This window comes from Bradyrhizobium sp. USDA 4473 (assembly GCF_054063335.1).
This window is the reverse complement of sequence record NZ_JBSSGE010000001.1, coordinates 1,200,553-1,256,415: the sequence shown is the minus strand read 5'-3', so window position 1 is coordinate 1,256,415 and position 55,863 is coordinate 1,200,553. Positions and strand designations below refer to the sequence as shown.

Annotated in this window: 50 protein-coding genes and 2 pseudogenes (2 of these 52 cut by a window edge); 30 read left to right on the top strand and 22 right to left on the bottom strand. The window is 65.6% G+C overall.

Annotated elements, in window-relative coordinates:
* Together ACVW17_RS05885 and ACVW17_RS05880 are read left to right on the top strand one after the other, a co-directional pair.
* Positions 1–275, top strand: the 3' portion of a protein-coding gene (locus tag ACVW17_RS05885) for an OsmC family protein (RefSeq protein WP_456751044.1). It extends 235 nt beyond the left edge of the window; 275 of the gene's 510 nt are visible here — the last part of the coding sequence; its start codon lies beyond the left edge, outside the window; the stop codon is at positions 273–275.
* A 150-nt stretch (positions 276–425) separates the two neighbouring features.
* On the top strand, positions 426–1,232 hold the full coding sequence (locus tag ACVW17_RS05880) for a hypothetical protein (RefSeq protein ID WP_456751043.1): 807 nt from the start codon (positions 426–428) through the stop codon (positions 1,230–1,232).
* Positions 1,233–1,426: 194 nt separating this feature from the next.
* Here ACVW17_RS05880 and mutS read toward each other — a convergent pair whose 3' ends face one another.
* A complete protein-coding gene (mutS, locus tag ACVW17_RS05875) occupies positions 1,427–4,156 on the bottom strand; it encodes a DNA mismatch repair protein MutS (protein ID WP_456751042.1) in 2,730 nt (909 codons plus the stop codon).
* A 292-nt stretch (positions 4,157–4,448) separates the two neighbouring features.
* Here mutS and pcaF point away from each other — a divergent pair, with 292 nt between their 5' ends.
* The 5 genes from pcaF (at position 4,449) to ACVW17_RS05850 (ending at position 9,153) form a co-directional block, all read left to right on the top strand.
* Positions 4,449–5,657 carry a 3-oxoadipyl-CoA thiolase gene (pcaF, locus tag ACVW17_RS05870; RefSeq protein ID WP_456751041.1) on the top strand — a complete coding sequence of 403 codons (1,209 nt, stop codon included), beginning with the start codon at positions 4,449–4,451 and terminating at the stop codon, positions 5,655–5,657.
* Between the two features lie 105 nt (positions 5,658–5,762).
* Positions 5,763–6,464 (top strand): protocatechuate 3,4-dioxygenase subunit beta, encoded by a 702-nt coding sequence (gene pcaH / locus ACVW17_RS05865; protein ID WP_456751040.1) that lies wholly within the window; start codon positions 5,763–5,765, stop codon positions 6,462–6,464.
* Positions 6,465–7,064 carry a protocatechuate 3,4-dioxygenase subunit alpha gene (gene pcaG / locus ACVW17_RS05860; protein WP_456751039.1) on the top strand — a complete coding sequence of 200 codons (600 nt, stop codon included), beginning with the start codon at positions 6,465–6,467 and terminating at the stop codon, positions 7,062–7,064.
* A gap of 51 nt (positions 7,065–7,115) precedes the next feature.
* Positions 7,116–7,967, top strand: coding sequence for a shikimate dehydrogenase (locus tag ACVW17_RS05855; RefSeq protein ID WP_456751038.1), 852 nt, complete (start codon positions 7,116–7,118; stop codon positions 7,965–7,967).
* A 16-nt stretch (positions 7,968–7,983) separates the two neighbouring features.
* Complete coding sequence (locus tag ACVW17_RS05850) at positions 7,984–9,153, top strand: Gfo/Idh/MocA family protein (RefSeq protein ID WP_456796860.1); 1,170 nt, start codon at positions 7,984–7,986, stop codon at positions 9,151–9,153.
* A gap of 190 nt (positions 9,154–9,343) precedes the next feature.
* On the opposite strand, the gene ACVW17_RS05845 is transcribed toward ACVW17_RS05850, so the two are convergent.
* The 4 genes from ACVW17_RS05845 to ACVW17_RS05830 all read right to left on the bottom strand — a co-directional run bounded on the left by ACVW17_RS05845 (position 9,344) and on the right by ACVW17_RS05830 (position 14,157).
* Positions 9,344–10,654 carry an ABC transporter substrate-binding protein gene (locus ACVW17_RS05845; protein ID WP_456751036.1) on the bottom strand — a complete coding sequence of 437 codons (1,311 nt, stop codon included), beginning with the start codon at positions 10,652–10,654 and terminating at the stop codon, positions 9,344–9,346.
* A gap of 291 nt (positions 10,655–10,945) precedes the next feature.
* A complete protein-coding gene (locus ACVW17_RS05840; RefSeq protein ID WP_456751035.1) occupies positions 10,946–12,502 on the bottom strand; it encodes an MDR family MFS transporter in 1,557 nt (518 codons plus the stop codon).
* A gap of 7 nt (positions 12,503–12,509) precedes the next feature.
* Positions 12,510–13,685, bottom strand: coding sequence for an HlyD family secretion protein (locus ACVW17_RS05835; protein ID WP_456751034.1), 1,176 nt, complete (start codon positions 13,683–13,685; stop codon positions 12,510–12,512).
* The gene (locus tag ACVW17_RS05830; protein WP_456751033.1) at positions 13,678–14,157 is read right to left on the bottom strand and encodes a MarR family winged helix-turn-helix transcriptional regulator; all 480 of its coding nucleotides are present in this window, start codon (positions 14,155–14,157) and stop codon (positions 13,678–13,680) included. The genes ACVW17_RS05835 and ACVW17_RS05830 overlap by 8 nt, the downstream gene beginning before the upstream one ends.
* Positions 14,158–14,319: 162 nt before the next feature.
* On the opposite strand from ACVW17_RS05830, the gene ACVW17_RS05825 reads away from it, so the two are divergent.
* Complete coding sequence (locus ACVW17_RS05825; protein ID WP_212021650.1) at positions 14,320–14,805, top strand: Fur family transcriptional regulator; 486 nt, start codon at positions 14,320–14,322, stop codon at positions 14,803–14,805.
* Positions 14,806–15,040: 235 nt separating this feature from the next.
* The gene (locus ACVW17_RS05820) at positions 15,041–15,916 is read left to right on the top strand and encodes a DMT family transporter (RefSeq protein WP_456756351.1); all 876 of its coding nucleotides are present in this window, start codon (positions 15,041–15,043) and stop codon (positions 15,914–15,916) included.
* Positions 15,917–16,082: 166 nt separating this feature from the next.
* Here the strand turns inward: ACVW17_RS05820 and ACVW17_RS05815 are convergent.
* Positions 16,083–16,959, bottom strand: a pseudogene (locus ACVW17_RS05815) (sulfurtransferase).
* A 258-nt stretch (positions 16,960–17,217) separates the two neighbouring features.
* Between ACVW17_RS05815 and ispG the strand changes: the two are divergent.
* The 7 genes from ispG (at position 17,218) to ACVW17_RS05780 (ending at position 26,229) form a co-directional block, all read left to right on the top strand.
* The gene (gene ispG / locus ACVW17_RS05810) at positions 17,218–18,507 is read left to right on the top strand and encodes a flavodoxin-dependent (E)-4-hydroxy-3-methylbut-2-enyl-diphosphate synthase (protein WP_456751031.1); all 1,290 of its coding nucleotides are present in this window, start codon (positions 17,218–17,220) and stop codon (positions 18,505–18,507) included.
* Positions 18,508–18,642: 135 nt separating this feature from the next.
* A complete protein-coding gene (locus tag ACVW17_RS05805) occupies positions 18,643–19,536 on the top strand; it encodes a TauD/TfdA dioxygenase family protein (RefSeq protein WP_456751030.1) in 894 nt (297 codons plus the stop codon).
* 135 nt (positions 19,537–19,671) lie between these two features.
* On the top strand, positions 19,672–22,419 hold the full coding sequence (locus ACVW17_RS05800; protein WP_456796859.1) for a hypothetical protein: 2,748 nt from the start codon (positions 19,672–19,674) through the stop codon (positions 22,417–22,419).
* Positions 22,420–22,477: 58 nt separating this feature from the next.
* Positions 22,478–23,524 (top strand): TAXI family TRAP transporter solute-binding subunit, encoded by a 1,047-nt coding sequence (locus tag ACVW17_RS05795; protein WP_456751028.1) that lies wholly within the window; start codon positions 22,478–22,480, stop codon positions 23,522–23,524.
* A complete protein-coding gene (locus ACVW17_RS05790) occupies positions 23,521–24,153 on the top strand; it encodes a hypothetical protein (RefSeq protein WP_456796858.1) in 633 nt (210 codons plus the stop codon). The genes ACVW17_RS05795 and ACVW17_RS05790 overlap by 4 nt, the downstream gene beginning before the upstream one ends.
* Before the next feature lie 54 nt (positions 24,154–24,207).
* Positions 24,208–24,807 (top strand): DsrE family protein, encoded by a 600-nt coding sequence (locus ACVW17_RS05785; protein WP_456751026.1) that lies wholly within the window; start codon positions 24,208–24,210, stop codon positions 24,805–24,807.
* A gap of 159 nt (positions 24,808–24,966) precedes the next feature.
* Positions 24,967–26,229, top strand: a complete 1,263-nt coding sequence (locus ACVW17_RS05780) for a Rieske 2Fe-2S domain-containing protein (protein WP_456796857.1) — start codon at positions 24,967–24,969, stop codon at positions 26,227–26,229.
* Positions 26,230–26,380: 151 nt separating this feature from the next.
* Here ACVW17_RS05780 and ACVW17_RS05775 read toward each other — a convergent pair whose 3' ends face one another.
* Complete coding sequence (locus ACVW17_RS05775; RefSeq protein ID WP_456751024.1) at positions 26,381–27,988, bottom strand: Na+/H+ antiporter; 1,608 nt, start codon at positions 27,986–27,988, stop codon at positions 26,381–26,383.
* Positions 27,989–28,097: 109 nt separating this feature from the next.
* Positions 28,098–28,472, bottom strand: a complete 375-nt coding sequence (locus tag ACVW17_RS05770) for a nuclear transport factor 2 family protein (protein WP_016847513.1) — start codon at positions 28,470–28,472, stop codon at positions 28,098–28,100.
* Positions 28,473–28,571: 99 nt separating this feature from the next.
* Between ACVW17_RS05770 and ACVW17_RS05765 the strand changes: the two genes are divergently transcribed.
* Together ACVW17_RS05765 and ACVW17_RS05760 are read left to right on the top strand one after the other, a co-directional pair.
* A complete protein-coding gene (locus tag ACVW17_RS05765; protein WP_456751023.1) occupies positions 28,572–29,018 on the top strand; it encodes a GFA family protein in 447 nt (148 codons plus the stop codon).
* A 245-nt stretch (positions 29,019–29,263) separates the two neighbouring features.
* A complete protein-coding gene (locus ACVW17_RS05760) occupies positions 29,264–31,159 on the top strand; it encodes a caspase family protein (protein ID WP_456751022.1) in 1,896 nt (631 codons plus the stop codon).
* A 255-nt stretch (positions 31,160–31,414) separates the two neighbouring features.
* On the opposite strand, the gene ACVW17_RS05755 is transcribed toward ACVW17_RS05760, so the two are convergent.
* Positions 31,415–32,095 (bottom strand): DUF1345 domain-containing protein, encoded by a 681-nt coding sequence (locus tag ACVW17_RS05755; RefSeq protein WP_456751021.1) that lies wholly within the window; start codon positions 32,093–32,095, stop codon positions 31,415–31,417.
* An 11-nt stretch (positions 32,096–32,106) separates the two neighbouring features.
* Positions 32,107–33,027, bottom strand: a complete 921-nt coding sequence (locus ACVW17_RS05750; RefSeq protein ID WP_456751020.1) for a polyprenyl synthetase family protein — start codon at positions 33,025–33,027, stop codon at positions 32,107–32,109.
* Between the two features lie 200 nt (positions 33,028–33,227).
* Here ACVW17_RS05750 and mtgA point away from each other — a divergent pair, with 200 nt between their 5' ends.
* From mtgA to ACVW17_RS05730, 4 genes are all read left to right on the top strand, one after another.
* Positions 33,228–33,899 carry a monofunctional biosynthetic peptidoglycan transglycosylase gene (gene mtgA, locus ACVW17_RS05745; protein ID WP_456751019.1) on the top strand — a complete coding sequence of 224 codons (672 nt, stop codon included), beginning with the start codon at positions 33,228–33,230 and terminating at the stop codon, positions 33,897–33,899.
* Positions 33,900–34,059: 160 nt separating this feature from the next.
* Positions 34,060–34,245, top strand: a complete 186-nt coding sequence (gene rpmF, locus ACVW17_RS05740; RefSeq protein ID WP_021077536.1) for a 50S ribosomal protein L32 — start codon at positions 34,060–34,062, stop codon at positions 34,243–34,245.
* A gap of 194 nt (positions 34,246–34,439) precedes the next feature.
* Entirely contained in the window at positions 34,440–35,072 is a 633-nt protein-coding gene (locus tag ACVW17_RS05735; protein ID WP_456751018.1) for a hypothetical protein, read from the top strand.
* A 21-nt stretch (positions 35,073–35,093) separates the two neighbouring features.
* Positions 35,094–35,564, top strand: coding sequence for a YybH family protein (locus tag ACVW17_RS05730; RefSeq protein WP_456751017.1), 471 nt, complete (start codon positions 35,094–35,096; stop codon positions 35,562–35,564).
* 15 nt (positions 35,565–35,579) lie between these two features.
* Here ACVW17_RS05730 and ACVW17_RS05725 read toward each other — a convergent pair whose 3' ends face one another.
* Positions 35,580–35,876 (bottom strand): hypothetical protein, encoded by a 297-nt coding sequence (locus ACVW17_RS05725; RefSeq protein ID WP_456751016.1) that lies wholly within the window; start codon positions 35,874–35,876, stop codon positions 35,580–35,582.
* 220 nt (positions 35,877–36,096) lie between these two features.
* Here ACVW17_RS05725 and ACVW17_RS05720 point away from each other — a divergent pair, with 220 nt between their 5' ends.
* Positions 36,097–37,788, top strand: coding sequence for a putative bifunctional diguanylate cyclase/phosphodiesterase (locus ACVW17_RS05720; RefSeq protein ID WP_456796856.1), 1,692 nt, complete (start codon positions 36,097–36,099; stop codon positions 37,786–37,788).
* A 162-nt stretch (positions 37,789–37,950) separates the two neighbouring features.
* Here the strand turns inward: ACVW17_RS05720 and phaR are convergent, their stop codons facing one another.
* Complete coding sequence (phaR, locus tag ACVW17_RS05715; RefSeq protein WP_456751014.1) at positions 37,951–38,541, bottom strand: polyhydroxyalkanoate synthesis repressor PhaR; 591 nt, start codon at positions 38,539–38,541, stop codon at positions 37,951–37,953.
* A gap of 314 nt (positions 38,542–38,855) precedes the next feature.
* Here phaR and ACVW17_RS05710 point away from each other — a divergent pair, with 314 nt between their 5' ends.
* From ACVW17_RS05710 to yddG, 3 genes are all read left to right on the top strand, one after another.
* Entirely contained in the window at positions 38,856–40,034 is a 1,179-nt protein-coding gene (locus tag ACVW17_RS05710; RefSeq protein ID WP_456751013.1) for an acetyl-CoA C-acetyltransferase, read from the top strand.
* Positions 40,035–40,302: 268 nt separating this feature from the next.
* Complete coding sequence (phbB, locus tag ACVW17_RS05705; protein ID WP_456751012.1) at positions 40,303–41,028, top strand: acetoacetyl-CoA reductase; 726 nt, start codon at positions 40,303–40,305, stop codon at positions 41,026–41,028.
* 236 nt (positions 41,029–41,264) lie between these two features.
* Positions 41,265–42,131, top strand: a complete 867-nt coding sequence (yddG, locus tag ACVW17_RS05700; RefSeq protein WP_456751011.1) for an aromatic amino acid exporter YddG — start codon at positions 41,265–41,267, stop codon at positions 42,129–42,131.
* Between the two features lie 121 nt (positions 42,132–42,252).
* On the opposite strand, the gene ACVW17_RS05695 is transcribed toward yddG, so the two are convergent.
* A complete protein-coding gene (locus ACVW17_RS05695; protein WP_456751010.1) occupies positions 42,253–42,684 on the bottom strand; it encodes a cupin domain-containing protein in 432 nt (143 codons plus the stop codon).
* Entirely contained in the window at positions 42,684–43,451 is a 768-nt protein-coding gene (gloB, locus tag ACVW17_RS05690) for a hydroxyacylglutathione hydrolase (protein ID WP_456751009.1), read from the bottom strand. The genes ACVW17_RS05695 and gloB overlap by 1 nt, the downstream gene beginning before the upstream one ends.
* 184 nt (positions 43,452–43,635) lie before the next feature.
* Here gloB and ACVW17_RS05685 point away from each other — a divergent pair, with 184 nt between their 5' ends.
* Positions 43,636–44,385, top strand: a complete 750-nt coding sequence (locus ACVW17_RS05685; protein ID WP_456751008.1) for a class I SAM-dependent methyltransferase — start codon at positions 43,636–43,638, stop codon at positions 44,383–44,385.
* Positions 44,386–44,434: 49 nt separating this feature from the next.
* On the opposite strand, the gene ACVW17_RS05680 is transcribed toward ACVW17_RS05685, so the two are convergent.
* Positions 44,435–45,220, bottom strand: coding sequence for a DUF4167 domain-containing protein (locus tag ACVW17_RS05680; protein WP_456751007.1), 786 nt, complete (start codon positions 45,218–45,220; stop codon positions 44,435–44,437).
* 465 nt (positions 45,221–45,685) lie between these two features.
* Positions 45,686–46,576: a peptide chain release factor N(5)-glutamine methyltransferase gene (prmC, locus tag ACVW17_RS05675; RefSeq protein ID WP_456751006.1), complete on the bottom strand. Its 891-nt coding sequence runs from the start codon at positions 46,574–46,576 to the stop codon at positions 45,686–45,688.
* A gap of 105 nt (positions 46,577–46,681) precedes the next feature.
* On the opposite strand from prmC, the gene ACVW17_RS05670 reads away from it, so the two are divergent.
* A complete protein-coding gene (locus ACVW17_RS05670) occupies positions 46,682–47,107 on the top strand; it encodes an HIT family protein (RefSeq protein WP_456751005.1) in 426 nt (141 codons plus the stop codon).
* A gap of 9 nt (positions 47,108–47,116) precedes the next feature.
* Here the strand turns inward: ACVW17_RS05670 and ACVW17_RS05665 are convergent, their stop codons facing one another.
* The 4 genes from ACVW17_RS05665 to ACVW17_RS05650 form a co-directional block, all read right to left on the bottom strand.
* Complete coding sequence (locus ACVW17_RS05665; RefSeq protein ID WP_456751004.1) at positions 47,117–47,815, bottom strand: ABC transporter ATP-binding protein; 699 nt, start codon at positions 47,813–47,815, stop codon at positions 47,117–47,119.
* Complete coding sequence (locus tag ACVW17_RS05660; protein WP_456751003.1) at positions 47,812–49,674, bottom strand: branched-chain amino acid ABC transporter ATP-binding protein/permease; 1,863 nt, start codon at positions 49,672–49,674, stop codon at positions 47,812–47,814. The genes ACVW17_RS05665 and ACVW17_RS05660 overlap by 4 nt, the downstream gene beginning before the upstream one ends.
* Positions 49,675–49,688: 14 nt before the next feature.
* The gene (locus ACVW17_RS05655) at positions 49,689–50,564 is read right to left on the bottom strand and encodes a branched-chain amino acid ABC transporter permease (RefSeq protein ID WP_456751002.1); all 876 of its coding nucleotides are present in this window, start codon (positions 50,562–50,564) and stop codon (positions 49,689–49,691) included.
* Positions 50,565–50,667: 103 nt separating this feature from the next.
* Positions 50,668–52,023: a substrate-binding protein gene (locus tag ACVW17_RS05650; RefSeq protein ID WP_456751001.1), complete on the bottom strand. Its 1,356-nt coding sequence runs from the start codon at positions 52,021–52,023 to the stop codon at positions 50,668–50,670.
* A 244-nt stretch (positions 52,024–52,267) separates the two neighbouring features.
* Here ACVW17_RS05650 and ACVW17_RS05645 point away from each other — a divergent pair, with 244 nt between their 5' ends.
* Positions 52,268–52,756 (top strand): hypothetical protein, encoded by a 489-nt coding sequence (locus ACVW17_RS05645; RefSeq protein WP_456751000.1) that lies wholly within the window; start codon positions 52,268–52,270, stop codon positions 52,754–52,756.
* A 145-nt stretch (positions 52,757–52,901) separates the two neighbouring features.
* Complete coding sequence (locus ACVW17_RS05640; RefSeq protein ID WP_456750999.1) at positions 52,902–53,342, top strand: MarR family winged helix-turn-helix transcriptional regulator; 441 nt, start codon at positions 52,902–52,904, stop codon at positions 53,340–53,342.
* A 3-nt stretch (positions 53,343–53,345) separates the two neighbouring features.
* Here ACVW17_RS05640 and prfA read toward each other — a convergent pair.
* Positions 53,346–54,426: pseudogene (prfA, locus tag ACVW17_RS05635) on the bottom strand (peptide chain release factor 1).
* A gap of 56 nt (positions 54,427–54,482) precedes the next feature.
* Positions 54,483–55,863, bottom strand: partial view of a phosphoenolpyruvate--protein phosphotransferase gene (gene ptsP / locus ACVW17_RS05630; protein ID WP_456750997.1) — the 3' portion only. Its footprint extends 887 nt past the window's final position; 1,381 of the gene's 2,268 nt are visible here — the last part of the coding sequence; the start codon falls outside the window, past its right edge — the gene reads right to left on this strand; its stop codon occupies positions 54,483–54,485.

The window sequence follows — 55,863 nt, the reverse complement described above, 5'->3', positions numbered from 1 at the left end:
CCGGCGTCACGCTGAAATCGGTCGCGACCGCCGTCGAGGTACCGCTGAAGGTCGGCAATGTCTTTGCCGAAGGCGATCTCGATTTCCGCGGCACGCTCGGGGTCGACAAGGAGGCCCCGGTCGGCTTCCGCGAGATCCGCCTGCGCTTCGACGTCGGCACCGACGCGCCGCAGGACAAGCTCGATCTCTTGCTGAAACTCACCGAGCGTTACTGCGTGGTCTATCAGACCATCAAGAACGGCCCGAAGGTATCGGTGTCGATGGTGAGGGTGTAGCGGCTTTCACCGGCGTCGTCTCGGCGAAAGCCGGGACCCACACGCCGTGTCCTATCGTTGAAATTCTGCTGTTCGACGGCTTTCGTTCCCCACTAGCGGTCGTGGTTATGGGTTCCGGGTCGCGCTTCGCTTGCCCGGGACGACGGAAAAATGTCCCCCGAACTCCACTTCATCCTGCTCCTCGTGCTGCGCATGGTGGTTGCGGCCGCGTTCGTGGTCAGCGCGTCCATCATCACGGAGCGGTCGGGGCCGGTGATCGGCGCGCTGATCGCAACCTTGCCGATCTCAGCGGGACCGTCCTACACCTTCCTCGCGCTCGACCATGACGCCGCCTTCATTGCCGAGGGCGCTCTGTCGAGCCTGCCGGTCAACGCAGCGACGATCTTCATGGGCCTCACCTATGCGGTACTGGCGCAGCGCTTCAGCATGTGGATCAGCGCGGGCGCAGCAATCGCGTTGTGGCTCGTGCTCGGCACCATCATCCGCCAGTTCGCCTGGACACTGGCCGGCGGGCTGATCCTCAATGCCATCGCCTTTGCGATCTGCATTCCGCTGCTCAAGCCGTATCGGCATGTCGCGAAAATGCCGCTGATCGCGCGGCGCTGGTACGACATTCCCTTGCGCGCCGCGCTGGTCGCGAGCCTGGTCGGCACCGTGGTCACCGCATCGACCTGGGTCGGTCCGCGCGTCACCGGCGTGATCGCGCTGTTTCCGATCGTGTTCTCCTCGATGATGCTGATCCTGCATCCGCGCATCGGCGGCCCCGCCACCGCCGCCGTGCTCGCCAACAGCGCTTGGGGCCTGCTCGGCTTCGGCCTCGGCATCGCGGTGCTGCACGTCGCGGTCGCGCAATTCGGCTCGCCGATTGGGCTCAGCTGCGCGCTCGCCACCTGCGTCGTGTGGAATCTGGTGCTGTGGCAGCTTGGGCGGAGGAAGCTGCTGGCGCACAAAGCCTGACGTCCGTCATTGCGAGGAGCGTAGCGACGAAGCAATCCATGGTTCCGCGTCCGTGGAGCGATGGATTGCTTCGCTTCGCTCGCAATGACAGTGGAGAGTTTTGTAGCCCGGATGGAGCGCAGCGCAATCCGGGGCGGTCGTGCAAATAGCGACAGCGTTCCCGGATTTCGCTTCGCTGCATCCGGGCTACAGATCTACTGCTTCGGCAGTTTCGCCCGCAGCGCGTAGAGCGCATCCAGCGCCTCGCGCGGCGACATCTCGTCGGGGTGCAGAGCCTTTACTGCTTCCACCAGCAAATCGGCCTCGCTCGGCGGCTTGTCCTCGGCGGCGGCGCGGGAGGGGACGGCGAACAGTGGCAGGTCATCGGCGAGGGCGCGCGCGGTCTGGCCGCGGTCCTGGGCTTCGAGCTTCGCCAGCACCGATTTGGCGCGGGTGATCACCGCGGGCGGCAGGCCGGCAAGCTTGGCGACCTGGATGCCGTAGGAACGGTCGGCGGAGCCCGGCAGCACCTCGTGCAGAAACACGACGTCGCCCTGCCACTCCTTGACCCGCACCGTGGCGTTGAACATCCGCGGCAGCTTCGCCGAGAGCGCGGTCAGTTCATGATAGTGGGTGGCAAACAGCGTGCGGCAGCGGTTGCTCTCGTGCAGATGCTCGATCGCGGCCCAGGCGATCGACAGGCCGTCGAAGGTCGCGGTGCCGCGGCCGATCTCGTCGAGGATGACCAGCGACCGCTCGCTCGCTTGATTCAGGATCACGGCGGTCTCGACCATCTCGACCATGAAGGTCGAGCGTCCCCGCGCCAGGTCGTCGGCGGCGCCGACGCGCGAGAACAGCCGGTCGACGATGCCGAGCCGCGCCCGCGACGCCGGGACGTAAGAGCCGATCTGCGCCAAAAGCGCGATCAGCGCGTTCTGGCGCAGGAAGGTCGATTTACCGGCCATGTTCGGACCGGTGATCAGCCAGAGCTGGCCGGATTTCTGGCCCGGCGCCGGCGACAGGTCGCAGGCATTGGCGATGAACGGCTGGCCGTCGCGCTTCAGCGCCTGCTCGACCACTGGATGCCGTCCGCCCTCGATCGCGAAGCCGAGCGAGCCATCGACATCGGGCCGCACATAATTGTCGTCGATCGCAAGCTTCGCCAGCGAGGTCGCGACGTCGAGCATCGCAAAGGCATGCGCGGCGTTACGCAGATCATCGCTGGCGGCCAGCGCCATCGCGCTCAAGCGTTCGAAGATCTCGAGCTCGAGATTGAGCGCGCGCTCGCCGGCATTGGCGATCTTGGCCTCGGTCTCGCCGAGCTCTGCCGTCGTGAAGCGGACCTGTCCGGCCAGCGTCTGGCGGTGGATGAAGGTTGCGTTCAGCGGCGGCGCGAACAGCTTGTCGCCGTGCTGCGCGGTGACCTCGACGAAGTAGCCGAGCACGTTGTTGTGCCGGATCTTCAGCGTCTTGATGCCCGTGTCCTCGGCATAGCGCGCCTGCATCGCAGCGACGACGAGACGCGAGGCGTCGCGCAGATTGCGGCTCTCGTCGAGCGCGGCCTCATAGCCTTCGCGAACGAAGCCGCCGTCACGCTTGATCAGCGGCAATTGCTCGGACAGCGCGCGGGAGAATTCCCGCGCCAGATCGCGCGACGGGCGCTGCAAGGCCGCCATCACGGCCGATACCTCGGCCGGCGGATCGGAGAGCTGCGCCAGCAGCTCCAGCGCTTGGTCGGCAGCCAGGATGCCGTCGCGCAGGCTCGCGAGGTCACGCGGTCCGCCGCGGCCGACCGAGAGCCGCGCCAGCGCGCGCGACATGTCGGGTGCGGCGCGCAGCACGGTCCTGACGTCCTCGCGCGCGGCGGAATCCGCGACGAATGCGGAGACCGCATCTAGCCGTCGCGCGATCACGGCAACGTCTGTGAGCGGTGCGGCAAGCCGTTGCGCCAACAGCCGCGAGCCGGCCGCAGTGACGGTGCAGTCGATCGCATCGAGCAGCGAGCCGCGGCGCTCGCCGGCGAGCGTGCGCGTCAGTTCGAGATTGGCGCGGGTCGCCGGATCGATCGCCATCGTGGTGCCGGCCGCTTCGCGCGCCGGCGGCGACAGCGGCGGACGCTTCCCCACTTGGGTGCGGTCGATATAGGTGACGGCGGCGGCCGCGGCGGTCGCCTCCAGCCGCGACATCGCCGACAGGCCGTCCATGGTCGCGACCGCGAAATAGTCGCACAGCCGCCGCTCGGCGGTGGCGCTGTCGAACACGTCGCGGGTCAGCGGCGTCACCGACGGCAGCTCGCGCAGGGTCGGCGCCAGCTCATTGTCGCTATACAGCGCGTCGGTGACGATCGCCTCGTTCGGATTGATCCGCGCCAGCGTCGCCGCAAGCTCCGATGTCGCGCACTCCGTCACCATGAATTCGGAGGTCGAGATGTCGATCCAGGCAAGCCCGAGCCGGTCCGCGCCGGCCGAGCCGCGGGCGCGCGCGATCGCGATCAGATAATTGTTGGTGCGGGCGTCGAGCAGCGTGTCTTCGGTCAGGGTGCCCGGCGTCACCAGCCGCACCACGCCGCGGCGGACCACGCTCTTGTTGCCGCGGGCCTTGGCCTCGGCGGGATTTTCGGTCTGCTCGCACACCGCGACGCGATGGCCGGCGCCGATCAGCCGATGCAGGTAATCCTCGGAGCGTTCGACCGGCACACCGCACATCGGGATGTCCATGCCCTGATGCTTGCCGCGCTTGGTCAAGACGATGCCGAGCGTCTTCGAGGCGATCTCGGCATCCTCGAAGAACAGCTCGTAGAAATCGCCCATCCGGTAGAACAGCAGCAGGCCGGGGTGGGCGGCCTTGATCTCGAGATACTGCTCCATCATCGGCGTGACGCGCGACGGCGCCTCGGCGGCAGGAGCGGCCTCGGGCGGAACAGGGATGGGCTGTTGGATGGTCATCAGAGCGTTTTCGAGAGAAGTGGGCACCGGTTCGCGTGAAGAAAACGCGTCCAAACAAGAATCTGGAGCCCTAGGCTCCAGACGGCGGAAACTACAGAATTTCGCTGCGTGGTCCTATCCGTGACAAGGGGGTTTTCCACCCTCTCCACGGCCCGAGATATGACAAGGCATCACGGCAATGCGCTGATGCCACGCGGCGGCGTCAATTGACCTGCCGCGGGCACGCTCCTAAAACTGCCCTCAAGTTCCAGCCGATCCAGCGCCTAAGTCGCGGCATTCAGGGAGAGATTCAATGCGTGATGTGTTCATTTGCGATGCCGTCCGGACCCCGATCGGCCGTTTCGGCGGTTCGCTTGCCAAGGTGCGCGCCGACGATCTCGCCGCCGCCCCGATCAAGGCGCTGATGGCCAAGCACCCGACGATCAATTGGAACGAGGTCGACGAGGTCTATTTCGGTTGCGCCAACCAGGCCGGCGAGGACAACCGCAACGTCGCGCGCATGGCGCTGCTGCTGGCCGGCATGCCGGAGTCGGTTCCCGGCCAGACCCTGAACCGGCTCTGCGCGTCGGGCCTCGATGCGGTTGGCGCCGCAGGCCGCGCCATTCGCGCCGGCGAGATCGACTTCGCGATCGCAGGCGGCGTCGAATCGATGACGCGCGCGCCGTTCGTGATGGGCAAGGCGGCGGAAGCCTTCTCGCGCTCGTCGGAGATCTACGACACCACGATCGGCTGGCGCTTCATCAATCCGCTGATGAAGGCGCAGTATGGCGTCGATGCGATGCCGGAGACCGGCGAGAATGTCGCCGAGGAATTCCAGGTCTCGCGCGCCGATCAGGATGCGATGGCGATCCGCTCGCAGCAGCGCGCGGGTGCTGCGATCGCGTCGGGCTATTTCGCCGAGGAGATCATCCCGATCCAGGTGCCCGGCGGCAAGGCCGGCCCCATCACCGTCGACAAGGACGAGCATCCGCGTCCTGAAACCACGCTCGAAGGACTGGCAAAACTGAAGCCGATCGTGCGCAACCCGGGTACGGTGACCGCGGGCAACGCGTCGGGTGTTAATGACGGCGCCGCCGCGATGATCCTCGCGTCCGAAGCCGCGGTGAAGAAGCACGGCCTGACCCCGCGCGCAAAGATCCTCGGCCTCGCCTCGGCCGCGGTGCCGCCGCGCATCATGGGCATCGGGCCGGTGCCGGCGACCAGGAAGCTGGTCGAGCGTCTCGGCATCAAGGTGTCGGACTTCGACCTGATCGAGCTCAACGAGGCCTTCGCCTCGCAGGGCATCGCCTGCCTGCGCCAGCTCGGCGTCAAGGAAGATGCCGATTTCGTCAATCCGCATGGCGGCGCGATCGCGGTCGGCCATCCGCTCGGCATGAGCGGCGCGCGGCTGGTGCTGACCGCCGTGCACGGCATGGAGAAGCGGGGCGGGAAGCTTGCCTTGGCAACTATGTGCGTCGGAGTCGGCCAGGGCGTTGCGGTCGCGATCGAAAAACTGAATTGATCCAATGGCTTGGATGGGTTGAAAACAGCCCTTCCCCAATTTGGTTATGCATTATAATGATCTGATGTGAGCCCGCCGGGCGCGTGGGCCGCGGAGGAATTCGCCATGACCTTGTTGTACCCGCTGCAATCGCTCGCAGCCCATCCGGCGCGGCTGTCGCCGGATTATCGCTCGACCGTGAAGCGTTCGCCCTCGAGGCCACTGATCCCGATGCGGCACACGCTCTCGGAGCTGACCGGTCCGGTCTATGGCCATGAGACCGTGCGCGCGCACGACAACGATCTCACCATCCAGGCCAGGGGCGAGCCGCTCGGCGAGCGCATCATCGTGCATGGTCATGTGCTCGACGAGGACGGCCGCGGCGTGCCGAACACGCTGGTCGAGCTGTGGCAGGCCAATGCCTGCGGCCGCTACATCCATGTCGTCGACCAGCATCCGGCGCCGCTCGATCCGAACTTCACCGGCGCCGGCCGCACGCAATCCGATGCATCCGGCTATTACAAGTTCATCACCATCAAGCCCGGCGCCTACCCCTGGGGCAATCACCACAATGCGTGGCGGCCCGCGCATATCCACTTCTCTGTGTTCGGCCATTCCTTCATTTCGCGTCTCGTGACCCAAATGTATTTCCCCGGCGATCCCTTGTTCCCGTTCGATCCGATCTTCAACTCGGTGACCGACGCAAAGGCGCGGGCGCGGATGATCTCGTCGTTCGACCTCGACAACACCAAGCCGGAATGGGCGCTGTGCTACCGTTTCGATATCGTGCTGCGCGGGCGCAACGCCACGCCGATGGAGACCAAGTAAGTGTCGAACCCGCGTCCTGATGGAATCACGCCCTCGCAGACCGTCGGCCCCTATTTCAAATACGGTCTGACGCCGAACGGCGAATATGAATGGAACGACGCCTTCACCAACAACCTCCTGACGCCGGACGTCTCAGGCGAACGCATCCGCGTCGAGGGCAAGGTCTATGACGGCGACGGCGCCGTGATCCCGGACTGCATGCTGGAGATCTGGCAGGCAGACAGCCAAGGCCGCTTTTCCGATCCGCAGGATGCGCGGGCATTGCCGAACTCAAGCTTCAAGGGTTTCGGCCGCGTCGGCACCGACAAGAGCGGCGCTTACGCGTTCGAGACCATCAAGCCCGGTGTGGTGCCGGATGCCGACGGCAAGCCGCAGGCCCCGCACATCCTGCTCGCGGTGTTCGCACGCGGCATGCTGCTGCATCTCTACACGCGGATCTATTTCGACGACGAAGCCGGCAACGCCACCGATTCCGTGCTGGCCCTGGTGCCGGCCGACCGCCGCGCGACGCTGATTGCGAAGAAGGCGGGTGCGGGGAACGTCTACACCTTCGACGTCCATCTGCAGGGCGACAACGAGACGGTGTTCTTCGACGTCTAGCTCGGCCGGCGGTCTGCCGCTGCCGTCGTTAGAGCGTCAGTGTGAGGGACAATGCGCGACCGTTTCCTGACCGGTCTGATTGGGTATCCGATCGCGCATTCGGCGGCGCCCGCGATGCACGAGCAGGCCGCCGCCGCGCTCGGTGTCCGCTGTCACTACCAGCTCGTCGAGGTGAAGGGCGCCGGCCGCGAAGAGCTGCGCGCGATGCTCGGGGGCGTCAGGCGGCTCGGCTTTGCCGGCGTCAACGTCACCTTTCCCTACAAGGAGGCGGTGGTCGACCTGCTCGACGATCTCGCACCAGGCGTACGCGCGATCGGCGCCGTCAACACCATCGTCGTCAGTGGCACGGGTCTCGTCGGGTACAACACCGACGCGACGGGCTTTACGCGTGCGGTCGAACCGCTGCTTGCGTCAGTGCCGCCCGGGCCGATCGCACTGATCGGGGCCGGCGGCGTCGGCAAGGCGATCGCGTTTGCGCTCGCCGACCGCGGTATTGCCGAGCTCCGTATCTTCGATGCCGATGCGGCAAAGGCCGCGCAACTTGCGGCCCAATTACAGGATTGCCATGCGGTGCACGCCGCGAGCGTCGAGGCAGCGGTCGATGGCGCGACCGGTCTCGTCAACGCGACGCCGGTCGGCATGCTGCCGAACCGCGACACGCCGGTGCCGGATGCGCTGCTGCATCCGTCGATGTGGGTCGCCGATGCCGTCTACACGCCGCTCTGGACGCCGCTGCTGTTGGCGGCCAAGGCCAAGGGCGCCAACGTCCTGACCGGGCGCGGTCTGGGGGTCTATGCCGCGGCGGACGCGTTCGAATTGTTCACGACAATGATGCCTTCGACAGAAGTCATGGGAAATGCGTTCGACGCCGTGATGGCCGCGCGCTACGCTGCGCCGGCCTGAAGGGCGGAGACACATAATGACAAAAATCAGGATCGGTCTGGCCGGCTGCGGCTTCGTGTCGGAGCTGCATATGGTCGCGTATCGGCGGGTTTATGGCGTCGATGTCGAGGTGAGGGCGGTCGCGGCGCGCGGCGATCATGTCAATGAGTTCGCCCGCAAGCATGAAATCCCGAACGCCTATCGCAGCTTCGCCGAGCTGGTCGCCGACCGCGAGCTCGACGTGATCGACATCTGCACGCCGCCGAACCTGCACGCCGCGATGATCGTCGAGGCCATGCAGGCCGGCAAGCACGTGATCTGCGAAAAGCCGTTCAGCGGCTATTTCGGGCAGCCCGGTGACAAGACGCCGATCGGCAGGCATGTGCCGAAGGCGCTGATGTATCAGCGCGTGATGGAGGAGATGGAGGCAACGCGCGCCGCAATCGAAAAGACCGGCCGGCTGTTCATGTATGCGGAGGACTGGATCTACGCGCCCGCGGTGGCCAAGTCCGCGGAGATCATCCGCGCAACCGGCGACAAGATCCTGTTCATGAAAGGCGAGGAGAGCCATTCCGGCTCGCATGCCGCGCATGCCGCAGAATGGGCGATGACCGGCGGCGGCTCGCTGATCCGGATGGGCTGCCATCCGTTGTCTGCCGTGCTCTATCTCAAGCAGGTCGAGGCCCGCGCACGTGGCGAGACCATCAATGTTGCGAGCGTCACCTGCGATGTCGGCAATGTCACGGCTGGGCTGAAGCCGGAGGAGCGCGCCTATATCAAGGCCAATCCGGTCGATGTCGAGGACTGGGGCACGCTGACCGCGACCTTCTCCGACGGCACCAAGGCCACGGTGTTTTCCGGCGACATGATCATGGGCGGCGTGCGCAATCTGATCGAGACCTATACGAGCGGCGGCTCGCTGTTCGCCAACATCACGCCGAACACGCATCTGACGAGCTACCAGACCTCAGAAGAGAAGCTCGCCAGCGTCTACATCACCGAGAAGGTCGACCGCAAAACCGGCTGGCAATATGTCTGCCTCGAGGAAGAATGGACCCGCGGCTATCTGCAGGAGATCCAGGATTTCATGGAATGCGTTGCGACCGGGCGGCAGCCGCTCGCCGATCTTGCGCTGGCGTATGAGACGACGAAGGTGAACTACGCCGGCTATTGGGCTGCGGATGAGGGGCGGCGGGTGGTGCTGTAGGATGGCGGGCAATAGCGAGATTACTCTCTCGCGCGTGCCACGCTCGCGCCGTCATCCTGAGGAGCGCGGAACGCGCGTCTCGAAGGATGCACGGCCCGGCCGGTGGCCGTCGATCCTTCGAGACGCCCGCGAGTGCGGGCTCCTCAGGATGACGGGGATGGTTGCCAACCAGCCGCGACAAGAATCAACCCTAAGCCCCGTACACCGATCCCTTCGGCAGCGGAAACACCGGGTCTTGCGTGCGGATATTGGTCGGCCACACCACGGTGATGCGCTCGCCGGCGTTCTGCATCACCACGGGGGTCGAGCGCTCGTTCTGGCCCGACATCGGCGTACCCGGCGGATAGAATTTCACGCCATAGCCCTGGATGGTGCCGCCTGGCGGGATGTCGACGTCGAGCGCGGCCTTGCGGATCGCTTCGGGATCGAAGCCGCCATATTTCTCCTTGGCGACCGGCAGCACGTTGTTGAGCAGGACCCAGGTCTGGTTGAAGCCCATCGAGCAGTGCGGCGGCACCTCGGTGGCGCTGGTCTTCTCGCGGTAGCGCGCGACCATCACCTTGGTGAGATCGCCGACCCCCGGCGCCAGCTTGGCCGGATCGAGCAGCTGCGCCGGCACCGGGTCGATGTTGCAGAAATTGTCGATGTCGGCGCCGAAGGTGGTGCGCAGCTTGTCGAGCTGGCTGTAGCCGGCGCCGGCGCCGAACAGCATCTTGAACCTCAGCCCGCTCTCGCGCGCCTGGCGCAGGAACAGCGTGATGTCGGGATTGTAGCCGGCATGCGAGATGATGTCGGCCTTGGCGCGCTTCAGCTTGGTCACCAGCACCGAGAGGTCGGGCGCGGAGGCCGAATAGCCTTCCTTGAGCACGACCTGCAACCCGGCCTCCTTGGCGAAGGTTTCGTCGGCGGCGGCGACGCCGACGCCGTAGGGGCCGTCCTCATGGATCAGCGCGACCTTGACGTCCTTCGGCTCCATGCCGAGCTTGGCCTTGGCGTGCTCGGCGAGGAAGCCGCCAAAGGCCTGGCCGTACTGGTCGGAATGGATCTGGGCGCGGAACACGTATTGCAGGTTCTTGTCCTTGAACACGGCGGTCGAGACCGCGGTCGTGATCCACAGGATGCGCTTCTGCTGCTCGACCTTGGCGGCGAGCGGCACCGCGTGCGAGCTCGCGAACACGCCGTTAAGGATGTCGACCTTCTCCTGGTCGATCAGCCGATTGGCCTCGTTGATCGCGACGTCAGGCTTGCTCTGGGAATCGACGTTGACCGGCACGATCTTGTATTTGCCGCCGACGCCGCCCTTCTCGTTGACGAGATCGATCGCGATCTGGGTACCGATCGAGGAGGCGACCGAGCCGCCGGCGGCGAACGGGCCGGTCAGATCGTAGATCACGCCGATCCGGACCGTCTCGGCTTGCGCCTGCGCGCGTGTCCAATCGAAGCTGAAAGCAGCGGCGGCAGCCGCTGAAGTCTTCAGCAGCGTCCTGCGTGAAGTCGGCATCGCGTCCTCCCCTGAAACCGTCGATTGTGTGACGGGTGTTTCTTGCTTTTCGCGGAGTATTGGGAGGAGAGGTCGGAAAGTCAACGCGATTGGGGCTGCGGTGCCTTGCGCTTTGGTCGAGGTCAGCCACATCAACACTGTCGTCGCCCGGCTTGACCGGGCGACCCAGTATTCCAGAGACAGCAGTGCTTGAGCCGATAAGCCGCGGCGTACTGGATCGCCCGGTCAAGCCGGGCGATGACAGTGATAAAGCGGTTAGGCGCGCGCCATCGGGCACAGAGACGTTGAAACCTACTCCATCACCGCGGCGTGATCCGACGGCGCCGACTGCGTGCGCAGCGTGGCCTTGGTCGAGCCGATCATCAGCGCGAGCGGGATCGAGACCAGGATGAAGATCATCACCAGCTGGTAGTCGTGCGAGAACGCGATGATCTGCGACTGCGCCGCCACCATCCGGTCGGCCATCGCGCGGCCGGCATCGGTGTTGAGGTTGATCATCCCGGACACGTCGGGCATCTGCAGCGCGTGGTTGAACGGATTGATCTGCTCCGACAGCTTGGCGTAGATCCGCCGCGAGCCCTCGGTGAGCTGCGCGATCACGATCGAGATGCCGACCGAGCTCGCGACGTTGCGCAGCAGCGTCAGCATCGAGGTGCCGTCGGTGCGCAGCTGGCCCGGCAGCGTCAGGAACGCGACCGTCGACAGCGGCACGAACACCAGGCCGAAGCCAAAGCCCTGGATCACGCTGACGACGATGATTTCGGTCGCCTGCGTCATGTCGGTCCAGCCGGTCATCTGGAACAGCGATGCTGCGGTCAGTCCCAGCCCGGAGATGATCAGCGTGCGCGCCTCGATATAGCGCATCAGGCGGCCGACCAGCATCATCGCAACGAACGTGCCGAAGCCGCGGCTCGCCAGCAGCAGCCCGGCGGTGATGATCGGATAGCCGACCACGTTCTGCAAGTAAGGCGAGGACAGCGCCATGGTCGAATACAGCACGAGGCCCATCACAGTCATGAACACGCAGCCGCCGAGGAAGTTCTTGTCCTTGAACAGCGCGAACTGGATGAACGGCCGGCTGGTGGTCAGCGAATGGGCGAAGAAATAGTAGAAGCCGATCGCCGAGACGATGAACTCGATCATGATCTCGTTGGATTCCAGCCAGCCAAGCTGCTCGCCGCGGTCGAGCGCGAGCTGCAGCGAGCCGATCGCGATCGCGAGCGCGCCGAAGCCGAACCAGTCGAAGCGCAGATTGAGGTCCTGCTTGGTCTCGTCCATGAACACCGCGAGGCCGACCACGGTGATCGCGCCGAACGGCAAATTGACGAAGAACACCCAGTGCCAGGAATAGGTCTCGGTCAGCCACGCGCCCAATGACGGCCCCATGATCGGGCCCATCATCACGCCCATGCCCCAGATCGACATTGCCTTCGCCCGCTCATGCAATGCGTAGGAGTCGAGCATCACCGCCTGCGACAGCGGCACCAGGGCGGCGCCGAACACGCCCTGCAACAGGCGGAACAGGACCATCTGGTTGATGTCCTGCGCCAGGCCGCACAGCACGGATGCAATGGTGAAGCCGGCCGAGCAGATGATGAAGATGCGCTTGCGGCCATAGCGGTTGGCGATCCAGCCCACCGGCGCGGTCATGATCGCAGCGGCGACGATGTAGGAGGTCAAGACCCAGTTGATCTGGTCCTGCGAGGCCGACAGCGAGCCCTGCATATAGGGCAGCGCGACGTTGGCGATCGTGGTGTCGAGCGCCTGCATGATCGTCGCGGTCATTGCGCAGATCGTCACCATGTTCCGGCGCATGCCGGGCACGGCGGATGGTGACGGTGCATTCATTCGCGTCTTAGTCCTGGTGATCCGGGTGCGCCGAGGCCGAGCCCAGCCCGAGCAGGCCGGCCAGCGAGCGGCGGTGGTTGGTGTCGATCGTGGCGTAGACGCTCATGCCGGCCTTCAGCTTCTTCACGAACGGATCGTTCTCGTCGAAATAGATCCGCACCGGCACGCGCTGCACCACCTTGACGAAATTGCCGGTGGCGTTCTGCGGCGGCAGGATCGCGAACTGCGCGCCAGTGCCGGGCGACAGCGAGCCGATCTTGCCCTTGAACTGATGGTTCGGGAACGCGTCCACATCGAGCTCGACCGGCTGGCCGACTGCGACATAGGTGAAGTCGCTTTCCTTCGGATTGGCGTCGACCCAGGGATGGTCGACGTCGATTACCGAGAACACCGGCGCGCCGGCGGTGACGAAGCGGCCGAGCTGGATCTGGTCGACCTGGGTCGCGACGCCGTCCATCGGCGCGCGCAGCACGGTGTGGTCGAGGTTGCGCTGGGCGTCGTCGAGCTTGGCCTTGGCCTGGGCATAGGGCGGGAATTGCTCGATCGGCAGGTCGACATCGCCGAGCAGCTGCGTCTTGTCCTTCGAAATCTGCTGCTTGATGTATTGCGCCAGGCTCTCGGCGGTCACCTGCGCGTTGGCGGCGTTGTCGAGGTCGAGCTGCGAGCCGAAATTCTGCTTGGCAAGCGTCGACTTGCGCTCGACGTCGCGCTTCTTCAGTTCGACGCTCTGCTGGGCGAAGTCCAGCATCCTGGTGTTGATCTTGATGTTGTCGACCAGCGTGTCATAGGTGGTTTTGGTCTGGTCGAGCGCGGCCTTGGCCTGCGCGACCGCGAGGCGGAACGGCACCGGATCGATCTCGAACAGCTCGTCGCCCTTCTTGACGTGCTGGCCTTCCTTGACGACGATCTTGTCGATCTTGCCGGAGATTTCCGGGGTGATCAGCACCTTCTGCGCGCCGACATAGGCGTCGTCGGTGCCGACATAGCGGCCGCCATTGAGATAGAACACGATGCCGCCGATCGCGGCTACGGTCGGCAGCACGACGAGCAGCAGCATGCGGCGATAGCGCCGCAGGCCGGCCATCAGGCGGCGGCGCGGCGCGCGGCTGGCTTTTCCTGCCGGCGCGGGCTCGCCCGGATTGCTCTTCTGCTCGGGAGCCAGCTTGAGGACGGGTTCAGCCATAGCGCTGTTCCTTTCGGGAGGGCTCGCCGGCTGGGCTTTGGATGGCATCGCGAACGTTTTCCTTGATCGATTCCAGTTGAGTGAGCAGGCGATGCGCGTCGGCCGGGCTGATGCCCTCGAGCGCGGTCGCGGTGATTTCGGAACGGAGGCCGGCGAGCTTGCCGAGCAGCGGGCGGGCGGCCTTCTTCAGATAGAGGCGGTTGACGCGGCGGTCGGTCTCGTCGCTGCGGCGTTCGATCCAGCCATTGTCGCAGAGCTTGTCGATCAGCCGCGTCAATGTGATCGGCTGCATCTCGAGCAGCTCGGCGAGCTCGGTCTGCTTCAATCCCTCCTGGCGTTCCACCTTGGACAGGACGGCCCATTGCGCGCGGGTGATGCCGTAGCGCGCGGCCTCCTTGTCGGCATAGACGCGGATCAGTCGGAACAATTCGCCCAGCGTAAACATGAACTCCGTGTCCACGGAACCGCGCATCGATCCTGCCTCCATAAGCTTGGCATATAATAAGCTTGCTTATGATTTCTGCACGTCGGGTTAACGGAGGGCTGCTCCGCATTGCGGGCATGGCTGCATGGCGGCGGGGTATCTGGTGGGCCGGGCTATGGGAACGGGCGCGAAAATGCTACATATCGGGCAATGAGCCTGGCCAAGCCGACATTTCCTGCCCCCGACCACGATCATGGCCGTTGCGCCGCCGACGCGATGGCGCATGCCGAGCAGGTGTGTGCGCGCCGCGGCCAGAAATTCACCCCGATCCGGCGTCAGGTGCTGCAGGCGCTGCTGTCGAGCCATCGTCCGCTCGGCGCCTATGAGGTGATCGACGAACTGGCCAAGACGATGCCGCGGCCGGCACCGATTACCGTCTATCGCGCGCTCGACTTCCTGATGGAGAATGGCCTCGTTCACCGCATCGAGAGCCGCAACGCCTTCCTCGCCTGCGCCCACGACCATGACGAGGCCTCGATGGTGGCGTTCCTGATCTGCGACCATTGCGGCTCGGTCGGCGAGATCCCCGCCGCCCCCGTCGCGCAAAGCCTGACCGCGGCGGCGCGGGCCTCGGGCTTCATCCCGAAGCTCTCCGTGGTCGAGATCGCCGGCACCTGCGCGCATTGCCAGAAATGATGTTCTTCCCCCGTCATTGCGAGGAGCGAAGCGACGAAGCAATCCATGCTTCGGCAAGTGGCGAAATGGATTGCTTCGCTCCGCTCGCAATGACGATTCCAGCGACGCGCGAATACTGACAACAACACGGCAGCAAGCCGGCCCGCGAGGAAACATGTCGACCCAAGCGATCACAGCCCACGTCACGAGGCCCGTCAGCATCGGCCACGGGCTGCCGCCCGGCGCCATCGCGGTGATGCTGATGCTGTGCGTGAGCTGGGGTTTCAACCAGCTCGCGGTCAAGCTGGCGCTGCCCGACGTGCCGCCGATGCTGCAGGCGATGATCCGGTCCGCCGGCGCGCTGCCGGTGATGCTGATTGTCGGTCATCTGCGCGGTGTGAAGTTCTTCGAACGCGACGGCACGCTGGTCCCCGGCATCATCGCAGGCCTGATGTTCGGCTGCGAGTTCGTGCTGATCTTCACCGGCCTTGTCTTCACCTCGGCCTCGCGCGCTTCGGTGTTCCTCTACACCGCGCCGTTCTTCGTCGCGCTCGGCTCGCACCAGTTCCTCGGCGAGCGCCTCTCCACCGTGCAATGGAGCGGCCTTGCGCTGAGCTTTGCCGGCGTCGCGCTCGCGATCGGCGTGCCGCAGCCCAATGTCGACGCCAAGGTACTGCTCGGCGATCTCATGGTGGTCGGCGGCGGCGCGCTGTGGGCGGCGACCACGCTGGTTGCCAAGGGCACGCGCCTGCGCAACGCCGCGCCGGAAAAGGCGCTCGGCTACCAGGTTGCGATCTCGATCCCGATCCTCGGCTTCGCCGCCTGGATCGCCGGCGAGCGCATCGCGCATGTGCCGAGCGCGCTGTCGCTCTCGCTGCTCGCCTATCAGGCGGTCTGGGTGGTGGGCTGCACTTTCGTGATCTGGTTTGCGATGGTGAAGACCTATTCGGCCAGCAAGCTGTCGGCCTTCACCTTCATCACGCCGCTGTTCGGCGTCGTCGCGGCGTATTTCATCATGCACGACACGCTGACGCCGGTGTTCGGCGTCGCCGCGCTGTTCGTGATCGCCGGGCTCTATCTCGTCAACAAGCCCGACCCGAAGGTGACGCCGGACCCGAACGTGCCGGCGTGACCACCCGTCATTCCGGGGCTCGCGAAGCGAGAGCCCGGAATCCATTGGACCGCATAACGCGCGGACGAATGGATTCCGGGCTCGTGCTTCGCACGCCCCGGAATGACGGATGGAGCGATGTGCGCTTCGCCAGGACGACGAAGGAGGAGGCATGGCGCCCCGTCCACTACCCCCGCTCGATCGGCAATTCCGCATCCTTCGCCCATTCGCCCATCGAGCCGTCATAGAGCGTGAGATTGTCGTAGCCGAGCCGATGCAGCTGGAACAGGTCGATGGTGGCGGAGATGCCGCCGCCGCAATAGGCGACGATGCGCTTGTCTTTCGTGATGCCTTGGGCAGCGAAGGTCGCCTCGGCTTCCTCAAGCGGCACGAACGTCTTGTCCTTCGGATCGATCAGGCTTGCCGCCGGCACGCTGACGCTGCCGGGGATGCGGCCCGGCCTGCCGTAACGGCTCGGCTCCAGCCCCTTGTAGAATTGCGGGCCCGAGCGCGTTGACGATCACGGTGTCGGCTTCGGTGGTGGCGGCGAGCACGTCATGCTTGTCGACGAACATGCCCTGCTTCGGCCGCGCCGCAAACGCGGCCTGCGGATATCCGCCGGCAAGCCCGGTCTCGATGTCGCGGCCCTCGGCGGTCCATTTGTCGATGCCGCCGTCGAGCACGGCGGCGCCCTCGAAGCCGAGCGAGCGCAGCATCCACCAGAATCGCGTCGCCCACATCGCTGTGCCGATCGAATACAGCACCACGCGGCTGCTGGCCGAGATGCCGTGGCGGCCGAACGCGGCCTCGAGCTGAGCTCGCGGCGGCATCATGAAGCGCAGGTCGGTATGGGCGTCGGAGAATTCGGCCTGCAAATCGAGGAAATTCGCGCCCGGAATATGCCCGGCCTCGAAGGTCTGGCGGCCCGAGACGACGACATAGGGAATATTGCTGCCCGCGGGGGCCGGCTCCAGATAGGTGGTGCAGTCGAACAGCCGCAGATCGGGCCGGGTCAGGATCTCGGCAAGTTCCGCCGTGCTGATCAGTTCGCTATGATCGGCCATGTCACGTCCTCCCGGCATGTCTTAACGGGATGCTAAGATGCGCCGGATCACATGAAAAGCTGTCACTTTGCCCTTTGATTCACCCCAATTCGGCCCAATATAGCTGTCCATGCAGGACGCCGCTGCATGGCTTGCGTTTGGCCTCAATCGGCGCGATAAGCTGTTGAATTCACTCCGAAACATGATCGTTCGGCCCGACTTGTGCGCGGCCCATCGCCCCCTTGGTGAATGTCACCAAAACCTGATATTCGAGACGCCATGAACAAGCCCGAGATTTTGCCGCAAGACGACGTCGCCGGCCCCGCGCCGCGGCACCACACCACGCAGGTCATGGTCGGCAATGTCGCCGTCGGCGGCGGTGCGCCGATCGTCGTGCAGTCGATGACCAACACCGACACCGCCGACGTCGATGGCACCATCGCCCAGGTCGCCGCGCTCTCGCGTGCCGGCTCCGAGATGGTGCGCATCACCGTCGACCGCGAGGAAGCCGCTGCCGCCGTGCCGCACATCCGCGACGGCCTGCGCAAGCGCGGCATCACCACGCCCCTGATCGGTGACTTCCACTATATCGGCCACAAGCTGCTCGCCGAATATCCGGCCTGCGCCGAGGCGCTCGACAAGTACCGCATCAATCCCGGCAATGTCGGCTTCAAGAACAAGCGCGACACCCAGTTCGCCGACATCATCGAGATCGCCAACAAGAACAACAAGCCGGTGCGCATCGGCGCCAATTGGGGCTCGCTCGACCAGGAGCTGCTGACCAAGCTGATGGACGAGAACACGGCCTCGCCGAATCCGCGCGATGCCCGCGCGGTGACGCGTGAAGCGATGGTGCAGTCGGCGCTGCTGTCGGCCGCCCGTGCCCAAGAGCTCGGCATGCCCAAGAACAGGATGATCCTGTCGGCGAAGGTCTCCGCCGTGCAGGACCTGATCGCGGTCTATCAGGAGCTGGCGCGGCGCTCGGATTACGCGATCCATCTCGGCCTCACCGAGGCCGGCATGGGCTCGAAGGGCATCGTGGCGTCCTCGGCCGCGCTCGGCATCCTCTTGCAGCAGGGCATCGGCGACACCATCCGCATCTCGCTGACGCCGGAGCCCGGCGGCGACCGCACGCTGGAAGTGCAGGTCGCGCAGGAATTGCTGCAGACCATGGGCTTCCGCACCTTCGTGCCGCTGGTTGCGGCCTGCCCCGGCTGCGGCCGTACCACCTCGACCACGTTCCAGGAGCTGGCGCGCTCGATCCAGGATTTCATCCGCGACGAGATGCCGGCCTGGAAGACCAAATATCCGGGCGTCGAGCAGCTCAACGTCGCGGTGATGGGCTGCATCGTCAACGGCCCCGGCGAATCCAAGCACGCCAATATCGGCATCTCGCTGCCCGGCACCGGCGAAGCACCGGCCGCGCCCGTGTTCGTCGACGGCAAGAAGTTCCGCACCCTGCGTGGCCCCGGCATCGCCGCCGACTTCAAGGCACTGGTGATCGACTACATCGACCAGAAGTACGGCAACGGCGCCAAGCTGCCGGAGACGGTGGGCGCCGCGGAATAAACCTGATGTGGCCGTAGCCCGGATGGAGCGTCAGCGAAATCCGGGACGCCGCTGCCATCCATGGGAGGCACCCGGATTGCGCTTCGCTGCATCCGGGCTACGATGGTCAAAACAAGAACCATCGGGAGAACACCCATGAGCTCGCTGTCCGGCAAGCAAGGTCCGCGCTACCGCCACCTCGCCGACCAATCCGAGCCCTATGAGACCATCGGCGTCGAGAAGCTGACGCCGATCATCGGCGCGGAAATCTCCGGCGTCGATATCGGCAAGCTGATCTCCGACGATGCGCGCTCCAACCGCCAGATGGACGAGATCCATCGCGCGCTCGCCGAAAACCTCGTCATCTTCTTCCGCGACCAGCATATCACCCCGCAACAGCATCTCGCCTTCGGCCGCAAGTTCGGCGAGCTGCATGTGCATCCGGCCGCGCCCAATGAGGGCGACCCGGCGCTGATGAAGATCTATGCCGACAAGGATAGCCCACGCGCCAATGGCGAGGGCTGGCACACCGACGTGTCCTGCGATCTCGAACCGCCGATGGGCTCGATCCTCTACATCAAGCAGTGCCCGCCGCGCGGCGGCGACACGCTGTTCGCCAACATGTACGCCGCCTATGAGGCGCTGTCGGATCGCATGAAGGCCTATCTCGACGGGCTGACCGCACTGCATGACGGCGAGCAGACTTATCGCGGGCTGTATGCCAACTACGGCGTCGCCGACAAGCGGGAATATCCCCGCGCCGAGCATCCGGTGGTGCGCACCCATCCGGTGACGGGGAAGAAATCGCTCTACGTCAATCGCGGCTTCACGCGCTTCATCGTCGGTATTCCCCGCGACGAGAGCGACGCCATGCTGGCCTATCTCTACCAGCATGCCGAGAACCCGCTGTTCCAGTGCCGCTTCCGCTGGACCGAGAACGCGATCGCATTCTGGGACAATCGCTGTGCCCAGCACCGCGCGATGTGGGATTACTGGCCGCACACCCGCTCCGGCACCCGCGTGACGGTGAAGGGTGAACGGCCGGTGTGAGGACAGCGCTCGCCTGACGCCGTCGCGCCCCGCCGTGCCGTTTCAGCGTCGTCCACAACGCTGCGCACTGAACGGGGGTAACCCTTGCGGGTCATAGTATCCGTGAGCCGGTGAGCCCTATGATGCCGCATCAGAATGGGCAATATCACCATGCGGCAGGTGATAGTGGACGCGCGCGGCCATGAGAACATCGTCGTTCGCGACGATGGCAGGAACTCAAGCTGTGAAGTGACCGGCTCGCGCGTCAAATCGGGTCCAGCGCCATTTGCTCCGAGGACGATGCGCCGGGCAGTTCCCGTATGGTTCGCAACAACCCTTGCGGCAATGTGTATCTCGGATCCGCCGGGTTCCGGCAGCGCGCAGGCGCAGTCCAATGGCGTCGCTGCAAGTTCCCCGCAACTTGCGCAGGCAAAAGCAAAGCCCGCCGGTGACGCCGGCAAAGCCAAGGAACCGTCGCAAGCTGCCGATGCGCTCGCCCGCGAACTTGCGGCGGCACAGAAAGAGATTGAATCGCTGCAGGGCTTGCTGACCAAGGAACGCGAAAATTCTACTCGGGTCGAGACTGATCTGCGGAGCGAAGCCGACAAACTGAGAAAGTCGCTGCAGGACATGCCGCAAGGCAGCACGGCGGACTTGCAGAAAGCGCTGGGGCAGGAGCATGAGCGGGCCGTGCAGTTGGAGCAGAACCTCGCGTCGGCTCGGCGTGACGTGGAAGCGCAATCGGCCGCGGCGGCCAAGGCGAGCGACGAATTGGCCAGGCTGAGGCCGGCAACGGAAGAACTGCGCCGATCGATGCAGCGGGAGCGCGAGCGGGGCGATGCCCTGGCGCAAGATCTCTCGACTGCGCGCAACAAGGTCTACACATACGAAGCCCAGGCAACCAAAGCCGGCGCCGAAGCGGCGCGTCTGAAGGCGGCCCCGCAGGGCGGCATGGCGGACGTGCAGAAGTCGCTGGTGCAGGAGCGGGAGCGGGCCGCGGGACTCGAGAAGGACCTTGCGGCAGCTCGTCGTACCGTTGAAGCGCAAACCGCGCTGGCGACCAAGGCCAGCGATGAGGCGGCGCGGCTGAGGGCGACCTCGCAAAACGGCGCGGCTGACTTGCAGAGGTCGATGGAGAAGGAGCGCGAGCGCGCCGCGGGGCTGGAGAAGGACCTTGCGGCAGCTCGTCGTAACGTTGAAACGCAGACCGCGATGGCGGCCAAGGCCAGCGATGAGGCGGCTCGGCTGAAGAAGGCCTCCGAAAGCGGCGCGGCGGATTTGCAGAGGTCGATGGAGAAGGAGCGCGAGCGCGCCGCGGGGCTGGAGAAGGACCTTGCGGCAGCTCGTCGTAACGTTGAAACGCAGACCGCGCTGGCGGCCAAGGCCAGCGATGAGGCGGCTCGGCTGAAGCAGGCCTCCGAAAACGGCGCGGCGGACTTGCAGAGTTCGATGGAGAAGGAGCGTGAGCGCGCCGCGGGACTGGAGAAGGACCTTGCGGCGGCTCGTCGTGACGTGGAAACGCAAACCACGCTCGCTGCCAAGGCCAGCGATGAGGCGGCTCGGCTGAAGAAAGCCTCCGAAAGCGGCGCAACAGACTTGCAGAAGTCGCTGGCGCAGGAGCGTGAGCGGGCCGCGGGGTTGGAGAAGGACCTTGCGGCGGCCCGTCGTGAGGTTGAAACGCAAACCGCGCTGGCGGCCAAGGCCGGTGACGAGGCGACTCGGCTGAAGGGGACCTCGCAAAGCGGCGCGGCGGACTTGCAGAAGTCGCTGGCGGAGGAGCACGAGCGGGCTACGCGGTTGGAGCAGGACCTCGCGGCGGCCCGTCGTGAGGTGGAAACGCAAGCTGCGCTGGCAGCCAAGGCCGGTGACGAAGCGGATCGGCTGAAGAAGGCCTCCGAAAACGGCGCGGCAGACTTGCAGAAGTCGCTGGCGGAGGAGCACGAGCGCGCGGCGCGGTTGGAGCTGGACCTGGCGGCGGCTCGTCGTGACATGGAAGCGCAATCAGCGGCGACAGCCAAGGCGAGCGACGAACTGGCCAAGTTGAGGTTGGCAACGGACGCTGGCGCCGCGGACCAGCGCCAATCGATGCAGAAGGAGCACGAGAGGAGCGACGCTCTGGCGCAGGATCTGGCGACGGCGCGCAGCAAAATCTACGCCTACGAGGCTCAGGCGGCCAAGGCCCGCGACGAAGCCGTGCAGCACCAGCAGGCGGAGCCAAGCGATACCGCCGAGTTACGCCAATCACTCCAGCGCGAGCAGCAGCGGGCCGAACAACTGGCGCGTGATCTTGCAGCAAAGAGCCGCGAACTCGATACCCAGGCCGAGCAGGCGGCCGCAGCGAACGCGCAAGCCGCCACGGCGCAGCAGGCCGCGGAGCAATCCGTGGCCGAGCTGCGCAGTCTGCTGCAGAGCGAACGTGGCAGGGCCGAGCAGTTGGAGCGGGATCTTGCCTCGGCGCGCCGCGACGTCAGTGCGCCCGCCGCGAAAGTGCCGCCCGTCGCATCTCAAGTCGCCACCACCGGCAGCGTCGGCAAGTCCATGCAGGACGAGCCGGCGGGCGCGGCGGTGGGATCGATCGAGGACCGCGCTGCCGCGCCGCGAACGGCGGGCAATGCCGTGGTTCCGCCTGACGACGGTGCCCAGGAGGCGAGACTGATGGCGCGGGCGCGCTTGTTGCTGGAACAGGGCGATATCGGTGCTGCGCGGATCGTGCTGGAACGCGTCGCCGAGACCGGCAGCGCCCAGGCAAGCTTCGCGCTCGCGGAAACCTACGATCCGCAGACCCTGACGAGCTGGGGGACGTATGGCACGCGCGGCGATGCGGCCAAGGCACGCGACCTCTACGCGAAGGCCGAGGCGGGTGGAATCAAGGAAGCAAAGGCGCGCTTCGAAGCGCTGCGTTGATCGAACGATCGCAGCGAGAACGAACGCGCCGATGTCTGTTGTGCAAAGGAGCTGATCGATGAAAGGGTCTGTTGGATTGCGCCCGCTGTTCCTGCTTGCGGCCCTGGTGTCGTTGCTCCCGGCGCTGCAGCTGTCCCCGGCCGATGCACGGCCGCAACGTGGTCAGCCTCACAAGGCGCACCTGATCCGGGCCGAATCGCCGCAGCCGAGGCCGGAAGCCCTGGCCATGAATGCCTGGACCGTGGGCCTCGCCGGCGGCCTGCTCGAGGGCGCGCCGATCCGCCTCGCAGCGGAGATGGCCCGCGTGGTCGACGACGGCGACAATCTGCATGTTCTGCCTGTGGTGACGCGTGGGCCCGTGGAGAACCTGAACGCGCTGCTGTATCTGCGCGGCATCGACGCGGCAATCATCAATTCCGACGCACTCGAGGAATACAAGAGCCAGGTGCCGGACATCCAGCGCCGGATCACCTATGTCCTCAATCTGTTTCCGTCCGAGCTGCATATCTTCGTTCGGCCCGAGATCCAGAGTCTGGCTGACCTCGCCGGCAAGAAGGTGAACTTCAACAGCCAGGGTACCGCTGCGGCCTATTCGGGCCCGCTGATCTTCAGCCGCCTCGGCATCGATATCGAGAAGACGTTCATTCCGCACCAGGTCGCGCTCGAGCAGATGCGCAAAGGCGAGATGGCGGCCGTCGTGTTCATCACCTCGAAGCCGGTCGATGCCTTCGTGAAAGGCAAATTTGAAGCCGGCTTCAAGTTCCTGCCGGTCCCGTATGACAGCAAGTTCGAGGACTATTATCTGCCCGCGGCGCTCGATGCCGCGGATTACCCGAACCTGATCAAGCAGGGTGATCGCGTGGCCACGATATCGGTGCCGACCGTGCTGGTTGCCTTCAATTGGCCGGCCACCAGCAACCGTTTCGAGCGCGTTGCCCGGTTCGTCGATACTCTGTTCTCCCGCATCGACAAGCTGCAGGGGCCGGGCTTCGACCCGAAGTGGAAATCGATCAACCTCGGAGCGACGGTGCCGGGTCTCGCGCGCTTCCCCGCCGCGCAGGCCTGGCTCGATCGCCAGGCGCGCACCACACGGGCATCGCAATGAGCAAACTTGCCGCCCCGCTCGTTGCTGCAATCGCCGTGATCGACGGCATTGCCCTGGCGCAAGGGGTGGAAGATCCCATGGCACAGTTTCGCGCCTGCTCCCAGCTCGGACATGACGCACGCCTGGAGTGTCTCGACAAGCTGTCGCGCGCCCCCCCGCCAGCCCGCCGCGATGCGTCGAAAGCCGACAATTGGATGGTCAGCGAGACGACGTCTCCCGTCGATTATTCACCGATCGCCACCGCGACGACATCAGCGGATGCCGGTTCGGCGGAAGCGTCGATGAAGCTGTCGATCCGGTGCCGGGGCGGCCGGACCGAACTATCATTTGCGGGACCCGCGATCTCGGGCCGGAGCGATGGCTATGCGATTTCGTATCGCATCAATGACGGCAAGCCCGTGCAGGTCGCGGCAGCCGCGCCAGCGTCCGGCTCCGGCGTCGCGGTCGCGGGCGATGTCGCACGCCTGGTGCAATCGCTTCCCGATGGCGCGGTCCTTGTCGTCCACCTCGCATCCGGTGCGGGGGCTGCCCATGACGCAACATTCTCGCTCGCGGGATTGGACGCGATGCGCGCGCGGATGGCCACGGTCTGCAAATGGCCGCTCGCGGTCGCTAGGCCCCGCAATTGACAAGGCTCAGCAATTGAAAATGTATTCGCCGATTTTTGGAGATGGAGATACCCGATGTTCAGTTTTCAATCTGCCGTGAAATTCGTTGCGATGAGCGCCGCCGCTGTGCTGGCTTCCACGTCCTTGGGGGCGGCCCAGCAAGGTGGCAAATACTGGGTGCCGAACGCGCAGACCGCAACATACCAGGCGAGCGACGTTCAGAAATCCGACAAGTCGCGAGCTACGGCCGAAAAACGCAAGCGTGCCGCATTCGCGCGCATGCACGATCCGGCGCCGCCGAAAGGCAAGGAGCATCACCTGGTCTTGCAGGTCAACAGCAATGACCCTGCCGCCATGAATCTCACGCTCAACAACGCGGCGAACGTGAGCGAATATTACAAGGGCCTCGGCGAAAGGGTGAAGATCGAGGTGGTGACGTTCGGCCCGGGCCTGCACATGCTGCGCGAGGACACCTCGCCGGTGAAGGCCCGCATCGAGGAAATGGCCCTCAGTACGCCCGAGGTGTCATTCAAGGCCTGCGGCAACACCCAGGAGAAAATGCAGAAGGCCGAGAACAAGTCGATCCCGATCATCAAGCAGGCGGAAGTGGTGAAGTCCGGCGTCGTGCGGGTGATGGAACTGCAGGAGAAGGGCTGGGCCTACGTGAAGCCGTGAGCTGAAGGGCCAGCTTGCACTGAACACGCCTGAGCGGGTGCGGATCGGAAATCGGCTTCGCCGGCCGGCGCTGCCCGGCCGCGCCGGCAATCGCATTGACGCCGCGCATCCGCTCCGCCAAGCTCCGGGAAAATCAAAAACAGCCCCGGGGAGGCCGCCATGCTCCGCGCCGAAGACAACAAGTTCCTCACCGAGTCGAATGCGGGAACGGGGATGGGCGAGTTGCTGCGCCGGTTCTGGATTCCGGTGCTGCTCTCGGAAGAGCTGCCCGAGCCGGACAGCGACCCGAAGAAGATCGTGGTGATGGGCGAGGAGCTGCTCGCCTTCCGCGACACGCGGGGCGTGGTCGGCCTCATCGACCAATACTGTCCGCATCGCGGCGCCAATCTCTGGCTCGGCCGCAACGAGGAATGCGGCATCCGCTGCGTCTATCACGGCTGGAAGTTCGACACCGACGGCCGCTGCGTCGACATGCCGACCTCCTATCCCGACCTCAACGCCAAGGACCTGATCCGGATCAAGTCCTATCCGGTGCGCGAATGGGGCGACATGATCTGGGCCTATATGGGGCCGGCTGATGCGATGCCCGAATTGCCGGCGCTGGAGATGGCGCTGCTGCCGGCCTCGCATCGCTTCGTCACCAAGAAGTGGCAGGACTGCAACTGGGTACAGGCGGTGGAGGGCTCGATCGACACCGCGCATTTCACCTTCGCGCATCTCTCCTTCGAGAAGGAGGAGAACGAGATCCTCGACATCAAGAAGCATTTCGTCAATCCGCTGACGCGGGTCGCGACCGACCACATGCGCTGGATCGCGGAGGACCCACGCCCGGTCATCAAGATCAATCCGCATGAGGCGGGGTTGACGGTGGCGGGCGGGCGGCTCACGGGCAGCGACAACATCTATTGGCGCATCGCCCAGTTCCTGATGCCGTTCCACAGCTACGCGCCGAGCTCGATGCCGGGCGAGAACATGTTCGGCCAGACCTTCGTGCCGGTCACCGACACCAATTGCTGGATCTACACCTATGCGTGGAATCCGGACCGGCCGCTGACCGAGGCCGAGCGCGACGGCTACGCCAACGGCAACGGCGTGATGGCCGTGGTCGACGAGAACTACGTGCCGTTGCGCAACAAGGCCAACGACTATCTGATCGACCGCAAGCTGCAGCGGACCAGGAGCTATACCGGCATCAAGGGCGTCTCCGAGCAGGACGCCGCGGTGCAGGACAGCCAGGGCCCGATCGCTGACCGCACCCGCGAGCATCTCGGCCCGACCGATCTCGGCATCCTGCACTTCCGCAAGCTGGTGATGGAGGCGGCCCGCGGCTGCAAAACGGCGAGGCGCCGCCGCACGTTCAGCACCAGGACCGCTACACCGTGCGCTCCGGCGCCTGCGTCACCAGCAAGACCAAGGATTTGACCGCGGTCATGATCGAACGGTTCGGCGATCCCGCAGGCTTCGTCGGCGGTCCCGGGCAGAACGCGGCTGCGGAATGATTCCCGCCGTCGTCCCGGCCCCCGTGCGCAATTGCGCACTCGGCCGGGACGACGTGGGGAGGGATTACCGCGCGCTACAACGGAATCCTGCGATACTCGCGGTTCGACAGGCTCGCCTCCTCCAGATCGAGGTCGCGCTCGATGCGGCGCCTGGTTTCGTCGGTGATCTTGCCGTCGCGCAGCAGCATGTGGATGAACTTGCGCTCGGAGGCGATCAGCTCCCGCGTCAGCGCGGTGCCGGTGGCGGAGACGTCGTGCCTGTCGGGGTCGAGCGTATCGGGCAGCTGGTTGATGCGGATCTCGTGCCGCGAGCGCAACAGCTTGACCACCTCGTCGGAGAGTTCGCGGTCGTCGGTGATCGCATCGAGCGATTTCAGCGCGGCGTTCAGCGCCTCGCGCCGCGCCGCGATCTCCTGCTCGTGCTCGGCGATGTGCTCGCTGCGGCCGTCCTTGGCGAGGCCGAGCCAGCGCACGACAGGCGGCAGGGTGAGCCCGAGCCCGACCAGCGTCACGAAGATGACGCCGAAGGCAACGAACAGGATCAGGTCGCGATAGGGGAAAGTATCGCCATTCGGCAGCGTCAGCGGCAGCGCCAGCGCCGCCGCGAGCGAGACCGCGCCGCGCACGCCGGTGAAGGCGACCACGAACACCGCCCGCCATGACGGCAGCGGATCGCGCTCGCGCATCCGCTTGCTGATCCAGCGCGGCAGATAGGTGCCGGGAAACACCCACAGGAAGCGCGCCACGATCACGATTGCCGCGACCAGCACGGTGACGGTCACGATGTCGTGCAGCGGGAACGCCTTCGACTTCTCGACCAGCGAGCGCATCTGGAAGCCGGTCAGGAGGAACAGCAGGCCTTCGATCAGGTAGATGATCAAATCCCAGAAGAAGATGCCTTGCAGGCGGGTCGCGGCCGAGATCAGCAGCGGTCCGTTCCAGCTCATATAGAGCCCGCAGGCGACGGTCGCGATTACGCCGCTGCCGCCGAAATGCTCGGGGATCCAGTAGGCGAGATAGGGCGTGATCAGTGACAGCGTGATCTCGACCTGCGGATCCCTGGCGCGGCGGCGGGCGCGCAGGCTGAGCCAGCCGACCGCGGTGCCGAACGCGATCTCGCCGGCGACGATCACGAAGAAGGTGCCGGTCGCCTTCGGCAGCGAGAACAGCCCGGTGGTGATGGCGGCGAGCGCGAAGCGGTAGAGGATCAGCGCGGTCGCATCGTTGGCGAGCCCTTCGCCCTCGAGCACCACCAGGATGCGGCGGGGCAGGCCGAGCTTGCGCGCGATCGCGAGCGGCGCCACCACGTCCGGCGGCGCGACGATCGCCCCCAGCAGGAAGCCGATGCTCCAGGGCAGCCCGATCAGATAATGGGTCGCGGCCGCCACCATGAAGGCAGTGAAGATCACACAGCCGACCGAGAGCAGGATGATCGGCCGCAGGTTGGCCTTGAACTCGCGCCAGCTCATCGCGACGCTCGCCGAGTAGATCAGCGGCGGCAGCACCACCAGCAGCACGAGCTCGGGCGGCAGTTCCAGCGACGGCATGCCCGGCACGAAGGCGAGCACGATGCCGACCAGCAGCAACAGGATCGCCGGCGCGATATCGGTCCGCCGCGCCACCAGCGCGGTTCCCGCCAGCACGCCAAGCAAAGTGAGAAAAATCTGAAATTTGGCTTCCATAACGGGCTCAATTCGCCCGGAAACCAGCGCCAGTCAATGCGGTCCGGCCGGAGCCGGGCCGCGAGGGTCGTGTCACAAGGCCGTCGCGGGGATGCGGTTGGCCGCCCGGTCAGTCCCTGAGGTCGTAGCGGTAGGACTTCGAGACGATCTGCCAGCCATCGGCGAGCTTCATCGCCACCAGATAATCGGTGAAATAGCGCGGCGGCAGCTGGCAGCGTACCTTGATGAAGGCGGTGTTGTCGTCGGAGCGGTCGATAGTGACGATGAAATCCTCGCGCGGCTTGCCTTCGGCCTTGGCCGAAGTGCGCTTGCGCACCAGCGCGAGCCAATCGGGAACAGTCAGGACCTTCAGCTCGCCCTTCTCCACCCAGCGCAGATCGGCGCTCGGATGAAACGCTTCGGCGAGCTTGTCGGCATTGCTTTCGTAGAGGCCGTCGAAATAGGTTTGCACGACGCTTTCGACGCTGGATCGGTCTTGGCTCATGGGTTGGTCCTCCCGGCAGGAAATGAACGGCCGGAATGTAGCCATGAACCGCCTGATAGCGCCATGGCCGGCGGCAAAATTCCGCGTGAGGAGTACGTTGTGACCGCATCTGCAAATTCGAACGCGAATTCGAGCCATCGCATCCTGACCGGCGAGTGCTTCTGCCGCGACGTGCGCTACGAGGTCGCCGACGCGTTTGCCTATGCGCTGAATTGCCACTGCTCGAATTGCCGGCGCACCACAGGATCGGCGTTCAAGCCGTTCGCAGGCATCGCCCGCGAAAAATTCGCCGTCGTGCGCGGTGCCGACGGTCTTTTGATCTACGGCGATGCGGTCACCCACGATGCGCATTGCGGGCGCTGCGGGTCGCTGCTCTATTCGCAGGTCCGCGACGGCGCCTATGTCCATGTCACGATGGGCACACTGCGCGACGCGCCGACGATCCGGCCGACCGCGCATATCTTCGTCGGCTCAAAGGCGCCGTGGTACGAGATTTCGGACGAGCTGCCGCAATATCAGGGGCATGTGACCCGAAGCGGGGAATAAACCCCTGCGGGGGCAGGTCTGGCAGCGCGAGGGCGAGCAAGTTCCGGTCACCCCGCCGATGGCGGACCCGCTGCCGGTCACTTGCGAACCGGCGGTCGCTTCCGCTGACTAACAATGAGGGCGGCACGGTCCCCGCGGGCGTGGATCGTGAGCCGCCTCACAAAGCGTAGCACTGCTTTCTGGTAGTCGGGGCTTACGTGTTAGGACATGCCGGATATTGGACGTCAGGTCCTGGAAGTGTCGCCATGAACGGGTCTGGGCTGTTGAAATTGAATCGATTGCTGTTTGCCGTCGCGGCCGTTCTGCTGGTCGTCTGCCAGCCGGCCTTCGCCGAGAAGCGCGTCGCGCTGGTGCTCGGCAATTCGGCCTACAGGAACACCGCGCCGCTGGCGAACCCGGTTAATGATGCCTCGGTGATCGCCGCGACGTTGAAGAACGCGGGCTTCGACGTGGTTGATTTCCGCAAGGACCTGCCGGCGGTCGAAACCCGCCGCGCGCTGCGTGAATTCGCCGACCTCGCCCGCGATGCCGATATCGCGCTGGTCTACTACGCCGGCCATGGCATCGAGGTGGACGGCGCCAATTACCTGATCCCGGTCGATGCCAGGCTGGAGCGCGACACCGACGTCTATGACGAGGCGTTTTCGCTCGACCGCATCCTGGTTGCCATCGAGCCGGCGCGGAAGCTGCGGCTGGTGATCCTCGATGCCTGCCGCGACAACCCGTTTGCCAAGACCATGAAACGAACCTTGGCGACCCGGGCGATCGGGCAGGGGCTCGCCAAGGTCGAGCCGACCAGCCCGAATGTGCTGATCGCCTATTCGGCGAAGGCCGGCTCCACCGCGGCCGATGGCGACGGCAAGAACAGCCCGTTCACGCTGGCGCTGTCGAAGTTCCTGCCGACCCCCGGCCTCGATGTCCGCCGCGCCTTCGGCTATGTCCGCGACGAGGTGCTGAAGACCACCAACAACCGCCAGGAGCCGTTCGTCTATGGCTCGCTCGGCGGCGAGGACGTGCCGCTGGTGCCGGCGGCGCCGAAGCCCGCGCCCGCCGCAGCTGCCGCGCCCGCGGCGCCAGTGCCGACGCCGCAATCCGAGGCGCGTCGCGATTACGAGCTGGCGCTGCAGATCGGCAACAAGAGCGCGATGAACGCTTTCCTCGCCCAATATCCGAGCGGCTATTATGCCAATCTCGCGCGGTTGCAGCTCGAGAAGTTCGCTGCCGAGGACGCGCGCGTCGCCGCCACCGAGAAGGCGCGTCAGGCCGAGCAGGAGCGCGCTCGGCTCGCCGCGGAGGGCGCACAGAAGGCGCAGCAGGCGAAGGCCGAGGCCGACGCCAGGGCGGCCGAAGCGGCGCGTCTTGCGGCCGAGAAGGCCAAGCAGGTCGCGCAGGAGCAGGCGGCAGCGGCCGAGCAGAAGCGGCAAGCCGATGCGGCGCTCGCCGATCGAACCGGAGCAGACAAGACGGCCTCTGATCAAGCAGCAGCGCAAGCGGCGGGCGCTCCTCCGCCGGCGCCCGAGAAGACCACGACCGTGGCGGCGCTGGCGACCGGCTCACCCGAGGTCGATGTCGTCAAATCGGTGCAGACCGAATTGCGCAGGGTCGGCTGCCTGACCGGCGCGGTCGACGGCGATTGGAACGCGGCCTCGCAGCGCTCGCTGACGCTGTTCAACCGCTATGCCGGCACCAGGCTCGAGATCAAGACCGCGAACCTCGACACGCTCGACGCCATCAAGCTGAAGCAGGCGCGCGTCTGCCCGCTGGTCTGCGAGCGCGGCTACAAGGCCGACGGCGATCGCTGCACCAGGATCGTCTGCGCCGAGGGCTCGTTCCTCAACGATGACAATGAATGCGAGAGGCGCCGCGAGCGGAAGCCGGTGGCCAAGCGCGACAGCGACGAGCGTCCGTCGCGCCGTGAGCGCGCCCGTGCGTTCCGTCCGGAGCGCGAGCAGGGCGAACCGCAGGTCCCATCAGCGGGAATTCCGCGCCCGCAGAAGCGTGCAAGGGCTGAGGGCGGTGGCAGCGGCCAGATCATGTGCGACGCCTATCTATGCCGACCGGTCCGGCACGGCTGCCACCTCGAGTACCGCGGTGGCGGCGGCCCCGGCCTCGGCGTCGGCAATGTCGAGGTCTGCAACTAGGCCTGATGAGGTTAGTCGGAAGCAGGCGGCGGGCACCATTTCACCTCGCCCCGCGTGCGGGGAGAGGTCGGATTGCATCGTAGATGCAATCCGGGTGAGGAGGACTCTCCACGAGCGCAGCTGTTACCGTTTGCGCGGAGACAGCCCCTCACCCCAACCCTCTAAGAGCAAGCTTCGCTTGTCTCGACCCCGTAAGAACGGGGCGAGGGAGCACAGTGCCGTCGCGGTTGCTCTGCGATCCAATCCGATCACGTGCTAGATCGCGCTCGCCGCGATGTTCACCATCAAAGCCAGCAGCGCGGTGTTGAACACGAACGAGATGATGCCGTGCACGGTCGCGGTGCGGCGGATGATCTTGTCGGTGATGCCGACGTCGGAGACCTGCGCGGTCATCCCGATCACGAACGAGAAATAGACGAAGTCCCAGTAATCGGCGTCGGCATGCGCATCGCCGCTCGGAAACTGCAATCCGCCGGGCGTCTTGCCGCGATAGAACTCATGGGCGTAATGTAGCGCGAAAGCGGTATGCACCGCGGTCCATGACAGCGTGATGGTGACGATCGCCGTCGCCAGGCCCGCCGGGCTGCCCTTGGAGGCGCCGAGTTCGAACACGATGGCGAGCAGGCTCGCCAGCGCGCCGAACGCGGTCAGCAGCAGGATCAGGAAACGGCCATCGTCCTGCAGGATCGCGCTGCGCTTGATGTGGGCGACGCCACAGCGCAGCATCATCACATAGGCGAGCACGAGATAGAGCGCGGCGAAGGCGTCCCAGCCGGCGAGCAGGCGCGTGACGAGGCGCGTCGCACCGGGGATCAACAGCGCAACGGTGATGCCGAGTGCGAGCGAGACGAAGGTGCGCGGCCGGCCCACGACGACGCGGACCGGCATCGGCAGCTTGCGGAAACGAACAAGGCGGTCGTCGAACTCCTTGTTCATTTCACTTCCAGCTAGTTCTTGCGCTCGGCGACGAAGCGCGCCGCGGCACGCAGCACGTCGCCGCGCTCGCCGAACACCGACAATGCGGCATCGGCGCGCGCCAGCAGATCGCGCACGCGCTGCTTGGCGCCATCGATGCCGAGCTGGGTGACGAAGGTGGTCTTGCCCAGCGCGGCGTCCGCGCCGGCCGGCTTGCCGAGCGCGGCGGCGTCGCCCTCGACGTCGAGCAGATCGTCGGCGATCTGGAAGGCCTCGCCGAGCGCTTTGCCGTAATCGTCGAGCGCCTGGTATTCCTTTTGCGAAGCCTGTCCGAGGATCGCGCCGGCGATGCAGCCGAAGCGCAGCAGCGCGCCGGTCTTCATCTGCTGCAGGCGTGCGACGTCGACCGGCTCGCGGTCGCCGAAGCGGCCTTCGCCTGCGAGGTCGAGGATCTGGCCGCCGGCCATGCCGCCGACGCCGGAGGCGCGCGCCAGCGCGCGGGTCAGCAGCAGTCGCACCTGGGCATCTCTGTGGATCGCATCGCGGGTGATGATGTCGAAGGCGATCGTCAGCAGTGCGTCGCCGGCGAGGATTGCGGTGGCATCGTCATAGGCCTTGTGCAGGGTCGGGCGGCCGCGGCGCAGATCGGAATTGTCCATCGCCGGCAGATCGTCGTGGATCAGCGAGTAGCAGTGGATGCATTCGAGCGCAGCGCCGACCAGCAGCGCGGACTCGCGCGGAATGCCGAACACCGCGGCGCTCTCGACCGCGAGGAACGGCCGCAACCGCTTGCCGCCGCCGAGGCTCGAATAGCGCATCGCCTCGATCAGCCGCTTCGGGCGCACGATCTCGTCGTTTTCGGTCACATCCGACAGCAGTTTCGCGAGCAGGGCTTCGGTATCCTCCGCGGTCTGGTCCAGCCGCTTGGAAAACTCTGCAGTACCGGTCGTCATTAAGAATTGCTCCAGATCGATTTTCGGCCGGACAATCGTTGATGGCACCGGCTTCGTCAATTGCTGCCCTCCGACGGATTGCGCCTTAAAAGTGCTGGAAAAACCGTGAATTATCCCGCAGACGTCTGACGGCGCCGGCCGTATCCTGGCGGGCGGGTCGCAAATCCTCTCTGGAGACGCCCTCCCCGGAAACCCCCGTTTTGCGCATCGTCCGAATTTTATTGCTGCTTTTGCTGGCCCTGCTGTTGCTGCCCTATCTGGTGACGCCGTTCTACCGCACCGGTCAGCCAGTTTCGGCCCTGATGGCATGGCGGACCCTGCGCGGGGCCCCGGTGACCCGGCATTGGATCGAGTTCGGCGCCATGTCGCCCTATTTGCCGCGGTCCGTGGTGGCCTCCGAGGACGCCCACTTCTGCAAGCATCACGGGATCGATTGGGGGGCACTGCGCGAGGCGCTCAACGATGCCGAGGACGGCGAGGCGGCGCGCGGCGGCTCCACTATCACTCAGCAGGTGGCCAAGAACCTGTTCCTGTGGCCGGGTCGCAGCGTGATCCGCAAGGGGCTGGAACTGCCGCTGGCGCTCTGGATCGATTTCGTGCTGCCCAAGCAGCGGATCCTGGAAATCTACCTCAATATCGCGGAAATGGGCCCGTCCGGGCAGTTCGGCGTTGAAGCCGGGTCCCAATATGCCTTTGGCCGGTCCGCGGCAGGGCTGTCACCCCGGGAGGCAGCGCTGTTGGCGGCGATCTTGCCGAATCCGGTCAAAAGGAACGCCCGGAGCCCGGGTCCGGGGGTGCGCAGGCTGTCCGGGACCTATATGGCTCGGGCCAACACGGTGACCCACTGCTGGCGCGAAAATCGCGGCCCCTGAGGCCGATTTCGGGCGGATTTTGCGGTCTTCAGCCCTAGCTTTACGCTGGACCTTCCTCTATAAGCGCGGCCTTACCGGCATCGCAGCTGGCGCTTTGAAGCGCTGTGCGCTCGTCCCCATTTCGGACGATGCCTCCGCAACACCCCTAGAGGACACCGTCATGGCCGTTCCCAGAAGAAAAACCTCGCCGTCGCGCCGTGGCATGCGCCGTTCGGCCGATGCGATCAAGACCCCGACCTATGTCGAGGACAAGGACTCCGGCGAGCTGCGCCGTCCCCACCACCTCGACCTGAAGACCGGCATGTACAAGGGCCGCCAGGTCCTGAAGGCCAAGAAAGAGTCCTGATCGGACCTTCGGCTGTCGCGCCGCCGAGTATGATCCGGAAAAGTGTCTAGCGATTTCCGGTCAGATCACGCTCTGGTCAAAACGGCGCTGCGCCCGAATTCGGCCAACGAGTGCGGTCAAGACGGGCGCGTCCGCGGCGAAGCCGATGAGCATCGCCGCATTGCTGGTTCTTCCTGAATAAGGCGCAAGCCCCGATGGTCGGTTTTCCGCTGCTGCTCGTTCCGCTCGCGGTCTACAACATCATCGCTTTCCTGATGCCCGGCGTGTCCTTTACGGACCCGCTGATCAGGCTGACCTTGCTGTCGGGCGAAGTGTGGCAGATCACGCTCGGCGACATGCTGCTCGCGGCCGGCGTGCTGCTGTTGCTGCTCGAGGTCATCAAGGGCGCGCGCCCCGGCGCCAAATATCTCACCGATCATCTGCTGTCGCTGATCGTGTTCGGCGCGGCCGCTGCCGAATTCGTGCTCTGGCCGAAATTCGGCAACTCGACCTATTGCCTGCTCGCGCTGCTGGCGCTGGTCGATTTCATTTCCGGAATTGCGCTGCGCACCCGTCGCCGTGCGGTGATCGCGGCACCCGCGCCGAGCGTCAGCAAGGCGCAGCCCGAGGCGCCGCAGCCCGCGCCGGCCGTGGCACCTGCGCCGCGTGTCGAGCCCGCGCCTGTCGCCACACCGGCGTCTGCTGCGCCGCCGGCGGCCGCGCCCGTTCCTCCGGCGACATCGGTCGCGGAATCCGTGCTGCTCGATCCGTCTGCGCCGAAGCCGACGGTTGCCTCGCCGGATTTACAGCCGGGCGGCCAGCCATCGTCGGACGCCCCGCAGCGCTAGACGGTTCTCGCGGGAGAGGTCATGAGCCAGCAAGCGCCCCTTCCAATCGCCGATCAGACGACCACCCAATCGATCTTCGACTGGCTCGAACGGTTCGCCGCCTGCGTCAGGGCAGTCGACTATGCCGCCGCCCGTCCGTTCTGGCATTCCGACATCATCTCGTTCGGCACCTATCAGGAGCTGATCCACGGCCGCACGCGCTGGACCGAGATGCAATGGGACAATGTCTGGCCCCGCACCGCGGATTTCGCCTTCGATCTCGCGCACACCGAGGTGCTGGTGAGTGCCGATGGCGGCATGGCGACGGTGATCACACCCTGGACCAGCACCGGCTTTCATCCGGACGGCAGCCGTTTCGACCGGCCGGGGCGGGCCACGATCATCCTCGCGCGGCAAGCCGACGGGCGCTGGCTCGGCATTCACTCCCACATGTCGCTGCGCCGCGGCGTGCCGCAGGACAGCCACGGTAACCGGCCGGTCAAGGCCCGCTGATCGCGTGATGATTTGCTAGATGATTTGCCTTGTGCGCCGCGTCACGCTGCGGCGTTCGTCGACATGCGGGCCGTAAGCGCTCTGCGCGTCGGCCAATGACCCACGCCGCAGGCTGCGCGTTTGCGGTTCGTGCGCGGCAGTTGCGATCAGGTGCGCCAAAAATGAAGGGTCGCCGTGGGGCAGCGGAATCTTGGGTGCCCAATGGGTGGTCGCCGCCAGCGGCACCAGAGCCGTGCTGGTCACCCCGGCCACGTCGGTGAACTCGCCGTCCAAGACTTCCAATTGGATTTCCGATTGATCGATATCCAGCATCGCCTGCGACCCGTTGGAGCGTCATAGTTTGGGACGTCACGTCCCTCCGCGACAACCCTCATGGCAAGGGTCATGCCCGCCATCCCCAGTTCGTTCCCGGGCGGTCCAAAACGTGGTTTCCAGATTATTTATCAACTTCTCCTAGCGTTGGATTCGCCGGAACTACTATCTTGAGGGTGTGGAGAATCACCGGGCTCCGTCCCAGATCGAGACATGTTCGATGCCACCTGTCCCGCCAGCTGCCAGCATCCTCGCCTCGCTCGGCCAGGCGACATTCGCCTGGGACCTGGCGACCGACGCGATTGCCTGGAGCGACAATGCGGCGACGGTCTTCCCGGATATCCCTGCCGAGGCGCTCGCCAGCGGTGCCGAGCTCGCCAAGCTGATCGAGCCATCGCGCGGCATTCGCGCGGATGCGCTCGGCCAGTCGGCGCCGGTGCAGAGCGGGGAGGGCGTGCCCTACCGGATCGAATATGGCGTGCGCGCCGTCACCTCGGCGCCGGTGATCTGGATCGAGGAGACCGGCTGCTGGTTTGCCGGCGCTGACGGTAAGCCGGCGCGCGTGCAGGGCGTCGTCCGCGTCAACAATGAACGCCACGCCCGCGACGAGCAGCTCTTGAAACTGTCGCGGCACGATCCGCTGACCAACGAGCTCAACCGCACCCATCTGGTCGCCTCGCTCGCCGAAGCGATCGAGGAGTGCGCGCGCTTCCGCACCTCCTGCGCCTTCATGCTGATCGGCATCGATCATCTGGCGCGGGTCAACGATGCCTTCGGTTTCGATGTCGCCGACGCGGTCATCGCCGAGGTCGCGAAGCGGATCCGCGCGCGGCTGCGCAGCGGCGACATGCTCGGCCGCTTCTCCGGCAACAAGTTCGGCCTGATCCTGCGCAACTGCACCGTCGACGACACCAACGTCGCGGCCGAGCGCTTCCTCGCCGCAGTGCGCGATGAGGTGGTGCCGACCAAGTCTGGCCCGGTGTCGGTGACGGCATCGATCGGCGCCGTCACCATCCCGCGCCACGCGAAATCGGCGGAGGAGGCGGTCAATCGCGCCCAGGAGACGCTGGACGCCGCCAAGAGCCGCCGCGCCGGATCGTTCGCGCTGTGGAAGCCGAATGTCGAGCGCGATGCCCAGCGCCGCGTCAACATCCGCGTCACCGACGAGATCGTCACCGCGCTGAACGAGCGCCGCATCGTGATCGGCTTCGAGCCGGTGGTCGATGCGCGCCTGCGGCAGCCGGCGTTCTACGAGTGCCTGGTCCGCATGGAGCAGGACGACGGCCGCGCGCTGCTGGCGCCCGATATCGTGCCGGTCGCCGAGCGGCTCGGCCTGATCCGGCTGGTCGATCATCGTGTGCTGGAGCTTGCGATCGCCGAGCTCGCCGCAGCGCCGGGCGTGCAGCTCAGCCTCAACATCTCGCCCGACACCACGATGGATCCGGACTGGTGGGCGACCATCGAATCCCTGATGCGCGCGCATCCCGGCGTCGGCGAGCGGTTGATCGTCGAGATCACCGAGACGGTCGCGATCCAGGATATCGACGATGTCCGCGGCTTCGTCACGCGGCTGAAGAATTTCGGCAGCCGGATCGCGATCGACGATTTCGGCGCCGGCTACACCTCGTTCCGCAATCTGCGCAAGCTCGGCGTCGATATTGTGAAAATCGACGGCGCCTTCGTGCAGAACATCGTGCGCTCGGCCGACGATCGCGCCTTCGTGCAGACGCTGATCGATCTCGCGCGCCGCCTCGAGATCAAGACGGTCGCCGAATGGGTGCAGGATGAGGAAGCCGCCGTGATGCTGCGCGAATGGGGCTGCGACTTCATCCAGGGCCGCCTGATCGGCCTCGCCTCGCCGGACCGGCCGTGGAACGTGCCGGCGGAGAAGACCGTGCCGGCTACGGGGTAGGTCGGCCTGCCACTACAAAACCCGCCATCCTGAGGTGCGAGCGGAGCGAGCCTCGAAGGATGCATGGCCCGGCTGGTGGCCGTCGACCCTTCGAGACGCCGCGCAAGGGCGCGGCTCCTCAGGGTGACGGGATTCAGAACTGGACAGCCCAGCGACTCAGACCTACTCGTCCTTCTTCGCCGGCTGCGACATGCGCTCGAGGCGCTCCTGCATGTCCTTCATCTGGCGGCGCAGGTCGTCGATGTTGCCGTCGTCAGGCGCGGGCTCCGGCACCTTCTCGGCCTCAGTGCCGCCGCGCTGCGGCACGAACGGCTTGAACATCGAGAAGGTCTGCTGGAACAGCTCCATGTTGCGGCGGACCTGCTCTTCCAGCGGCGCAAACGGCGTGCCGCTCAGCGCGCCCGCGATCTGCTTGCGGAACTTCTCCTGCTCCTTGGTCAGCGTCTCGATCGACTGTTCGAGATATTTCGGCACCACCATCTGCATGCTGTCGCCATAGAAGCGGATCAGCTGGCGCAGGAAGGTGGTCGGCAGCAGGTTCTGCCCGGCCTTGTTCTCCTGCTCGAAGATGATTTGCGCGAGCACGGAGCGGGTAATGTCGTCGCCGGTCTTGGCGTCATAGACGAGGAAATCCTCGCCCTCCTTCACCATCGCCGCGAGATCCTCGAGCGTCACATAGGTGCTCGTACCGGTATTATAGAGCCGCCGGTTCGCGTATTTCTTGATCGTGGTCGGATGTTCAGATTTTGCCATGGGCTCTCACTTCAACACCGAAGAACCTGGAACCCCGACGGCATCGCCGCAGGGCTAAATGCAACGCATCGCAGCAAAGGTAAGCATTTTCAAAGCCGCTCGGCTACCGTTTTGTGCTTTGCGGTTAATTCCAAAGCATAGGATTTGCTCAGGAATGTGCCAAGGGCGTCATTTTGAGTGCGTCGCGGCGCGATTTGCGCGACAGTTCGATTGACATGGCTCGATGAGCTTTACAGGATGGTCATTAAGAGACAGGCCCGCCAAACTGGCCGCCCGCCGTCGAGAAACCCAGCTACAACCCATAGGAGATGTCCATGTCAGACGATGTCGTCATCGTCAGCGCCGCCCGCACCCCCGTCGGTAGCTTCAACGGCGCCTTCGCCACCACGCCGGCCCACGACCTCGGTGCGATCGCCATCAAGGCGGCGCTGGAGCGTGCCGGCGTCGAGGGTGGCCAGGTCTCCGAAGTCATCATGGGCCAGATCCTCACCGCGGCGCAGGGCCAGAACCCGGCCCGCCAGGCCTCGATCGCGGCCGGCATCCCGGTGGAAAGTCCGGCCTGGGGCGTCAACCAGCTCTGCGGCTCGGGCCTGCGCACGGTGGCGCTGGGCTACCAGGCGCTGCTCAACGGCGATTCCTCGATCGTCGTCGCGGGTGGCCAGGAATCCATGAGCATGGCCCCGCACGCGCAATATCTGCGCGGTGGCGTCAAGATGGGTGACCTCCAGCTGATCGACACCATGATCAAGGACGGCCTGTGGGATGCCTTTAACGGCTACCACATGGGCAACACCGCCGAGAACGTCGCCAAGCAGTACCAGATCACCAGGTCACAGCAGGACGAGTTCGCGGTCGGCTCGCAGAACAAGGCCGAGGCGGCGCAGAAGGCCGGCAAGTTCAAGGACGAGATCGTCCCGGTCACCATCAAGTCCCGCAAGGGCGACATCGTGGTCGACGCCGACGAGTATCCGCGCCACGGCGCCACGCTCGATGCGATGGCCAAGCTGCGCGCCGCATTCGAGAAGGACGGCACCGTGACCGCCGGCAACGCCTCGGGCATCAATGACGGCGCCGCCGCCGTGGTGCTGATGACTGCCAAGGAAGCCGCCAAGCAGGGCAAGAAGGTGCTGGCCCGCATCGTCTCGTGGGGCCAGGCCGGCGTCGATCCCAAGATCATGGGCACCGGTCCGATCCCCGCCTCGCGCGCGGCGCTGAAGAAGGCCGGCTGGAACATCGCCGACCTCGACCTGATCGAGGCCAACGAGGCGTTCGCGGCGCAGGCCTGCGCCGTCAACAAGGATCTCGGCTGGGATCCGGCCAAGGTCAACGTCAACGGCGGCGCGATCGCGATCGGCCATCCGGTCGGCGCATCGGGTGCGCGCGTGCTGGTGACGCTGCTGCACGAGATGCAGAAGCGCGATGCCAAGAAGGGCCTCGCGACGCTGTGCATCGGCGGCGGCATGGGCATCGCTATGTGCGTTGCACGCGACTGAACAAAAGGCAGCGGGGCCGGTTAGGTGATGAAAAGATCATCTGTCAACCGCGGCGCGAGCTGATAAATAAGATGCCCGGCTTTGCGCCGGGCATTTTGTTTCGGGAGCATGATGCGGAAAAGCGTGAAGCGGTTTTCCGAAAAGATCATGCTCAAAAGAGGGGAGCTAAAGCGCGATGACGATTCAGCCTTATCCCATCGCGCTTTGTTGAGTGAGTGCGAAGGCCGGAGTTATCCGGTTATAAAAGACGGCCAAGGAGGAAACGGACATGGCACGTGTTGCATTGGTGACGGGCGGAACGCGCGGTATTGGAGCTGCGATCAGCAAGGCGCTGAAAGCGGCCGGCTACAAGGTAGCGGCAAGCTACGCCGGCAATGACGCCGCGGCGGAGAAGTTCAAGGCGGAGAGCGGGATTCCCGTCTACAAGTGGGACGTCGCGTCGTTCGACGCCTGCGCGGCCGGCGTCAAGCAGGTCGAGGCCGATCTCGGCCCGGTCGACGTGCTCGTCAACAATGCCGGCATCACCAAGGATACTGCGTTCCACAAGATGACCGTCGAGCAGTGGAACGCGGTGATCAACACCAACCTCGGCTCGCTGTTCAACATGACGCGCCAGGTGATCGAGGGCATGCGCGCCCGCAAGTTCGGCCGCGTCATCTCGATCTCCTCGATCAACGGCCAGAAGGGCCAGTTCGGCCAGGTCAACTACTCCGCAGCGAAGGCCGGCGACATCGGCTTCACCAAGGCGCTGGCGCTCGAGAACGCCAAGGGCGGCATCACCGTGAACGTGATCTGCCCGGGCTACATCAACACCGAGATGGTGCAGGCGGTCCCGAAGGACGTGCTCGAGAAGAGCGTGATCCCGCAGATCCCGGTCAACCGGCTCGGCGAGCCGGAAGAGATCGCGCGCGCGGTGGTGTTCCTCGCCGCCGACGACGCCGGCTTCATCACCGGCTCGACGCTGACCGTGAACGGCGGCCAGTATCACGCCTGACGCCTTTACCTTCATTGCCTGCGACAAATGCAGGCGTTTGCGCTAGCGACGAAGCAATCCAGGTTCGGTATGACGCCGCAGGATTGCTTCGCAGCGCTTTTCATCAGCAGGCAGTTGTCGGCGGGCACTCCGAACTGTAATCCGTCATCCCCGCGCAAAGGCGAAGCTTTTGCGCGGGGATGACGGTGATGCAGCGATGTGCTGGCGCCGGCCGGTTGACCCGCAACGATGAGACAATGACGACCCGAACTGCCACCCTTGTCGGACTGACCGCCATCCTGATGTGGTCGCTGCTGTCGGTCATGACGGTTGCGACCGGGGCGATCCCGGCGTTCCAGCTCGCTGCCATGACCTTTGCGATCGGCGCCGCGGTGGCGTTCGCGAGCTTCCTGCTGCGGCCGTCGGCGTTCGTCGCGTTGAGGCAGCCGCTGATCGCCTGGGTGGTCGGCGTCGGCGGGCTGTTCGGCTATCACGCGCTGTATTTCCTGGCGCTGCGCTTCGCGCCGCCGGCCGAGGCCGGCCTGCTCAATTATCTCTGGCCGCTGCTGATCGTGCTGTTCTCCTCGCTGCTGCCGGGCGAGCGGCTGGCGATCCATCACGTCATCGGCGCGCTGCTCGGCCTCGCCGGCACCGTGCTGCTGTTCGCCGGCAACACCGGCGCCTTCACCCGCGAACAGATTCCGGGCTTCGCGGCGGCTTTCGTCGCGGCGTTCGTCTGGGCCGCCTATTCGGTTATGTCGCGCCGGCTCAAGGCGGTGCCGACCGATGCCGTGGCGGGCTTCTGCCTCGCGACCGCGGTGCTCGCGGCGCTGATGCACATGATGGTGGAGACCACGATGTGGCCCGCGACGCCGCTGCAATGGCTCGCGGTTGTGGCGCTCGGCATCGGTCCGGTGGGGGCTGCGTTCTTCGCCTGGGACATCGGCATGAAGCGCGGCGACATCCGCGTGCTCGGCGCCGCCTCCTACGCTACGCCGCTGCTCTCGACCGCGTTCCTGATCCTGGCGGGCTTTGCCAAGCCCAGCGCCAACATCGCCATTGCCGCGATCCTGATTGCTGGCGGTGGGCTGATTGCGGCGAAGGACATGGTGTGGAAGCGCTGAGGGTTATCAACTCGTCATTCCGGGATGCGCCACTTGGCGCAGGCCCGGAATCCATTTCACCGCTTGCACTTGCGGCCCAATGGATTCCGGGCTCGCGCTCCGCGCGCCCCGGAATGACGAACTAAGTCGGCTCCCAGCCTTTCGGCGCCAGCTCGAACGTCGCGAATTCGAATCCCGGCGCGACGGTGCAGCCGACCAGCGTCCAGTCGCCATTGCTTTCCGCGGCCTGCCAGGCGTCCGCCGGCACGATTGCTTGCGGCTGCTCGCCGCCGATGACGTCAGGCCCGAGCGCGATCGCATGCTGCGGCTCGCCGTCGCGCGCGATCCGCAGCGTCAGCGGCGCGCCGGCGTAATAGTGCCACGTCTCGACGGCGTCGATACGGTGCCAGTGCGAGCGCTCGCCCCGCGCCAGCAGGAAGTAGATCGCGGTCGAATGCGCGCGGCCACCGGCATCGCAGCGTTGGTCGCGAAACGTCTCGCGATAATGCCCGCCTTCGGGATGCGGCTTCAGGTCGAGCCGCGCGATGATGTCGGCAGCGGAGAGCTGGGACATCAGGATTTGTTCTTGCGCTCGCGGAGCTCGCCGAACACCTGCGCGGGGTCGGCGCCCTTCATGTGCAGCTTCGCCGCAACCGAAGGCTCGTCGGCGCGCAGGAACACGTTGGCCTTCTTCTCGTCGCCGAGCAGCACGGGAATCGTCGGCTTGTTCTCGGCACGCAGCTTTGTCACCTCCGCCGCGCGCGCCTGCAAATGCGGATTGTCAGCCTCGATGGTGAGCGCGAACTTCACATTCGCCGCGGTGTATTCATGGCCGCAATAGAGTCGGAAATCGTCCGGCAGCGAACGCAGCTTCAGAAGCGAATCCCACATCATCGGATAGCTGCCCTCGAACACCCTGCCGCAGCCGATCGAGAACAGCGTGTCGGCGGCGAACACCGCCTTCTCGCCGTCGAACACGTAGGAGATATGATCGAGCGTATGGCCGGGGGTTTCCACCACGCGGGCCAGGAGGCTGCCGACCTTGATGACGTCGGCATTGGCGGCGCGCAGATCGACATTGGCGATCTTGGCCGAGTGGTCGTGCGGGGCGACGACGCGGCAGCCATATTTCTGCTTCAGCTCGGCGACGCCGCCGACATGGTCGCCATGGTGATGGGTGATCAGGATGTCGGTCAGCGTCCAGCCTTCGCGCTCCAGCGCCTTGATGATCGGGCCGGCCTCCGGCGCGTCGATCGACGCCGTTGCCTTGGTCGTGGGATCGTGGATCAGGTAGCCGAAATTGTCGGTGAGGCAGCTGAAGGTACGAATCTCGGCGGTCATGATATCTCCACGAACAAACGGGACGGACATTCAGAGCATGATCGTCTGGGAAAAACCGGTCGCAACTTTCCCGGGTCATGCTCTTAACGCGCCCAATATAGGTGTGAAATATGGCGTTAACGCTCCGGCGGCAACGCAATTTTCCGCGCAGCCGGCTCACTGCCGGCATGTTAGGCTGGCAACCATGGACGTCATCGACCTCCGCGACTTCTATTCGCAGCGCCTCGGCATCGTGGCGCGGCAGCTGATCAACCGCGGCATCCGCGCACGGTGGCCGAACGCGGACGGCCAGCGTGTGCTCGGGCTGGGCTATCCGACGCCCTACCTCGGCCTGTTCCGCGAGACCTGCGAGCGCTGCATTGCCTTCATGCCGGCGGCCCAGGGCGTGCTGAAGTGGCCGACCGGCCGGCCGGCGCTGGCGACCCTGATCGACGAATTCTCGATGCCGCTGCCGGATGCCGCGGTCGACCGCGTGCTGCTGGTGCACGCGCTGGAGATGTCCGACGATCCCGAGCGGCTGCTGCGCGAGGTGTGGCGGGTGCTGTCACCGTCGGGCCGGCTGATCGCGATCATCCCGAACCGGCGCGGCGTCTGGACCCGCACCGATGCCACGCCGTTCGGCCATGGCCGGCCCTATTCGCGGGCGCAGATCACCCAGCTGTTACGGCAGACCTGGTTCACGCCGGCGTCATGGGGCGAGGCGCTGTTCATGCCGCCGGTGCAGGGCAGCTGGTTCCTGCGCTCGGCGATGGCGTGGGAGCGCGTCGGCGCCGCGCTGTCGATGCCGTTCGCGGGCGTGCATATCGTGGAGGCCAGCAAGCAGGTCTATCGCGCGATTCCCGCGCGCCGCGAACGCACCCAGCTGATCCCGTCATTGCGTCCGGTGCTGGTGCCGTCCTCGACGGCAACGCGCAAATCGAGTCACTCGGAGTAGTAGGGCGCACCCGCCCCTGGAGGGGAGGGTGGCCGCATACGTACCTGCGTTACTCGTTGCCCGGATTGAAGTCGTCGCCGCTCGGCGCGGGCTGCGCCGCCATGTCGGGACGCGGGCTGTGCGGACGGCGGCGGCGGCGCGGGAAGCGCTCGCTGCGTTCGCCGCGCTCTGCGCCGCCATTGTTGCCTTCATAGGCCCCGCCATTGACCTGCGGCTGCGCGCCGCCGGTGATGAACGAGGGCAAGCGATCGACGCCGCCGGCATCCGCCATTGCGGGCTGCGGCTGGTTCTGCGGTTGCGGCTGGTATTGCGGCTGCGGACGATGCTCACGCTCACGATGTTCGCGCGGTTGATGCTCACGCGGCTGCTGGTCCCGCTCGCGATGTTCGCGCGGCTGCTGCTGATCGCGCTGGTACGGCTGCTGGCCGTTCTCGCGCAGGAAGGGTTGCTGCTGCTGCGGCACGAAGCCCGGCTCCTGGCCGAAGCTCGAATAGCCGTCGTCGTCGCCGTCTTCGGTTACGACCGGCTCGGCGTCGGGACGCGGCTGCTGCTGATTCTGCCGGAACTGCTCCTGCGCAGCCGCGATGATCCGGTAGTAGTGCTCGGCGTGCTGATAGTAGTTCTCGGCCGCCACCGGATCGCCGGAGGAGCGTGCATCACGCGCGAGCTGGACGTATTTCTCGGCGACGTGGGAGGCGGTGCCGCGGATCTTGATGTCGGGTCCGTTCGATTCGTACACCCGTGTCAGGGGATTCTGGCCGCGCCGGTTATTGTTGTTGTTATTGTTATTATTGTTCCGGTTGCGCATCCGCTTGTTGTTCTGACCGTTTCTCATCTGTCGCCTTTTATTCCAGCCCTGAAGTGATTGCAGTCCGTCATGTTCGATCCGTCACATTCGATTCGGCGCGCGCCTAGGCACACGGAATCGCAATACCGTTCGAAGTGGCATCGATATCGCCGACCATCTCGTTCAGCAAAGTCGCGTGCAGCAAAGACGCGTTCCCCAACCGCCGGCAATGCCCGCCAGCGACCAAATCATACCGCCCGTTGAGACAGGCCCAGTTCTCGTGCGTAAGTCTTCAAGCGCAATAACAGGCTTTCGTTCGCTTGGCGGTCAGAGCAGCACAGCTTCGGCTATTGCGCTCAATAGACCTGCGTTCCTGGAACCTTTCGATCGGCGGGCTCTGCTGAACCCTGGTCATCACCCGTAACGATTACGGGGCCAGCACCGATGTTGTGCCCGGAACGTAGTCGTTCCCGGGGGATAATCCAAGAGGTTTTTTTGCGTTCCAATAGGACTTTATCGGGGCGGCCGGCGGGCCGAAACGGCCCTCGGAATGCCCCCGAGGTCGGCCCTCGGCGGGCCTGTTGGGGATAACCCGGACGCCGTCATCAGCGCTTCAACGTCGCCGCTTTGGCCCTGTCCAATTTCCACAACCAGAAATCCGCCCGAGGCCAGAAGACCCGTAGATTGCGAAATCAGCGCGCGATAGGCGTCGAGCCCGTCGGGACCGCCGTCGAGCGCCGCGCGCGGGTCGTGCGCGCGCACCTCGATGTCGAGACCGGCGATGTCGGCCGAGGGAATATAGGGCGGGTTGGACACGATCAGGTCGAACGTGCCGGTCAGGGCGCTGGCATAGTCGCATGCGATCCATGTCGTGCGCGCGCCGAGTCCGAGCTCGGCGGCATTCCGGCTCGCCGTCTGCAATGCCTCGGCCGAGATGTCGGTGGCGTAGCCATGCGCGTTCGGCAGTTCCGAGAGCAGCGCCAGCAGGATCGCGCCGGAACCGGTGCCGAGATCGGCGATCCGCAAGGTGCGATCCTCCGCGCCGTCGCCGCGCAGCAGCTCGAGCGCGCGCTCGACCACGGTCTCGGTGTCGGCGCGCGGCACCAGCGTCGCGGCGGAAAGGAGCAGCGGCAGCCCCCAAAACTCCTTGACGCCGAGAATGCGTGCGACCGGTTCGCCGGCGAGGCGGCGTCGTGCGAGGGCCTCGACACGATCCGCTTCGTCAGAGGTCAGGGTGCGCTTGGCGCCGGTGATCATGCCGGTCAGGTCTAGGCCGAGCGCGGCGCCGATCAGCAGCCGTGCATCGAGCTCGGCCGAGTCGTTGCCGGCGGCCGTGAGGCGCGTGGCGAGCGCGCGACGGGCACCCTCGACGGTCGGGTTGGCGTTTTCAGCTGACGGGCTCATCGCGCGTTGTTAGCCGATGGTCGATGCGGCGTCGATATCGCTTGCGCGGCGCGTGGCCGGCGCGCACGGTCGAAGCCTCAACCGACCGATCCGGAACGCGCGACCATGACGGGCTACGACGACCAGAACATCTTCGCCAAAATCCTGCGCGGCGAGATCCCGAGCTTCAAGATCCATGAGACCGACCGGACCCTTGCCTTTCTCGACATCATGCCGCGTTCGCCGGGGCATACGCTGGTGATTCCGAAGGCGCCGGCGCGCGGCATCCTCGACATCGCGGAGGATGACCTTGCCGCGGTGGTGCGGTCGGCCAGGCGCATCGCCATCGCCGCGATGAAGGCATTCTCCGCCGACGGCATCATCATCCAGCAGTTCAGCGAGCCCGCCAGCGGGCAGGTGGTGTTTCACCTGCACATGCATGTGATGCCGGTGAAGGCCGGCGTCGCGCTGCTGCCCGCGCAGACCGTCAAGGCGGAGATGGATGTGCTCGCCGATCATGCCAAACGCATGATCGCGGCGCTCGCGGACTGAGTTGTTGGGCTACACCCCGAGGTAGCGTTGCAGGACGTCAGGCTGCGCCTTGATCTCCTGCGCCGGCCCTTCATGGACGATGTGCCCATTGTTGATGATGTAGATGCGCTGCGCCAGCGCCAGCGTCGCGGCGAGGTTCTGCTCCACCAGCACGATGGTCTGTCCGGCCTCGGCGAGATCGCGGCAGGCCTTCATCAGGTCGCGCACAATCACCGGCGCCAGTCCCTCGAACGGCTCGTCGAGCAAGATGATCTTGGGATCGCGCACCAGGGCGCGCGCGATCGCCAGCATCTGCTGCTCGCCGCCCGACAGATCGGTGCCGCGATTGCTGCGCCGCTCGCGGAGCCGCGGAAACATCTCGTAGATGCGATCGAGCGGCCAGCGCCGCGAGGCGGTCAGGCCGGCGATCATGAGGTTCTCCTCGACGCTCAAGCTGCCGAAGATGCGGCGCTCCTCATGGACCAGCTGCATGCCGGCCTGTGCGATCTTGTGGCTCTTCTTGCCGGCGATATCGACGCCGTCGAACCTCACGGAGCCGCGGCGCGGGGTGACCACGCCCATCAGGCTCTTCAGCGTCGTGCTCTTGCCGGCGCCGTTGCGACCGAGCAGCGCCACCACCTCGTTGCGTTCGACGCGCATTGAGACGTCGAACAGGATGTGGGAATCCCCATAATAGCTGTTCAGTCCGTTGACTTCGAGCAGGCTCATGCGGCGAGCTCTCCATGCACGCCGCCAAGATAGGCTTCCTGGACGGTCGAATTGTTCTTGATCTCCTCCGGCGTTCCCTCGACCAGCACGCGGCCTTCCTGCAGCACGGTGACGCGCTCGGCGAGTTCGAACAACGCATCCATGTCGTGATCGATGATGATCATGGTGCGGCCCTGGCTGATCGACTTCAGGAGCTTCACGGTCTCGACGCGCTCGCGCGGGCTCATGCCGGCCAGCGGCTCGTCGAGCAGCAACAGGCTCGGCGAGGTCGCTAGCGCCAGTCCGATCTCGAGCCGCCGCTTCTCGCCATAAGCGAGCTCGGAGACCGGCGTATCCGGCCGCGCGGCGAGATCGACCAGCTCGAGCGTGTGCTGCACGCGCTCGGACAGGCCGGGAATGCTGTCGATGCTGCGGAACAGGTCGAGCTTGAACTTGCCGCGCAGCCCCGACAGCGCCGCGATCACCAGGTTCTCGCGCACGGTCAGTCCGGCGAACAGCTGATTGACCTGGTAGCTCTTGGTCAGCCCGAGCTGGCAGACGTCGGTGACGTTCATGCCGGTGATGTCGCGGCCGTCAAACAGGATGGTGCCCGAGGTCGGGTGAACCTCGCAGGTCAGCATCTTGAAGAAGGTCGACTTGCCGGCGCCGTTCGGGCCGATGATGCCGCGCAGTTCGCCGTGATTGACGGTAAAATCGATGTCGCTGTTGGCGAGCAGGCCGCCATAGCGCTTGGTCAGGCCTCTGGCCTGGAGGATCGGTCCGGACGGACTGCCCTCGGGGCGAGGCCGCACAGGCGCCGGGGCGACGGCCGCTGCGATGGCGGCGTGCGGCGCGGTTGCGACGGCGACTGCCTCCGGCTCGCTCTCCTCCGGCTCGCGGGCGTCGCGCTGTCCGGTGAGCAGGTCACAGAGATCGGCGAGGCCGCCGATGATGCCGCGGCGCAGGAAGCACACCAGCAGCACGAACACGACGCCGAGCACCAGCTTCCAGGCCGCGCCGAGCCCGAGCGCCGCTTGCAGGAAGTCCTGCAGCGACAGCCACACCGCGGCGCCGACCAGCGGTCCGAACAACGTGCCGCGGCCGCCGATCGCGGTCTGCATGACGAGCTGCCCCGAGGTGTCGAAGGTGAAGGCGTCGGGCGGCATGAAGGCCTGCAGGACGCCCAGGAGGCCGCCGGCAAAGCCGGCATAGGCGGCGGCGATCACGAAGGCGGTCAGCTTGTAGCCGTGGATGTTGTGGCCGACCGCTGTCGCCCGCAGCGGATTGTCCCGGATGGCGCTGAACACGGCGCCGACCGGCGAGCGCACGATGCGCAGCGCGATCACGACGCCGATGAAGTAGCACAGCGCCAGGAACTGATAGAGCGACCAGCCGGTGGTGAAGTGCAGCGTGGTGAAGCCGAGATTGAAGCTCGGGGTCGGCACGCCCGGCAGCCCGTTCTCGCCGCCGGTGAAGTCCGACAGCGGATTGAACTCGACGAAGAAGAATACCTCGGCGATCGCGACCGTGATCATGGCGAAGTAGATGCCGGTGCGGCGCAGCGCGATCAGGCCGATCAGGTAGCCGGTGGCGGCAGCCGCGATCATGCCGATGACGAGCGCGAGCACGACGTAGGGGAAGCCGGCGCGGGTCAACAGATAGGCGGCGACGAAGCCGCCGGTGCCGTAAAAGGCCGACTGGCCGAACGACAGCAGGCCGGTGAAGCCGAACAGGATATCGAAGCCGAGGCCGAACAGGCCCCAGACCAGGATCCGGTTCACCGTGTTGGGTGCAAAGCCGAACCACGGCAGCACGAAGGGCGCGACGATCAGGCCGGCGGCGGTCAGGAATTCGATCAGGTACGGGCGCTGTTTCAGCATCTAGATATCCGTCGTCATTCGCGGCCCTGCGTGCCGAGCAGGCCGTGTGGTCGAAGCACGAGCACGAGCGTCATCGCCGCGAACAGCATGACGTAGGCATAACCGGGGTTGAACATCGAGGTGATGCTGATGATCTCGCCGGCGATCAATCCGCCGAGGATGGCGCCGGGGAACGAGCCGACGCCGCCGATCACCACCACCACGAAGGTCTCGACCAGGATGTCGTCACCGACACCCGGCGTCAGCGACACCACAGGGGCGTTGATGATGCCGGCAAAGCCCGCGGCCATTGCGCCGATGCCGAACACGATCATGAAGACGCGGTAGACGTTGATGCCGAGCGAATCGACCATCACCGAATCCTCGATGCCGGCGCGCACGATCATGCCGAGCCGGGTGCGATACAAGATCAGGAACAACCCGCCGAGCGCGGCCGCGACGATGCCGACTACGGCGAGCCGGTAGGTCGGGTAGAACAGGAAGCCGAGCGAGGTGATGCCCTGCAGCAGCGCCGGCGGCGGCACCACCTGCGATTGGCTGGTGAAGATCAACCGCACGATCTCGACGAAGCAGATGCCGAGGCCGAAGGTCACCAGCAGCTGGTCCTCATGCGGGCGATGGTAGAAATGTCGGATGATGATCCGCTCCATCGCAACGCCAAGCGCCATCACGAACAGCGATCCGGCGATGACGGCCAGAATGAACGAGCCGGTGTAGGAGTAGGCCACATATCCGGCGTAGCCGCCGATCATGAACATGGCGCCGTGGGCGAGGTTGAGCACCCCGAGCGTGCCATAGATGATCGTCAGCCCGGAGCTGATCAGCGCGAGCAGCGCGCCGAGCGCCAGCCCGTTGAAAAGTTGCGAGACGAAGTTTGGCCAGTTGATCATGGCGTGCGTTCAGTCGGCCCGGTCAATGGAGGATGCGTTCTGACACAAGGCGGCGCCGTGGGTCGGGTCGCCCCGCCCACGGCGCCGAGTCGTCTCACGTCAATTAGGTGTAGTCGCCGAGATGGCAGCCGAACGCGTCCGGCTTCTGCATCAGACCGTCGCCGGGGACGATCTCGACCACCTCGTAATAGTCCTCCTTGTTCTTCATCTCCTTTTCCATCTTGCCGCGGACGATGATGACGGGGCGGACGCACTGGTGATCCTCTGGGCGATAATGCACGTCGCCGACCAGCGACGGGATGGTTTCGCCCTTCTCGTAGGCCTTGATGACGTCGGGCGGAAAGAAGCTGCCGGCCTCCTCGACCATCCGGGCCCAGTGCGCGAAGCTGACATAGGCGTTCTCGGCGCCCCACTCCGGCTTGTAGCCGTACTTCTTCTCGAAGGTCTCGTTGAACATCTTGGCCAGCGGATACTTGTCCTCGATGGTCCACCAATAATCGGTCGCGGCATAGACGCCCTGCATCAGGCCGCCGGTCTCGCGCGCGATGAACGGCACCTGGTAGGGCACCACGAGCTTCATCTTATCGAGCACGCCGAACTGCTTGGCCTGCTGCGTCGACAGCACGGCGTCGTGGCCCCAGTTGACGTTGATCAGCACGTCGGCGCCGGAATTCGCGACGTTGAGCAGGTAGGACGAATAGTCAGGCGCGCCGAGCGGCGACACCTGATTGGTGACCGTCGTCCAGCCCGCCTGGGCGAGGAAGTCCTGCATCGACTTGGTGACGGTGTGGCCGTAGGTGTAGTCGGGCGTCAGGTAGGCGGCCTTCTTGTTCTTGCCGAACTGCTTGATCAGCACAGGCGCGATTGCGGCAGCCGCGGTCTGGCCGAAGAAGTTCTGGCGGAAACCGTAACGCACGCAATCCTTGCCGGTGGTGTCGTTCGATCCGGAGATGCCGCAGACGAAGATCACCTTCTCGCGCTGCGCCAGCTTGTTCAGCGCGACCGCGACCGCGCTCGAGGTGCCGCCGGTGATCATGACAGCCTTGTTCTCGGTGATGAAGCGCTGCTGCGCCTGCACCGCCTCGTTCGGCTTCGCCGCGGAATCCGCGACACCGAACTTCAGCTCCTTGCCGAGCACGCCCTTGCTGGTCTTCGGCGAGATCTTCTTGATCAGATCGTGGCCGCTGTTGATGTGCTCGATCGCGAGCTGATAGCCCTTGAGTTCATCCTCACCCTGAACCGCATAGGTGCCGGTGCGCGGCACCGAGATGCCGATGAAGACCGAGGAGCCGGACGTGCCGCCGGGATAGGTGCCGATCGCCGGCTTGTCTTCGGCGAATGCGCGCGATGCGATCGATGCCGGCAGCATGGTGCCGCCGATCAGGCCTGCACCGGCCTGCAACAGGGTGCGACGCGAGACGTTCGATGCTCTGCCCGGCCATAAATCCTTGGTGCTCATCGCTCGATATCCTCCAATTATATTGATTGTTGGCGCGCACGATCATTCGTCGCCGGATCGGGGCGATCGGCTGCGGGATGCGCCGGCTGCGATGGAGCAGCCTGTCACAGCTACAATTCCCCACCGGCATATTTAGTCAATGTCACCTTTCGTCGAATCATATCGATCTACGATAGAATTAATATCGGTTCACGACGTATCGAGGGTTTACCGCCCGGGTGCCGGTCCTGTAAGTGAGGGAGCGATGATCGAACAGCCTTCAAATCGCACCGCAAATGCCGCCGAGCACGCCGCGACCGAGGACGGCAGCGCCGAGCCATCGGGCGGCCTGAGCATCCGTGCGCTCAACGTGCTGAAGGAACTGTCACTCGAGCTGCTCGACGAAGTGCCGCCGAAGCTGGGCTGGACGCCGCCGGACGATCTGCTGCGGCTGCTCACTGCGCGCCATCTTGCGACCGCGCGAAATTGCGGGCGGCAAACCATGCGTGAGATCATCGATTGGGCCGCGACGCGCGGGATCTCGATCCCGTCGCCGCATCACACCGGCAAATCGTTGTCGGAGGTCTGGGGCGGTCTGGTCGAGCGTGCCTCGGCCGGGCATCTCACCAAGAGCGAGATCACCGAGGCGCTGGAGAAGTCGATCCGCCGCAGGAGCCCGCGGATCCCGGTCGCGTTCCAGATCGTCCTGTTGAAGATATTGAGCTCGAGCTACGATCACTGGCCGCAGCCGTGATCTCGCCTCGCCGGGCCACTCGTCCGTCAAACCGCTGAAAACATGAGTGCAAAGAGCGCCGGCAGGATGGTCCGCCGGGCTCGGGCTTGCTAGCGTCGCGTGGCTCCTGCCGATTGGCAGAGCGAGCCAGCAATGGGACGGCGGAATGCCTCAAGCAAAGCAGCGACGAACGCAAGCCGCGACGGTCGATTACGCGGCGCTGGCCCGGTTCCGCTACCAGCTGCGCAGCTTTCTCGCGTTCAGCGAAGAGGCGGCCCAGCAGGCCGGGCTAACCCCGCAGCAGCACCAGGCGCTGCTCGCCATCAAGGGGTTCTCCGGAACCGAGCCGACCACGGTCGGCGATCTCGCGCGCTATTTGCTGATCCGCCACCACACCGCGGTCGAGCTGGTCAACCGGATGGTGAAGCTCGGGCTGCTCACGCGCACCGTCGATGCCGCTGATGGCCGGCGTGTCCAGGTGACGTTGACGGCGCAGGGCGAGCGCAAGCTGCAGGCGCTGTCGAAGATTCATCTTGAGGAACTGACCACGGCGGGCCCCGCGCTCGGCAAGATCCTGCGCCATTTCAGGCAGTCGCAGAAACGCTGATCCTCAGGCCGCGGCGCCCTGGGCGGCGAGCTGCGCGGCCTGGTGCTCGGTGGTCAGCGGCATCGATCAGTTCGCTTAAGCTTTCGCCGGCGATCACCTGCGGCAGCTTATAGAGCGTCAGGTTGATGCGGTGGTCGGTGACGCGCCCTTGCGGGAAATTATAGGTGCGGATGCGCTCGGAGCGATCGCCGGAGCCGACCTTCTCCTTGCGGTCGGCGGAGCGCGCGGCTTCGACGCGCTGGCGCTCGGCGTCGTAGATGCGCGAGCGCAGGATGTTCATCGCCGACGCCCGGTTTTTGTGCTGCGAGCGGCTGTCCTGCATCATCACCACGATGCCGGTCGGCAGATGGGTGATGCGGATCGCGGACTCCGTCTTGTTGACGTGCTGACCGCCGGCGCCGCCGGCGCGCATGGTCTCGATCCTCAAGTCGGTGTCCTTGATGTCGACGTCGACGTCCTCGACCTCGGGCAGCACCGCGACGGTGGCGGCCGAGGTGTGGATGCGGCCCTGGGTTTCGGTGTCGGGCACGCGCTGCACGCGGTGCACGCCGGATTCGAATTTCAGCTTGGCGAACGCGCCGCGGCCCTGCACCTCGGCGATGATTTCCTTGAAGCCGCCGACGGTGCCTTCGCTGGCCGAGATCACCTCGACCTTCCAGCCCTGCAAGGCGGCGAAGCGCTCATACATCCGGAACAGGTCGCCGGCAAACAGCGAGGCCTCGTCGCCGCCGGTGCCGGCGCGGATTTCCAGCACCACGTTGCGGTCGTCCATCGCGTCCTTCGGCAACAGCGCGACGCGGATCTTCTGCTCGAGATCGCCGATCCGCGCCTGCAGCGTCTGAAGCTCAGCCTCCGCCATGCTGCGCATCTCGGGATCGGTACCGGCATCCGCCAGCATCGCCTCGGTGTCGCTGAGTTCGCTGCGGGCCGACCGATACGTCTTCACGGCGTCGATCAGCGGATTGAGCTCGGCGAGCTCGCGCGTGATCGCAACATAGCGGTCGGACTTGACCTCGCCGAGCAGCTCGGCCTCGAGCGAGGCGTGATGGGCGAGCAGGACGTCGAGTTTGGCTTCGGGTAGCATGGCGGTATCTCGAATTGCAGGAGGCGCGACGGGCGGCGGAAGCGACGACAGCGTCGCTACAAGGCCAGCCCCTCGGTTTCCGCAAACTTGGTCAGCGCCTCGCGGATCGACACGCTGCCGACCGGGGCGTCCAGCAGCGGATTGATCATCGCCTCGGCCTTCTTGGCGTCGAGGTCGAGGATCAACGCCTTCACCGGGCCGTGCGCCGTCGCCGACAGCGACAGCGAGCGATAGCCGAGCGCAATCAGCGCCAGCGCGCCGATCGGCTTCGAGGCCATCTCGCCGCACAGCGAGGCGACCTTCTTCGCGGTCCTGGCCTTGCGCACGATGTCGCGCAGCGCGCGCAGGATCGGCGCCGACAGGATGTCGAACCGCTCCGAGACCTTGGCATTGCCGCGGTCGACCGCGAACAGGAATTGGAACAGGTCGTTGGAGCCGACCGAGACGAAGTCGACCTTCTTCAGCAGTTCGTCGAGCTGGTAGAGCAGCGCCGGCACCTCGACCATGGTGCCGATGTCGATTCGCTCGGGCAGCGAATGGCCGTGCTGGCGCAGATAGGTCAGCTCACGCTCGACGATCGCCTTGGCCTGGTCGAACTCGGCGATGTCGGAGATCATCGGGAACATGATCTTCAGCGCGCGGCCGCCGCCGGCGCGCAGCAGCGCGCGGATCTGGCCGCGCAGCAGGCCGGGGCGATCGAGGCCGAGCCGGATCGCGCGCCAGCCGAGCGCCGGATTTTCCTCGACCACGGTCTCCATATAGGGCAGCGCCTTGTCTCCGCCGATATCGAGCGTGCGGAAGGTGACGGGCTTTGCGCCCGCGGCGTCGAGCACGGTGCGGTACAGCGCGAGCTGGTCGCTCGAGCGCGGCAGGCTCGGGCTCACCATGAACTGCAATTCAGTCCGGAACAGGCCGATGCCGGCGCTGCCGGTGTCCTCGATATGCGGCAGGTCGATGGTCAGGCCGGCATTGATCAGGAGCTCGATCGGCTGGCCGTCTTTGGTCACGCAGGGCTTGTCGCGCAGCGCCGAATATTGTGCCTGCCGCCGCGCCCGGAACCGGACCCGCTCGGCATAGGCCGATTCGATCTCGGTGGAGGGGCGGACATAGATCTCGCCGGAAATGCCGTCGACGATGATGGCATCGCCGGGATCGGCGATGCCGGGCGCATTCGGCACTTCGCCGACCGCGGGAATGCCGAGCGCGCGCGCCACGATCGAGACGTGGGAATTCGCAGTGCCTTCCTCCAGCACCAGGCCGCGCAGCCGCTTGCGGTCATAGTCGAGCAGCGCCGCCGGGCCCATCGCGCGGGCGATCAGGATGGCATTGTCGGGCAGTTGCTCGCGCGACGGCGCATGGTCCTGGCCGACCAGTTGCCGCATCAGGCGATGGCCGAGATCCTCGAGGTCGTGCAGGCGGTCGCGCAGATAAGGGTCG

What these genes read in the sequence shown, in the direction of transcription:
- rpmF (WP_021077536.1), top strand. Translation starts at nt 34,060, where the DNA reads ATGGCCGTTCCCAGAAGAAAAACCTCGCCGTCGCGCCGTGGCATGCGC.
- ACVW17_RS05825 (WP_212021650.1), top strand. Translation starts at nt 14,320, where the DNA reads ATGAGCCTGGCCAAGCCGACATTTCCTGCCCCCGACCACGATCATGGC.
- ACVW17_RS05785 (WP_456751026.1), top strand. Translation starts at nt 24,208, where the DNA reads ATGTTCAGTTTTCAATCTGCCGTGAAATTCGTTGCGATGAGCGCCGCC.
- ACVW17_RS05660 (WP_456751003.1), bottom strand. Translation starts at nt 49,674, where the DNA reads ATGCTGAAACAGCGCCCGTACCTGATCGAATTCCTGACCGCCGCCGGC.
- pcaH (WP_456751040.1), top strand. Translation starts at nt 5,763, where the DNA reads ATGACCTTGTTGTACCCGCTGCAATCGCTCGCAGCCCATCCGGCGCGG.
- ACVW17_RS05655 (WP_456751002.1), bottom strand. Translation starts at nt 50,564, where the DNA reads ATGATCAACTGGCCAAACTTCGTCTCGCAACTTTTCAACGGGCTGGCG.
- ACVW17_RS05835 (WP_456751034.1), bottom strand. Translation starts at nt 13,685, where the DNA reads ATGGCTGAACCCGTCCTCAAGCTGGCTCCCGAGCAGAAGAGCAATCCG.
- ACVW17_RS05805 (WP_456751030.1), top strand. Translation starts at nt 18,643, where the DNA reads ATGAGCTCGCTGTCCGGCAAGCAAGGTCCGCGCTACCGCCACCTCGCC.
- ACVW17_RS05750 (WP_456751020.1), bottom strand. Translation starts at nt 33,027, where the DNA reads ATGACGACCGGTACTGCAGAGTTTTCCAAGCGGCTGGACCAGACCGCG.
- ACVW17_RS05780 (WP_456796857.1), top strand. Translation starts at nt 24,967, where the DNA reads ATGCTCCGCGCCGAAGACAACAAGTTCCTCACCGAGTCGAATGCGGGA.
- ACVW17_RS05790 (WP_456796858.1), top strand. Translation starts at nt 23,521, where the DNA reads ATGAGCAAACTTGCCGCCCCGCTCGTTGCTGCAATCGCCGTGATCGAC.
- ACVW17_RS05820 (WP_456756351.1), top strand. Translation starts at nt 15,041, where the DNA reads ATGCTGATGCTGTGCGTGAGCTGGGGTTTCAACCAGCTCGCGGTCAAG.
- yddG (WP_456751011.1), top strand. Translation starts at nt 41,265, where the DNA reads ATGACGACCCGAACTGCCACCCTTGTCGGACTGACCGCCATCCTGATG.
- ACVW17_RS05710 (WP_456751013.1), top strand. Translation starts at nt 38,856, where the DNA reads ATGTCAGACGATGTCGTCATCGTCAGCGCCGCCCGCACCCCCGTCGGT.
- ACVW17_RS05775 (WP_456751024.1), bottom strand. Translation starts at nt 27,988, where the DNA reads ATGGAAGCCAAATTTCAGATTTTTCTCACTTTGCTTGGCGTGCTGGCG.
- gloB (WP_456751009.1), bottom strand. Translation starts at nt 43,451, where the DNA reads ATGACCGCCGAGATTCGTACCTTCAGCTGCCTCACCGACAATTTCGGC.
- ACVW17_RS05855 (WP_456751038.1), top strand. Translation starts at nt 7,116, where the DNA reads ATGCGCGACCGTTTCCTGACCGGTCTGATTGGGTATCCGATCGCGCAT.
- ACVW17_RS05770 (WP_016847513.1), bottom strand. Translation starts at nt 28,472, where the DNA reads ATGAGCCAAGACCGATCCAGCGTCGAAAGCGTCGTGCAAACCTATTTC.
- ACVW17_RS05760 (WP_456751022.1), top strand. Translation starts at nt 29,264, where the DNA reads ATGAACGGGTCTGGGCTGTTGAAATTGAATCGATTGCTGTTTGCCGTC.
- mutS (WP_456751042.1), bottom strand. Translation starts at nt 4,156, where the DNA reads ATGACCATCCAACAGCCCATCCCTGTTCCGCCCGAGGCCGCTCCTGCC.
- ACVW17_RS05800 (WP_456796859.1), top strand. Translation starts at nt 19,672, where the DNA reads ATGGGCAATATCACCATGCGGCAGGTGATAGTGGACGCGCGCGGCCAT.
- ACVW17_RS05640 (WP_456750999.1), top strand. Translation starts at nt 52,902, where the DNA reads ATGCCTCAAGCAAAGCAGCGACGAACGCAAGCCGCGACGGTCGATTAC.
- ACVW17_RS05730 (WP_456751017.1), top strand. Translation starts at nt 35,094, where the DNA reads ATGAGCCAGCAAGCGCCCCTTCCAATCGCCGATCAGACGACCACCCAA.
- prmC (WP_456751006.1), bottom strand. Translation starts at nt 46,576, where the DNA reads ATGAGCCCGTCAGCTGAAAACGCCAACCCGACCGTCGAGGGTGCCCGT.
- ACVW17_RS05850 (WP_456796860.1), top strand. Translation starts at nt 7,984, where the DNA reads ATGACAAAAATCAGGATCGGTCTGGCCGGCTGCGGCTTCGTGTCGGAG.
- ACVW17_RS05845 (WP_456751036.1), bottom strand. Translation starts at nt 10,654, where the DNA reads ATGCCGACTTCACGCAGGACGCTGCTGAAGACTTCAGCGGCTGCCGCC.
- ACVW17_RS05680 (WP_456751007.1), bottom strand. Translation starts at nt 45,220, where the DNA reads ATGAGAAACGGTCAGAACAACAAGCGGATGCGCAACCGGAACAATAAT.
- phaR (WP_456751014.1), bottom strand. Translation starts at nt 38,541, where the DNA reads ATGGCAAAATCTGAACATCCGACCACGATCAAGAAATACGCGAACCGG.
- ACVW17_RS05645 (WP_456751000.1), top strand. Translation starts at nt 52,268, where the DNA reads ATGATCGAACAGCCTTCAAATCGCACCGCAAATGCCGCCGAGCACGCC.
- ACVW17_RS05755 (WP_456751021.1), bottom strand. Translation starts at nt 32,095, where the DNA reads ATGAACAAGGAGTTCGACGACCGCCTTGTTCGTTTCCGCAAGCTGCCG.
- ACVW17_RS05830 (WP_456751033.1), bottom strand. Translation starts at nt 14,157, where the DNA reads ATGCGCGGTTCCGTGGACACGGAGTTCATGTTTACGCTGGGCGAATTG.
- ispG (WP_456751031.1), top strand. Translation starts at nt 17,218, where the DNA reads ATGAACAAGCCCGAGATTTTGCCGCAAGACGACGTCGCCGGCCCCGCG.
- ACVW17_RS05685 (WP_456751008.1), top strand. Translation starts at nt 43,636, where the DNA reads ATGGACGTCATCGACCTCCGCGACTTCTATTCGCAGCGCCTCGGCATC.
- ACVW17_RS05795 (WP_456751028.1), top strand. Translation starts at nt 22,478, where the DNA reads ATGAAAGGGTCTGTTGGATTGCGCCCGCTGTTCCTGCTTGCGGCCCTG.
- ACVW17_RS05735 (WP_456751018.1), top strand. Translation starts at nt 34,440, where the DNA reads ATGGTCGGTTTTCCGCTGCTGCTCGTTCCGCTCGCGGTCTACAACATC.
- ACVW17_RS05670 (WP_456751005.1), top strand. Translation starts at nt 46,682, where the DNA reads ATGACGGGCTACGACGACCAGAACATCTTCGCCAAAATCCTGCGCGGC.
- ACVW17_RS05665 (WP_456751004.1), bottom strand. Translation starts at nt 47,815, where the DNA reads ATGAGCCTGCTCGAAGTCAACGGACTGAACAGCTATTATGGGGATTCC.
- ACVW17_RS05880 (WP_456751043.1), top strand. Translation starts at nt 426, where the DNA reads ATGTCCCCCGAACTCCACTTCATCCTGCTCCTCGTGCTGCGCATGGTG.
- ACVW17_RS05650 (WP_456751001.1), bottom strand. Translation starts at nt 52,023, where the DNA reads ATGAGCACCAAGGATTTATGGCCGGGCAGAGCATCGAACGTCTCGCGT.
- phbB (WP_456751012.1), top strand. Translation starts at nt 40,303, where the DNA reads ATGGCACGTGTTGCATTGGTGACGGGCGGAACGCGCGGTATTGGAGCT.
- ACVW17_RS05840 (WP_456751035.1), bottom strand. Translation starts at nt 12,502, where the DNA reads ATGAATGCACCGTCACCATCCGCCGTGCCCGGCATGCGCCGGAACATG.
- ACVW17_RS05725 (WP_456751016.1), bottom strand. Translation starts at nt 35,876, where the DNA reads ATGCTGGATATCGATCAATCGGAAATCCAATTGGAAGTCTTGGACGGC.
- ACVW17_RS05720 (WP_456796856.1), top strand. Translation starts at nt 36,097, where the DNA reads ATGCCACCTGTCCCGCCAGCTGCCAGCATCCTCGCCTCGCTCGGCCAG.
- ACVW17_RS05695 (WP_456751010.1), bottom strand. Translation starts at nt 42,684, where the DNA reads ATGTCCCAGCTCTCCGCTGCCGACATCATCGCGCGGCTCGACCTGAAG.
- pcaF (WP_456751041.1), top strand. Translation starts at nt 4,449, where the DNA reads ATGCGTGATGTGTTCATTTGCGATGCCGTCCGGACCCCGATCGGCCGT.